Source organism: Actinoplanes xinjiangensis (assembly GCF_003148685.1).
Classification (GTDB): domain Bacteria; phylum Actinomycetota; class Actinomycetes; order Mycobacteriales; family Micromonosporaceae; genus Actinoplanes; species Actinoplanes xinjiangensis.
This window is the reverse complement of record NZ_QGGR01000032.1, coordinates 57,672-110,092: the sequence shown is the minus strand read 5'-3', so window position 1 is coordinate 110,092 and position 52,421 is coordinate 57,672. Positions and strand designations below refer to the sequence as shown.

The 52,421-nt window shown below is 69.2% G+C and carries 42 protein-coding genes and 2 pseudogenes (1 of these 44 only partly in view); 25 read left to right on the top strand and 19 right to left on the bottom strand.

Annotated elements, in window-relative coordinates; all coding sequences use genetic code 11:
- A partial coding sequence (locus tag BC793_RS41610) for an RNA-guided endonuclease InsQ/TnpB family protein (protein WP_146246704.1) occupies nucleotides 1–802 on the bottom strand: 802 nt, incomplete at its 3' end.
- Between the two features lie 160 nt (nucleotides 803–962).
- Between BC793_RS41610 and BC793_RS41605 the strand changes: the two are divergent.
- The 5 genes and pseudogenes from BC793_RS41605 to BC793_RS41580 all read left to right on the top strand — a co-directional run.
- Nucleotides 963–1,103 (top strand): annotated as a pseudogene (locus tag BC793_RS41605) (ATP-binding protein); the annotation flags it as partial.
- A gap of 189 nt (nucleotides 1,104–1,292) precedes the next feature.
- The gene (locus tag BC793_RS41595) at nucleotides 1,293–2,219 is read left to right on the top strand and encodes an ABC transporter ATP-binding protein (RefSeq protein WP_109602127.1); all 927 of its coding nucleotides are present in this window, start codon (nucleotides 1,293–1,295) and stop codon (nucleotides 2,217–2,219) included.
- The gene (locus BC793_RS41590) at nucleotides 2,197–2,985 is read left to right on the top strand and encodes an ABC transporter permease subunit (protein WP_109602126.1); all 789 of its coding nucleotides are present in this window, start codon (nucleotides 2,197–2,199) and stop codon (nucleotides 2,983–2,985) included. The genes BC793_RS41595 and BC793_RS41590 overlap by 23 nt, the downstream gene beginning before the upstream one ends.
- A 44-nt stretch (nucleotides 2,986–3,029) precedes the next feature.
- Entirely contained in the window at nucleotides 3,030–4,076 is a 1,047-nt protein-coding gene (locus BC793_RS41585) for a PucR family transcriptional regulator (protein WP_239170592.1), read from the top strand.
- A gap of 263 nt (nucleotides 4,077–4,339) precedes the next feature.
- A complete protein-coding gene (locus tag BC793_RS41580) occupies nucleotides 4,340–5,272 on the top strand; it encodes a DUF389 domain-containing protein (RefSeq protein WP_109602124.1) in 933 nt (310 codons plus the stop codon).
- A gap of 18 nt (nucleotides 5,273–5,290) precedes the next feature.
- Here the strand turns inward: BC793_RS41580 and BC793_RS41575 are convergent, their stop codons facing one another.
- The gene (locus BC793_RS41575; RefSeq protein WP_203896568.1) at nucleotides 5,291–5,959 is read right to left on the bottom strand and encodes a potassium channel family protein; all 669 of its coding nucleotides are present in this window, start codon (nucleotides 5,957–5,959) and stop codon (nucleotides 5,291–5,293) included.
- Nucleotides 5,952–7,511: a TrkH family potassium uptake protein gene (locus BC793_RS41570; protein ID WP_239170603.1), complete on the bottom strand. Its 1,560-nt coding sequence runs from the start codon at nucleotides 7,509–7,511 to the stop codon at nucleotides 5,952–5,954. The genes BC793_RS41575 and BC793_RS41570 overlap by 8 nt, the downstream gene beginning before the upstream one ends.
- Nucleotides 7,512–7,696: 185 nt before the next feature.
- Here BC793_RS41570 and BC793_RS41565 point away from each other — a divergent pair, with 185 nt between their 5' ends.
- From BC793_RS41565 to BC793_RS41540, 6 genes are all read left to right on the top strand, one after another.
- The gene (locus BC793_RS41565; RefSeq protein WP_109602123.1) at nucleotides 7,697–8,506 is read left to right on the top strand and encodes a metal-dependent hydrolase; all 810 of its coding nucleotides are present in this window, start codon (nucleotides 7,697–7,699) and stop codon (nucleotides 8,504–8,506) included.
- Nucleotides 8,507–8,582: 76 nt separating this feature from the next.
- On the top strand, nucleotides 8,583–10,085 hold the full coding sequence (locus BC793_RS41560) for a DUF3375 domain-containing protein (RefSeq protein WP_109602122.1): 1,503 nt from the start codon (nucleotides 8,583–8,585) through the stop codon (nucleotides 10,083–10,085).
- Nucleotides 10,078–10,749 (top strand): DUF4194 domain-containing protein, encoded by a 672-nt coding sequence (locus BC793_RS41555; protein ID WP_109602121.1) that lies wholly within the window; start codon nucleotides 10,078–10,080, stop codon nucleotides 10,747–10,749. The genes BC793_RS41560 and BC793_RS41555 overlap by 8 nt, the downstream gene beginning before the upstream one ends.
- 2 nt (nucleotides 10,750–10,751) lie before the next feature.
- Nucleotides 10,752–14,090, top strand: coding sequence for an ATP-binding protein (locus BC793_RS41550; RefSeq protein WP_239170604.1), 3,339 nt, complete (start codon nucleotides 10,752–10,754; stop codon nucleotides 14,088–14,090).
- Complete coding sequence (locus BC793_RS41545) at nucleotides 14,087–15,316, top strand: Wadjet anti-phage system protein JetD domain-containing protein (protein WP_109602119.1); 1,230 nt, start codon at nucleotides 14,087–14,089, stop codon at nucleotides 15,314–15,316. Before BC793_RS41550 ends, BC793_RS41545 begins: the two co-directional genes overlap by 4 nt.
- A gap of 178 nt (nucleotides 15,317–15,494) precedes the next feature.
- Complete coding sequence (locus tag BC793_RS41540; protein ID WP_109602118.1) at nucleotides 15,495–16,727, top strand: outer membrane protein assembly factor BamB family protein; 1,233 nt, start codon at nucleotides 15,495–15,497, stop codon at nucleotides 16,725–16,727.
- Nucleotides 16,728–16,741: 14 nt separating this feature from the next.
- On the opposite strand, the gene BC793_RS41535 is transcribed toward BC793_RS41540, so the two are convergent.
- A complete protein-coding gene (locus BC793_RS41535; protein ID WP_109602117.1) occupies nucleotides 16,742–17,896 on the bottom strand; it encodes an epoxide hydrolase family protein in 1,155 nt (384 codons plus the stop codon).
- A gap of 62 nt (nucleotides 17,897–17,958) precedes the next feature.
- Here BC793_RS41535 and BC793_RS41530 point away from each other — a divergent pair, with 62 nt between their 5' ends.
- From BC793_RS41530 to BC793_RS41520, 3 genes are all read left to right on the top strand, one after another.
- Nucleotides 17,959–18,948 (top strand): helix-turn-helix transcriptional regulator, encoded by a 990-nt coding sequence (locus BC793_RS41530; RefSeq protein ID WP_109602116.1) that lies wholly within the window; start codon nucleotides 17,959–17,961, stop codon nucleotides 18,946–18,948.
- A 54-nt stretch (nucleotides 18,949–19,002) separates the two neighbouring features.
- Nucleotides 19,003–20,397 (top strand): FAD-dependent oxidoreductase, encoded by a 1,395-nt coding sequence (locus tag BC793_RS41525; protein ID WP_239170594.1) that lies wholly within the window; start codon nucleotides 19,003–19,005, stop codon nucleotides 20,395–20,397.
- 440 nt (nucleotides 20,398–20,837) lie between these two features.
- Nucleotides 20,838–23,639, top strand: a complete 2,802-nt coding sequence (locus BC793_RS41520) for an ATP-binding protein (protein ID WP_203896569.1) — start codon at nucleotides 20,838–20,840, stop codon at nucleotides 23,637–23,639.
- A 35-nt stretch (nucleotides 23,640–23,674) separates the two neighbouring features.
- Here the strand turns inward: BC793_RS41520 and BC793_RS41515 are convergent, their stop codons facing one another.
- From BC793_RS41515 to BC793_RS41495, 5 genes are all read right to left on the bottom strand, one after another.
- Nucleotides 23,675–25,423: an ABC transporter permease subunit gene (locus BC793_RS41515; RefSeq protein ID WP_203896570.1), complete on the bottom strand. Its 1,749-nt coding sequence runs from the start codon at nucleotides 25,421–25,423 to the stop codon at nucleotides 23,675–23,677.
- Nucleotides 25,420–26,817 (bottom strand): ABC transporter substrate-binding protein, encoded by a 1,398-nt coding sequence (locus tag BC793_RS41510; RefSeq protein WP_249037412.1) that lies wholly within the window; start codon nucleotides 26,815–26,817, stop codon nucleotides 25,420–25,422. The genes BC793_RS41515 and BC793_RS41510 overlap by 4 nt, the downstream gene beginning before the upstream one ends.
- A 152-nt stretch (nucleotides 26,818–26,969) precedes the next feature.
- Nucleotides 26,970–27,764 carry an ABC transporter ATP-binding protein gene (locus tag BC793_RS41505; protein WP_109602113.1) on the bottom strand — a complete coding sequence of 265 codons (795 nt, stop codon included), beginning with the start codon at nucleotides 27,762–27,764 and terminating at the stop codon, nucleotides 26,970–26,972.
- The gene (locus BC793_RS41500) at nucleotides 27,761–28,525 is read right to left on the bottom strand and encodes an ATP-binding cassette domain-containing protein (protein WP_239170595.1); all 765 of its coding nucleotides are present in this window, start codon (nucleotides 28,523–28,525) and stop codon (nucleotides 27,761–27,763) included. The genes BC793_RS41505 and BC793_RS41500 overlap by 4 nt, the downstream gene beginning before the upstream one ends.
- Nucleotides 28,526–29,163: 638 nt before the next feature.
- Nucleotides 29,164–30,795: a sensor histidine kinase gene (locus BC793_RS41495; RefSeq protein WP_158319533.1), complete on the bottom strand. Its 1,632-nt coding sequence runs from the start codon at nucleotides 30,793–30,795 to the stop codon at nucleotides 29,164–29,166.
- A 508-nt stretch (nucleotides 30,796–31,303) separates the two neighbouring features.
- Here BC793_RS41495 and BC793_RS41490 point away from each other — a divergent pair.
- From BC793_RS41490 to BC793_RS49260, 5 genes are all read left to right on the top strand, one after another.
- The gene (locus BC793_RS41490; protein ID WP_158319532.1) at nucleotides 31,304–31,675 is read left to right on the top strand and encodes an STAS domain-containing protein; all 372 of its coding nucleotides are present in this window, start codon (nucleotides 31,304–31,306) and stop codon (nucleotides 31,673–31,675) included.
- 646 nt (nucleotides 31,676–32,321) lie between these two features.
- Nucleotides 32,322–32,678, top strand: a complete 357-nt coding sequence (locus tag BC793_RS41485; RefSeq protein WP_109602136.1) for a VOC family protein — start codon at nucleotides 32,322–32,324, stop codon at nucleotides 32,676–32,678.
- Nucleotides 32,679–33,668: 990 nt separating this feature from the next.
- Nucleotides 33,669–34,721: an amidohydrolase family protein gene (locus BC793_RS41480; protein ID WP_109602135.1), complete on the top strand. Its 1,053-nt coding sequence runs from the start codon at nucleotides 33,669–33,671 to the stop codon at nucleotides 34,719–34,721.
- Nucleotides 34,722–34,897: 176 nt separating this feature from the next.
- Nucleotides 34,898–35,305 carry an HIT family protein gene (locus BC793_RS41475; protein WP_239170597.1) on the top strand — a complete coding sequence of 136 codons (408 nt, stop codon included), beginning with the start codon at nucleotides 34,898–34,900 and terminating at the stop codon, nucleotides 35,303–35,305.
- Between the two features lie 190 nt (nucleotides 35,306–35,495).
- Nucleotides 35,496–35,843: a hypothetical protein gene (locus BC793_RS49260; protein WP_146246703.1), complete on the top strand. Its 348-nt coding sequence runs from the start codon at nucleotides 35,496–35,498 to the stop codon at nucleotides 35,841–35,843.
- A gap of 214 nt (nucleotides 35,844–36,057) precedes the next feature.
- On the opposite strand, the gene BC793_RS41470 is transcribed toward BC793_RS49260, so the two are convergent.
- The 5 genes from BC793_RS41470 to BC793_RS41450 all read right to left on the bottom strand — a co-directional run bounded on the left by BC793_RS41470 (nucleotide 36,058) and on the right by BC793_RS41450 (nucleotide 40,846).
- Nucleotides 36,058–36,474 (bottom strand): S26 family signal peptidase, encoded by a 417-nt coding sequence (locus BC793_RS41470; RefSeq protein ID WP_109602108.1) that lies wholly within the window; start codon nucleotides 36,472–36,474, stop codon nucleotides 36,058–36,060.
- 227 nt (nucleotides 36,475–36,701) lie between these two features.
- On the bottom strand, nucleotides 36,702–36,905 hold the full coding sequence (locus BC793_RS41465; protein ID WP_109602107.1) for a hypothetical protein: 204 nt from the start codon (nucleotides 36,903–36,905) through the stop codon (nucleotides 36,702–36,704).
- A 49-nt stretch (nucleotides 36,906–36,954) separates the two neighbouring features.
- Nucleotides 36,955–38,829, bottom strand: coding sequence for an ABC transporter ATP-binding protein (locus BC793_RS41460; protein WP_109602106.1), 1,875 nt, complete (start codon nucleotides 38,827–38,829; stop codon nucleotides 36,955–36,957).
- The gene (locus BC793_RS41455; RefSeq protein WP_109602105.1) at nucleotides 38,826–39,353 is read right to left on the bottom strand and encodes a TlpA family protein disulfide reductase; all 528 of its coding nucleotides are present in this window, start codon (nucleotides 39,351–39,353) and stop codon (nucleotides 38,826–38,828) included. The genes BC793_RS41460 and BC793_RS41455 overlap by 4 nt, the downstream gene beginning before the upstream one ends.
- 980 nt (nucleotides 39,354–40,333) lie before the next feature.
- The gene (locus tag BC793_RS41450; RefSeq protein ID WP_239170598.1) at nucleotides 40,334–40,846 is read right to left on the bottom strand and encodes a hypothetical protein; all 513 of its coding nucleotides are present in this window, start codon (nucleotides 40,844–40,846) and stop codon (nucleotides 40,334–40,336) included.
- A 166-nt stretch (nucleotides 40,847–41,012) separates the two neighbouring features.
- Here BC793_RS41450 and BC793_RS52550 point away from each other — a divergent pair, with 166 nt between their 5' ends.
- Nucleotides 41,013–44,528 carry an ALF repeat-containing protein gene (locus BC793_RS52550; RefSeq protein WP_158319531.1) on the top strand — a complete coding sequence of 1,172 codons (3,516 nt, stop codon included), beginning with the start codon at nucleotides 41,013–41,015 and terminating at the stop codon, nucleotides 44,526–44,528.
- Nucleotides 44,529–44,586: 58 nt separating this feature from the next.
- Nucleotides 44,587–45,366, top strand: coding sequence for a hypothetical protein (locus BC793_RS41440; protein ID WP_109602103.1), 780 nt, complete (start codon nucleotides 44,587–44,589; stop codon nucleotides 45,364–45,366).
- Nucleotides 45,367–45,599: 233 nt separating this feature from the next.
- Here BC793_RS41440 and BC793_RS41435 read toward each other — a convergent pair whose 3' ends face one another.
- Nucleotides 45,600–46,319 (bottom strand): hypothetical protein, encoded by a 720-nt coding sequence (locus BC793_RS41435; RefSeq protein ID WP_109602102.1) that lies wholly within the window; start codon nucleotides 46,317–46,319, stop codon nucleotides 45,600–45,602.
- 337 nt (nucleotides 46,320–46,656) lie between these two features.
- On the opposite strand from BC793_RS41435, the pseudogene BC793_RS52980 reads away from it, so the two are divergent.
- The 4 genes and pseudogenes from BC793_RS52980 to BC793_RS41420 all read left to right on the top strand — a co-directional run.
- Nucleotides 46,657–46,842: pseudogene (locus BC793_RS52980) on the top strand (hypothetical protein); the annotation flags it as partial.
- Between the two features lie 336 nt (nucleotides 46,843–47,178).
- The gene (locus BC793_RS51970) at nucleotides 47,179–47,730 is read left to right on the top strand and encodes a hypothetical protein (RefSeq protein WP_239170599.1); all 552 of its coding nucleotides are present in this window, start codon (nucleotides 47,179–47,181) and stop codon (nucleotides 47,728–47,730) included.
- Between the two features lie 273 nt (nucleotides 47,731–48,003).
- The gene (locus BC793_RS41425; protein WP_109602100.1) at nucleotides 48,004–48,471 is read left to right on the top strand and encodes a nuclear transport factor 2 family protein; all 468 of its coding nucleotides are present in this window, start codon (nucleotides 48,004–48,006) and stop codon (nucleotides 48,469–48,471) included.
- A 484-nt stretch (nucleotides 48,472–48,955) separates the two neighbouring features.
- The gene (locus BC793_RS41420; protein WP_146246702.1) at nucleotides 48,956–49,834 is read left to right on the top strand and encodes a DUF1963 domain-containing protein; all 879 of its coding nucleotides are present in this window, start codon (nucleotides 48,956–48,958) and stop codon (nucleotides 49,832–49,834) included.
- A gap of 58 nt (nucleotides 49,835–49,892) precedes the next feature.
- Here the strand turns inward: BC793_RS41420 and BC793_RS41415 are convergent, their stop codons facing one another.
- The 4 genes from BC793_RS41415 to BC793_RS41395 form a co-directional block, all read right to left on the bottom strand.
- Nucleotides 49,893–50,384 (bottom strand): hypothetical protein, encoded by a 492-nt coding sequence (locus BC793_RS41415; protein WP_109602098.1) that lies wholly within the window; start codon nucleotides 50,382–50,384, stop codon nucleotides 49,893–49,895.
- A gap of 493 nt (nucleotides 50,385–50,877) precedes the next feature.
- On the bottom strand, nucleotides 50,878–51,360 hold the full coding sequence (gene ybiA / locus BC793_RS41405) for a riboflavin biosynthesis intermediates N-glycosidase (protein WP_109602096.1): 483 nt from the start codon (nucleotides 51,358–51,360) through the stop codon (nucleotides 50,878–50,880).
- Between the two features lie 132 nt (nucleotides 51,361–51,492).
- On the bottom strand, nucleotides 51,493–51,843 hold the full coding sequence (locus BC793_RS41400) for an immunity 22 family protein (RefSeq protein ID WP_109602095.1): 351 nt from the start codon (nucleotides 51,841–51,843) through the stop codon (nucleotides 51,493–51,495).
- Nucleotides 51,844–52,046: 203 nt separating this feature from the next.
- Nucleotides 52,047–52,421, bottom strand: the 3' portion of a protein-coding gene (locus tag BC793_RS41395; protein WP_146246701.1) for a S41 family peptidase. 498 nt of this gene lie beyond the right edge of the window; 375 of the gene's 873 nt are visible here — the last part of the coding sequence; its start codon lies beyond the right edge, outside the window; its stop codon occupies nucleotides 52,047–52,049.

The window sequence follows — 52,421 nt, the reverse complement described above, 5'->3', positions numbered from 1 at the left end:
GGTTCTCGCGCACGAGCCGAGTCGTCACCTGGTGCAACACATCCCGACGCCGGTCAGCGATCCGGGCATGCACCCGCGCCACCTTCACCCGCGCCTTCTCCCGATTGCGGGAGCCCTTCTCCTTACGCGCCAGATTCCGCTGCGCCCGGACCAGGGCGGCACGTTCCCGGGCCTCCTGCCGCGGGTTGTCGACCGTCGTGCCGTCCGACAGGGTCAGCAACCGGTTCAACCCGGCGTCGACCCCGACCATGGCCGTGGTGGCCGGGGCGGTGACAGCGGGCACCACGACATGCAGCGACACGAACCAGCGGCCCGCCCGGTCCTGCGACACGGTCACCGTGGACGGCACTGCACCGTCGGGCAGCGGCCTCGACCACACCACCGCGAGGGGCTCGTCCATCAGCTTCGCCAGCCGCAACTCACCCGGCTTGTAGGTGAAGGCGCTGGCGGTGAACTCCGCCGACCGCCGCGATCTCTTGCGCGACTTCAACCGCGGAAACCGGCATTCGCCGTTGAAGAACTTCTGGTAGGCGACGTCCAGGTGCCGCAGCGCCTGCTGCAACGGCACACACGACACCTCGGTCAGAAACGAGAACTCAGCCGTCTTCTTCCAGGCGGTCAGCAACGCCGACGTCGCCTGGTAGCCGAGCGTCTCCTGCCGCTGCTGCCACGCCTCCCGACGCGCCTGCAACCCCAGGTTGTACACCAGCCGCACACACCCGAACGTCCGCGTCAACAATCCGGCCTGCGCCGCAGTGGGATAGAAGCGGTACCGGTACCCACGCTCCACCCCCGCAACCATCCGCAAAGGATAGAACACCCGTACGACCACCCCCGCGACGGGCCGGCCGCCCTGACACCGACCCGCCGTGCCGACGAATCGACTGTCCCCGCCCTGCTCCGCAGGGCATTCCGTTTCCTCCCCGGCCTGAAGGCCGGAGTATCCACGGAAGGAATCTGATGACAACGACACCGGCGTCGGTCTCGGCCTGGCCCTGGCGCGGGGACTCACCGAAGCGATGGGAGGCACTCTCGAACCCGATCACACTCCCGGCGGGGGCCTCACCATGATCCTCACCCTGCCCGTCCGGAACCTCGCATGACCCGCCTCCTGGTCGTCGACGACGAACCCCCACTCGTCCGCGCGCTGCGAATCAACCTGCAGGCCCGTCGACCTCGTGCAACGCTCCATATCCGGCGCGGCCGGTTGCCGGATTCCGGCAACCGCTACGGCGGATGTCAGCCGGATCACCGCCTGGATTCCGATAGGCGCCGGTCGCGAGGATAGGGACATGACGAGCGACCTGGCCGTACTGACCGAGGACTTGACCAAGTTCTACGGTGACCACCGCGGCGTCGAGGGACTGAACCTCGAAGTCGGGACCGGTGAGGTGATGGGCTTCCTGGGTCCCAACGGCGCCGGCAAGACCACCACCATCCGGCTGCTGCTGGACTTCCTGCGCCCCAGCCGGGGCCGCACCGCCGTGCTGGGCCTGGATCCACGCCGGGACAAAGCTGCCCTGCACCGGCAGATCGGCTACCTGCCCGGGGAACTGGCGTTCCCCGGCCGCGACACCGCCGAAGATCTCCTGCGGTTCTTCGGCGACGCTCGCGGTGGCGTGGCCTGGTCGAAGGTGACAGACCTGGCGGGCCGCCTCGAAGTGGACCTGTCACGCCCGGTCCGGACCATGAGCAAGGGCAACAAGCAGAAGGTCGGCCTGATCCAGGCGTTCATGCACGAGCCGGCCCTGCTCATCCTCGACGAGCCCACCAGCGGCCTGGATCCGCTGATGCAGCAGGAGTTCCTGGCCATGGTCCGCGATGCCCGGTCGGCCGGTCAGACCGTGTTCATGTCCTCGCACGTGCTCGCCGAGGTGCAGCACGTCGCCGACCGGGTGGCGATCGTACGCGACGGCCGTCTGGTCGCCGTCGAACGCGTCGAGTCGCTCGGTAGACGTGCCGTCCGCGCCGTCGAGATCCACTTCCACGATCCGGTCGATCCGGCCGACTTCACCGACCTGCCCGGGGTCAGCGACGTGGTGGTGTCCGGGCCGGTGCTCACCTGCACCGTCGACGGCCGCCTCGATCCGCTGATCAAGGCGGCGGCCCGGTACGAGGTCGTGGACCTGCTTTCGGCCGAGCCGGACCTCGAAGAGACGTTCCTGTCGTTCTACTACCACTCCGAAGGAGCCGGCGATGCCCACCGCACTCGTGCGTAAGACCTGGCGCGACGACCGCCGCGCACTGATCGGCTGGGCCGTCGGCGTCGCCGCGTTCACCACCGTCTACACCGGCTTCTACAGCCAGTTCCAAGGCGCGGCGCAGCTGAAACAGGAGGCCCTGCCGCAGGGGATGCTCGACTTCCTCGGCATCGCCGACATGCTGTCCCCGGCCGGCTACCTGCAGGCGACGATCTTCAGCCTGATCGGGCCGTTGCTGGTCCTGATGTGTGCGATCACGCTGATCGCCCGGACCATCGCCCGTCCGGAGGAGGACGGCGGCATGGAGCTGCTGCTCGTCAACCCGGTGTCCCGGCCGGCGTTCGCCGGGCAGCGACTGGCCGCCACCGCAGCGGCCGTCACCGTGGTGGCGGCACTTCCCGGGCTGCTGCTCTTGCTTCTCGTTCCGGCCATCGGCTTGGACATCGCGCTGTCGAACGTGGCCGCCGCCGGGGCCGGGCTCGTCGCTCTGGTGTGGTGCTTCACCGGCATCGGATTTCTTGTCGGCGCGGTTACCGGAAAGCGTGCCACCGTGCTCGCGGTGACCGGAGTGCTGGCCGTCGCCACCTACATGGCCAACGCCATCAGCGGCATGGCCGACGGCCTCGGATGGCTGCGATGGCTGTCGCCGTTCCACTACTTCATCGGCACTGATCCGCTGCACACCGGCTGGCACCCGGGGGCCTTGCTCACACTCACCGCCGTCGGCGTGGTGACCACAGCGATCGGCGTCGTCCTGTTCGACCGGCGCGACGTCGGCGTCTGACCGGCCCGGTGCGCACCTCACCGAGCACGCCCGAAGGAATGCCGATGAACGACCATGCCTGGTTCGCCGACGCCTGGACCGCTCTGCTGCACGGCCCGGCCGACGGCCGGGCGTCGCAGGAGGCAGCCCGCCTCGGCGCCCGCGCCGCAGACCAGGGCCTGCACGTGCACGAACTGGTCGACGGGGCCCTCGCCGCCGGCGCCGCATGGTGGAACGCAGCTCACCCCGGCACTGCCGCAACGGCTCAGAGCCGCATCCAGGACCCCTTCGGTACGACTCGCGCCCTGCTGTCGGCGGCTCTCACCGGCTACGCGGAACAGACCCGCGCCGAACTCGACCGGCACGACACCCAGCGCACCGCCTTCGTCAACGACCTGCTCACCGGGCGCACCGATCCCGGCCGTCTCGCCGAACGTGCCCACCGTTACGGCATCCGCCTGTCCGCCGCCCACACCGTCCTCGTCGCCCGCGCCGAAGGCCTGACGCCGGACATCGTGCACCGCATCGACGCCGGCCTCGCCGCCCGCTTCGGTGAAGGCAACACCCTCACCACTCTGCGCAACGGCGACCTGGTGTGCATCAGCGCCGGCGGGCTGCGCGGCCTCAGCGCCGAACTGGCGCACCGGCTGCTGTCCGAACTCGGTGCCGGGCGATGGCAGATCGGCGTCGGCCGCACGCATCCCGGGCTTCAGGGATTGGCCACCTCTCTGGACGAGGCCCACAACACGCTCGAGCACGCTGGGCGTCTCGGCTTCACCACACCGATACTCAATGCCGCTGACCTGCTGGTCTTCCCCGTACTGCTACGCGACCGTGACGCCATCATCGACCTGGTCACCACCGTGCTGGGCCCGCTGGCCACCGCCCGTGGCGGTGCGCGGCCCTACCTGGACACCCTTGCCGTGCTGTTCGACAACCACGGCAACTACACCGCCACCGCACGGCAGATGCACCTGTCCGTACGTGCCGTCACCTACCGACTCGACCGCATCCGTGCGCTCACCGGCTACCACCCCGCCGAGCCCACCCAACGTTTCACCCTCGATGCCGCCGTGCTCGGTGCCCGTCTCCTCGACTGGCCCACCGAGTGACAACCCCGGATCCGGTGCCCGGCCGGGCCATGCCGTACTCGGGGCAGCCGGTGGCGATCGCCGGGACGTCGGGGAGGCCGGGGGAGTAGTCGACGGCGGTCAGGCACATCACCTTTCACCGGGCGTACTGCTCGGCAGGTTTCGCCGTTTCCGGGCGAAGCCGGGGTGGCTGTGGCCGGTCGGCGGGGATCCGGTGAGTCGCCGCCGGCCGGAGCGGGGGCGGCCATAGACTTCCCCGGTCGTGAAGATCGTGAGGGGCGTCCATGCTGCATGTCCGGGTCATCGCCCCGCCTTCGGTGAGCGCACGCGCCCAGCAGATGCTGGCCGATGACGCGGCGATCGCTCACCTGATCGTGTTACCGGGAGCGGCGAAGTCCCCGGCGGGTGACGTGCTGGAGTTCGATGTCGTCCGTGAGGGCGCCAGTCACGTGCTGGACGGCCTGCGAGGGCTGGGCGTCGACCGCGACGGGGCCATCGTCGTCGAGAACGTCGACGCCGCATGGTCGGCCTCCGCCGACCGGGCCGCTCGCCGTACGCCCGGGCTGGGCGTGGACGCGGTGGTGTGGCACGAGATCGAGCAGCAGACCGGCGACGAGAGTGCCCTGTCGGCATCATTTCTGGCCTTCATGAGCGTGGCCATGATCATCGCCGCGATCGGGGTGCTGCTGGATCAGCCCATCCTCATCGTGGGTTCGATGGTGGTCGGCCCGGAATTCGGTCCCCTCGCGGCGCTGTGTGTGGGTCTCGTGCAACGCAACCTCACACTGGTGCGCCGGTCGACGGTGGCTCTGGCGGTCGGTTTCCCGATCGGCATGATCGTCACGGTGGCCGCGGTCTGGTTGCTGACCGTCGCCGGGCTGGTCGACAAGGCGATGCTGCTGGAGTCACGTCCGCTGACCGACTTCATCTGGCGGCCCGACGCGTTGTCCTGGGTGATTGGGTTCCTCGGCGGGATCGCCGGCATGCTGTCGCTGACCTCCGCCAAGGCCGGCACGCTCGTGGGCGTGCTGATCTCGGTGACCACGGTGCCCGCCGCCGCCAATGCCGCCGTGGCTCTGGCCTACGGGGTGCGTTACGAAGCGTCCGGGTCGGCGGTGCAGCTGGCCGTCAACCTCGCGTCCATCGTGCTCGGCGGTGTCCTGACCCTCGTGGTTCAGCAGGTCGCCTGGCGACGACCGCGCCGTACCGCCAAGTGACTCCGGGAGACGGTGCGGTCAGCTGAGGCTGGAGAAAGCCTGAACGCTGGGCGGGTCGCCTGCGACGATGAGCACGTCACCGGCATAGACGCGGGTGTCGGCGGTGGTGTAGGTGAACGGTTCACCCGGCCGTTTGATCGATACGATCGTGACGCCGTAGGTGCTGCGTAGTTCTGCCTCGGCCAGGGTCCGGTCGATGGTCACCGTGGGCGCGAGCGTTTTGGCCAGGACGTAGTCGTCGTCGAACTGGATGAAGTTCAGGATCTGGCCGGTGACTAGGTGAGCGACGCGTTCGCCCATCTCGTGCTCGGGCAGCACCACATGGTGGGCGCCGACGCGCCGCAGGATGGTGGCGTGCTGCCGGCTGATGGCCTTGGCCAGGATGTGGGGAACACCCAGGTCGGTCAGCAGGGACGTGGTCATGATGCTGGCCTGGATGTCGGTGCCGATACCCACGACGACATTGGTCAGCTCGTGCACCCCGAGTTGCCGTAGCGCCTCCTCATCGGTGGTGTCGGCGACCGCGGCGTGGGTGAGATCCTCGGAGAACGTCTGCACGTTGCGGGGATCGGCGTCGATGCCGATGACCTCCCAGCCCTGACGGATGAGCTCCCGTGCCAGGGAGCCGCCGAAACGGCCCAGACCCAGCACGGCGATGCGATCACGGGCAGCCGGTTTCTTAGCCAACGATGGTCCGCTCCTCCGGTAGTTCGTAGCGCCGGGTCCGTTCCCGCAGCGCGAGTGCCGCTCCGGCGGTGATCGGGCCGAGCCGGCCGATGAACATCAACGCGATGAGGATGACATGACCCGCGGTCCCGAGCTGCGCGGTGATCCCGGTGGTCATCCCCACGGTGGCGAACGCGGACGTCACCTCGAACAGCACCTGGTTGAGGGTGAACGGTGTCAACGCCAGCAGCACCAGCGTCGAGGCCATCACCAGCCCGACGCTCAGCAGCGCGATCGTCAGCGCCTGCCGCTGGACGGCGGCAGGCAGCCGCCGGCCCAGCGCGTGCACGCTCGGCTCGCCGCGGACCTCGGCGAGGATCACGAAGGCCAGCAGCGCGAACGTGGTGACCTTGATTCCGCCGGCGGTGCCACCACTGCCACCGCCGATGAACATCAGCACGTCGTTGATCAGCAGCGTGACGTCGTTCATCTGCGCTACATCCACGCTGTTGAACCCGGCCGTGCGGGGCATCACCGCGGTGGTGAACCCGGCCAGGAGCTTCTCGCCGAACCCGAGCCGGCCCAGGGTGGCGGTGTTGGCCCATTCCGCCCAGGTGATCATCAGCCAGCCGCCACCGAGCAGGACCCCGGTCATCGCCAAGGTGATCTTGGTGTGCAGCGACCACCGCTGCGGGGTACGCACGGCCCGCCGCAGTTCGAACAGCACCGGGAACCCCAGCCCGCCGATGATGATCGCCGCGCAGATCGGCAGGCAGATGAGCGGATCGCCGACGAACCGCATCAGGCTGTCGGCGTACAGGCCGAAGCCGGCGTTGTTGAACGCGGACACCGCATGGAACAGTCCGAGGTAGGCGGCCCGGCCCCACGACTCGCCGTAGCCGTCCGCGAACCGCCACGTCAGCACCGTCGCCACGACGGCTTCCACCACCAGGCTGATCCGCAGCACCCCGAGCACCACCCGGCGGACATCGCCGACACCCATGCTCTTCGTCTCGGTCTGCGTACCCAACTGCAGCCGCATCCGCAATCGGCCGGCCACCAGCAGCCCCAGCAGCGACGCCAACGTCATGATGCCGAAACCGCCGACCTGAATCAGCCCGAGGATGATCACCTCACCGAGGCCCGACCAGTAACCGCCGGTGTCCTCGATCACCAGCCCGGTCACGCAGACCGCCGACGTGGCGGTGAACAGCGCCGTGACCGCTCCGGCGCCGCGCCCCGTCTCGGTGGCCGCCGGCAGCATCAACAGCCCCCACCCCACCACGACGGCTACCGCGAACCCGAGCACCACCAACCGGGACGGATGCCGCGCCACCTGCCCGGCCCACCGGGTCACCGGCGCCGGAAGCCGCACACCCCGCAGGCGTTCACCGGACTGAACAGCCCGCCGCCACACCCAACGCCGCAGCGCGGCACCAAACTGCCGGGTCGCCCACCGCGGAGCCTTCGGTGGGGTCACCAGCGGCGCCCACATCAGCAGCGCCATCCCGGCAGCCACCGCGGCGAAGAACCCCGCGATGGTCGCCAGCCCCAGCAGCAGCTGACCCCACATCGAATCCACTCGCCCCATGATCCTGCAGGCGGGCACTCGTGTGTCCGCTGACGCCGTCAATAAAACGTCAAAAATTGGACCAGGCGTACCCGATCCTGTTCTTTCGGTGCGGTACACCGGGTGGCACCTGACACGCAGCGTGAGCGTGGTTGCACGCTCCGGCGATCCTGGAGTGGTGACCGCCGATGCTCGGTAAGTCCCACGCCCTGTCCGGCGCAGTCGGCTGGCTGGCCGGATCAGCCCTGCTCGCCGCCGCCGGCCATGCCCCCACCGCCGTCGCCGTCATCGTCGGGACCGCCGTGTCCACCGGCATGGCCCTCGCCCCGGACCTCGATCATCCCGACTCCACGGTCGCCCGAACCCTCGGACCGATCACCCGCTGGACCGCCCGGGGTGTCGCCGCCACCGCGGCGCGACTTCGGGGCGTGTCCTGCCGGCACTGCCTGACCGGCCGTGACCGGGGCGGGCACCGCGGCGTCACCCACACCGCCGTCGGCGCTGTCCTCCTCGGCCTGGCCGTCGGTGTCCTCTGCGCCCTGACCGGGCCCGTCGTCGGTCTGTGGGTCGTCGGCCTGTCGGTATGGCTCGCCACGCACGCCGCCCTGTCCTCGCGGACCCGTGCCCGCATCGGGGACATGGTGCTCCCCGGCCGGTTCCGTAGTCTCGGCAAGGGAGCCCACCGGTTCGCCGCCGCCGTCGGCGCGATCCTGGTCGCCGTCGTGTTCGTCGCTGCGATCCACGACAGTGCCGGCTCCTGGTGGTGGCTCGGCCTGGCCGTGTTCTGGGGCTGTCTCGCCCACTCGCTCGGCGACGCGCTCACCTTCTCCGCCGTGCCGCTGTGCTGGCCGATCCGGATCCGCGGCTGCCGGTGGTCTGCGGTCGGTACGCCACGATGGATGCGGTTCCGTACCGGGTCATCGACCGAGACCGTGGTGGTGTGGCTGATGGCGGCGGTCGGTGCCGGATCGATTCTGCTGCTCGGCGCCGTGTGGTGACGCAGCACGGGAGGCGGGCGTGTCGCCGACATGGCGCGGTCATCGCTGTCGTAGCTGCGTCGTACGCTATTCGCTGATGGTTACGCGAGGTGTTGAAGGTGCATATCAGGGGGCGCTCCGGGCGTTTCAGAATCCGATGCTCGCCCTGCTTCACCAGACACACGCGCCGTTCGTGGTGACGGTGCTGGCGATGGTCTTCACCGCAGAGCGCCCGACGGTCGCGGTGGCGGACGCGCACGCGGAGATCAACGACGCCCTCGGCCAGTTGCGGGCGGCCGGCTACGGCGACGAGGACACCCAGCCGCTGCCTGCGGGGAACGCGCGTGATCTCTGCCGGCAGTGGGTGCAGGCGGGGTGGCTGGTACGGCAGGTGTCCGACGACGACGTCGAGGTGTACCGGCTTTCGGCGTACGGTGTCGGTGCCCTCGAGGTCGCCGGACGCGTCGGCGGAGCCCGTACCAGGGTGTCGGAGTCGCGTGTCAGGACGCTGCTGGAGGCGATCGAGCGACTCGCGCAGGACGCTGACCCGGACCTGATGTCGCGGATGGTGCGCCTTCACGAGGAGATCCAGCAGCGGCAGAAGGAGCTGACCCGGCTCGAGAAGGGCGGCGCCGTCGAGACCGCCGACGACGAGCAACTGCTCGAGGCGGCCGAGAACGTGCTGCACCTGGCACGGGAGCTGCCCGCGGATTTCGCCCGCGTGGCCGAGTCGATCAAAGCTATCCAGCGTGACGTCGTCGCGGAGTTGCGGCACGACGTGCGGCCTACCGGTGAGGTGCTGCGCGAGTATCTGGCCCGCGGCCAGCGGATCCTGGACGCGACGCCGGAGGGCCGCGCGTTCGCCGGGGCGCTGCGCCTGATCGGGGACCCGGCGCAGATCGACAGCCTGTGGGGTCAACTGCGGACGGTGCTGCGGCACCGGTTCACCGAGCTGTTGCCGCAACAGCAGCGGCGCGAGCTGACCGAGATATCACGGCGCATCGAGCAGGGGGTCAAAGAGGTGCTGGCCGCTCAGCGGCAGGCGTCGCATGTCATCACCAGCCAGGTCCGCAACCATGATCCGATGCGGGACCGTCAGGTGGACGAACTGCTGAGGGACGTGATGTCGGGCCTGCACAAGTGGGTTCCCGGCTCTCGTCGCGGCGAGGCCGTCGAACCGTTGCGCCGCCTGCCGGTCGCCGACGTCGGCAACCTGCGCCAGCGGATGAGTGACCTGCGCCCCTCGCAGCCTCCCGCGCCGTTGCCGGACTGGGACGAATCCGATGATCTGCAGGCTGCGGACACGCGGGCATGGGGCGGCCCTCGGTACGCCGAGTTGCGCGCGCACCTGGAAGCGTTCGCGGGCGCAGCGGCGAGTGTCGACGTGGTGGCCGCGTTCCGGGCGGCCGACGAGGAGAACCAGCGGCCGGTTGATCTGCTCGGGCTGCTGGAGATCGCCCACGGCGCCGGGATGAGTGAGACGGCCGAGGTCGCGATCGTCGAAACGGTGCGACCGGACCGGACCCGCCGACGGTTCGCCCTGGGCGGTGTGGTGGCGGCGAATCCGGTCGGCGTGGACAGGAGTGGTGACGATGAGTGAGCCGGATGGGACCGATGACGGCTGGTCGGCAGGCGAGGCGGCCGGGTTCATCGACCCCGTCTCGATGGAGGAGGACCCCGCCGAGCTGTTCGCCGGTGACGCGGGCACGTTGGAAGCGGACGTACGCCGGGTGCTGGTCCAGTTGCTACGGCGCAAGTTCCTGCACGCCGAGAAGAACCCGGCGCACTGGCGCACCTTGCTGGAGAACCAGCAGATCATCGAATCGCGGATGCACGACCTGTTCGTCCGCCTGGTGGTCGACCACGACCGCGGCGTCGCGTACAAGCAGCAGGTGCGCTCGGTGGAGATGGATGTGCCGATCCTGCTCAAGGACGATCCCTACAGCCGGGCCGAGACTCTGGTCCTCGTCCACCTGCGGACCGTCTTCCAGCGGGAACGCGGTACGGGGGAGACGTCCGCGCGGGTGGACATCGAGGAACTGGAGCAGACCGTGCTGACCTACTTCGACCCGCACGACCTCAACCTGGCCAGGCGCCAGCAGGAGGTCCGCAACGCGGTGCAGCGGCTGGTCACCGAAGGGCTGCTCGCCGAGGAGTCCGCGGGCCGGTATCGGATCACGCCGCTGGTGGAGGTGGTGCTGAGCACCGAGAAGCTCGCCGAGCTGGACCAGTGGCTGCGGGAACAGAACGAGGCCACCGCGTGAGCATGATCGACACACTGTTCGGGTTGGTCCCGGCAGCATCCCGGGGCCAGCAGTGGGTGGCGCGGGACCTGCAACTGGTCAACTGGGGCGGCTACGACGGGTACCACCATCTGCGGCTCGCGCCGGGCGCGACCCTGCTCAGCGGAGGTTCCGGATCGGGTAAGTCGACGCTGATGGACTCGTACATCGCGTTGCTCATGCCGCATACGACTCCGTTCAACGGGGCGTCCAACGGCGGGGTGGTCGGCCGGCCCCGGGGCAAGGACCAGCGCAACATCCTCTCCTACGCGCGCGGCAAGCTCGACGAGTCCCGCACCGACGGTGAGACCAGGTTGCGGGTGTTACGTGGCGACGGCCGCGACACCTGGTCCGCCATCGCGATGACCTGGGTGGATCACACCGGTGCCGAGTTCACCGCGCTGCGGGCCTGGTACGTTCCGTCGTCGGCCCGCAATCTCGACGACGTCGTGGCGGTACGCGCCACCTGTGACCACGGCTATCAGCTGCGGATGCTGGAAGGCCCGGCGGGCAGGAAGTTCGCCCGTACCGACGTCGTGGCAACCGGTTTGACCTGGAGTGACACCGACCGGGACTTCACCGCGCGTCTGCACACCACGCTCGGCATCGGCGCAGCCGGCGACGGGCACAAGGCGGTCGCGTTGCTGGGGCGGATCCAGGCCGGCCAGCAGATCACCACGGTTGACGCGCTGTACAAGACGATGGTCCTGGAAGAGCCGTCCACGCTGGCCACCGCGGACGCGGTGGTGCAGCAGTTCGACGAGCTGTCCGGCACCCGCGCCCGGATGATCACCGCTCGCCAGCAGGTGAAGGCGCTGACCCCGATCCGCGAGCACCGGCGCACCATCGACGAAGCGGTGGACCGGTTGCGCTCGATCGACGAGATCGGATCCTTCACCGATACGGCGTCCCCGGCCGCGTTGTGGCGTCATCAACGCCGGCTCGACCTGTTGCGCGCGGCGGAGGAGGACCTCGACCAGCGGCACCGCCGAGCCCAGAACGAACTGGCGGAGACCAACGCCCTGGTCGAAGCCGCCGAGGCGCGTCACGATGCGGTCGCCGACACCATTCGCGCGTCCGGTGGCGACCGCCTGGAGACCGCTCAGCGGGAGATCCGCGTCGTGGAGCAGCGGCTGGGCGACGTCGGACGGGCCCGGGAGCGGCTGGACCGGGTGCTGGACACGATCGGGGCCTCGGTCTCGACCGGTGAGGACTTCGCGGCGCTGGTCGAGACGGCGCATCGCTCGGTGGCTGACGTCGACGCCCGGCGGACCGCTCAGCAGATGTACGCCGAGGCGATGGCGGAGAAGAAGGAGGCCGAACGCGAGCTGGAAGGGCTGCGCGCCGAGCGCAACGCGGTGAAGGCCCGCCGGGGCAACATCCCGACCGACCTGCACGCGGCTCGCGCGGCGTTGGCCGAGGCCGCCGGCCTGAGCCCCGAGGATCTGCCGTTCGTCGGCGAACTGATCGAGGTGCGTACGGAGTTCGAGCCGTGGCGCGAGGCGTTCAACCTGGCGCTCGGCGGATTCGCCACCCGGATGCTGATCGACATCGGCCGGTTGAACGCGTTCCGTGAGGCGATCAACGCGGTGCCGACCGCACGGCGTATCCAGTTCGAGGGCGTCCGTACCGGGCAGCGTGACGAGGCCGGACTCGACGCCAAGACCCTGCCCGGCAGGCTCGACTACCGGCCGTCGCCGTTCACCGCCTGGCTCAAGGGCGAACTCGCCCGCCGGTTCGCCTTCGTCTGTGTCGACACACCGAGGCTGCTGCCGCAGTACTCCAAGGCACTCACGATCACCGGACAGACGTCGGAAGGCGGCCGGGGCGCGCACGGCGGCCACGGCCGGGCCAACGTCCTCGGCTTCACGAACAGCAGGACCCTCGCCGACATCGAGACCCGGATCAGCCGCGCACGTGAGCGCCTCGACGCCGCCGCCGCGAGAGTGGAGAAGGAGGAGACCAACCTCAACTCGATGGAAGCCCGGCGTACGGCGTACCAGACCGTGACCGAGCTGTCGTGGAAGCAGGTCGATGTCGACGCGGTCCGGGCGGAGCACGACCGCTGGAACGGTGTCATCGAGGAGATCCGTGCCGGCAATCCGGAGATCGATCAGCTGCAGCGCGAACTGGACGCCCTCAAGCAGCAGGTCAGGGAACTGACCGAACGTGTCGGCCGGCAGAAGGAGATCGTGAAGGCGGTCGGTGAGTCCTGGGCGTCGACCGTCGACGAGGTGGACGGTGCCCAACTGGCGCTCGACAGGGCCGAAGAGTCGGGAATCGACCTCAGCCATGAGCACCGCGAGTACCTGGAGACCCTCTTCGACAGCGACACCGAACGCACCAGCCCCGCGGACGTGCTCGCACAGTTCGACGCAGGAGTGAAACGCGCCGCCGAGCGGGTCGACGCCGACCGGCGATCCGCGACGGAGTCGATCGGCCGGTCGAGGAAGGCACTGCACGACATCTTCTCCACCTTCCTCGAACGCTGGCCGAACCCCAACCTCGGCATCGACCCGGACGCCTCCTACCGCGACTTCGACCACCTGCTCACGGACCTTACGACCAGCGGCCTGCACGAGCTGGAGACCGAGTGGCGCGACAGTCTGCTCAACCTGTCCGGCAACGACCTGACCGGCCTGGACAGCGAGCTCGCCGCCGCCGTCCGCGAGATCCGCGACCGGATCGACCCGGTCAACCGCATCCTGGCCGAACTGCCGTTCGCCGACGACGAGCACCGGCTGCGCATCGACCCGCAGGAGAGCCACTCCACGGCCCGTGCTCGCTTCCGCAAGGAACTGCGCGACGTGCGCGCCGTCATCGACAAGGCCGCAACCGAGGACGACCGGGAACGCGCCTATCACCGGATGGTCAAGGTGATCGACCGTATCCGCCGCACCGCCCCGGATTTCGCCGACCTCGTCGACGTGCGCAACCACGTCCGGATCAGTGCCGAGAAGATCGACCTCGACGGTCGGCATGTCGCCGTCTACGACCACATCGGTGAGAAGTCCGGCGGCGAGTCGCAGGAACTCGTCGCGTTCATCGTCGGCGCCGCGCTGCGGTACCAACTGGGCGACGCGGGCGCTGCCCGTCCCCGCTATGCCCCGGTCTTCCTCGACGAGGCGCTGATCAAGGCAGACGCGCATTTCACCGGCCGCGCCATCGGCGCGTGGCGCGGACTGGGTTTCCAGCTCGTCATCGGCGCCCCCAACGACAAGCACAGCGCGATCGAACCGCACGTGGACGCGGAGTACGTGATCCTCAAGAACCCCCACGGCCGGTCCTGGGCCAAGCTCCTGGTCGGTGTCCCGGACGCATGAGCGCACTCGTCACCCCCCACCACGCCGTCGCGACTGTCCGCGGCAAGCTCGAACAGAAATGGGCGGAGGCCGTGTGCGCGGAACTCGGTGCCGGTGACCGAGTCGTATTCTCCGCCCGGCTCCGCCCAGGGGTGAGGACGGGCAAGGCCGTTGAACAACTCGGGCACACCACCTGGCACGGCTGGCACATGCAGTGGCGCGAATTCTGCGGTCGGCTCCCTGCCGGCGTCGAAGTCGTCCGCACCGCGGTGACCATCCGAGGAGTCGCCGGCGATTTTCCGGACATGCTCACAGCAGACCTCGACGGCGCCGCCACGCTCATCGCCGACCCCCACCACGGGGCTGAACCGCCGACCGTGGACATCGGCCGCGCCCGTGCGCTGGCCTCGGCCCTGCTCTCCGCCGACGCCACCCTCACCCCGGCCACCCTGCGGGCCGTCTACGGCCTCGCCGTCAACGACGTGGACGTGCTGATCAATGCGGTGACCTGGCTACGCCGGCACCCCGACGCCGGCAACTGGACGCTGCGGCAACTTCCCGTGCCCGGGATGCACACCAAATGGCTCGACACTCACGGCGCGCTGCTGCGCGACGTCGCCGGACGTGATGTACGGGACGAAGTCCGGCCCCGGCTGACCGTCGTACATCTGACCTACGTCGATCCGCAGCACCTTGCGTCGGGCCGGCGTAGGCACGACGCCTGGACCACCGGGGACGTGCACGACATCGTCTACCAGCCGCGGGTCGTCCTCGTCGTGGAGAACCGCGACTCCCGCCTCTGGTTCCCACCGATCGGCGACACGATCGTGGTCGAGGGAGGGGGCAAGGCCGCGGCTGCCCTGCTCGCGAACGTACCGTGGATCCGCTCCGCGGGTCACGTCGTCTACTGGGGCGACATCGACGCGGACGGGTACGCGATCCTCGACCATTTCCGCGCCGCGCTGGCCGTACCCGCGCCGGATGGTGCCCCGGCCCAGCACGTCACGTCCATCCTCATGGACGCCACGGACCTGCACCACTACGCCGTGCACGGCGTCAACCATGACAAAGCTGGCCGGCCCATCAAACCGTCAGCGGGGCTCTTGCCGCACCTGACCGAAGCCGAGACCATCGCGTACAACACCATCGCCACCGCAGGCCCCACCCCGTTCCGCCGCATCGAACAGGAAGCCATCCCTCTCAGCCACGCCGCAACCCGACTGCTACGAATCTTGGAGAATACGTAACCAGCGAGCGCGAATCGACATCCGGTACGCCGATCAAGTAGGCACCCCTGCGTGTCCATAGGCGGCTGCGAGGTCTGATGCCGCACGTCTCGGTCGCACGGCGACCATCGTTTCGGACGATGGCCGATGGCCGCGGCACGATATATTGACCACGCGCTATTTATGAGCGGGGGAGCGGATGCGGCACTCGTCGACACGTCTCGGGTCTACTTCGAGCACCTCCATCCTGGCCGCCAGCGTCGCGCTGCTCGCCGCCTGCACCGGCGCCAGCCCGGAACCGGCGCCGGGCGGGGTCGATGGCAGCGCGCCGCCCTCCGCGGCGGCGCCTGCCACGCTCAATGGACCGCCCGCCGGCGTGGAGCGGGTGGGCACCGGCTCGGGGCGTGCCGTTCTCACCGACGACCTGCTGTTCGCGCTGTCCTGGACCGGAGCGAAGTGCATCCTGGTCGCCAAATCACTGACCGCACTCGACGCCGAGCGCTGGCGTGTCAGCGAGGTCGACGGCAAACAACTCGGCTGCACAGACGGCGCCCCGGCGGTTGCCGGCACGTCCCTGATCCTGCCGTACGGCAGCGCCACCCCCGGAACGGGCATCGAGGCCGGCAGCTCGGAGGAGGGCATCATCGCGCTCGGCCCGGACGGTACCCGGCGCTGGCACACAGCCATCAAGGGCGTCAACACGGTGATCGGCGCCAATGACCGGTTCGCCCTGGTGGCCGACGGCCGCAAGTCCCTTCCCGGCTCGGATGAACAGCATGTGACCGCGGTGCTCGACATCGAGTCCGGCAAGGTGCTGTGGCAGCGAGCCGGGCTCAACGCCCGGGGCATCGACGGAGATACCGTGATCGTCACCGACGAGCAGGTCACCAACGTGACGGCCTTGGACGCGGCGACAGGCAACCAGCGTTGGACGACGCCGATGTACGCCTTGGGAAGGCTCGGCCTCACCGGGACGGGCGTGGTAGCCGTACCCCTGAAGGAAAATCCCGACGACCTGGTGGGATTCGGCGCCAAGACCGTGCTCCGCGACGCTGCCACCGGTAAGGTGCTGCACACCGAACCCGGCACCGCCGCATCCGTCGACTGTGTGTCCGACGGCAAGACGGCCGTGGTGTGCCAGACGTTCGGCGCTCCGGTCGAGAACCGGTTGGTCTTCGCGTTCGACATGGCGGCGCGGAAGCGGTCGTGGACCATCCCGGCAAAGCAGGTGGCGGACGCGAAGATCGAGGTCCGGTCGATGATCGACGGCCGGGTATTCTTCTCCACCGCGTCAGGCGCGGCGCTGGTCGACGCCCTCACCGGCAAGCAGCTCGCGGTCGGCCTTACCGAGGCTCCTGAGACGATCCGCGGCGCATACGGCGTGGCGAACGAGGCCGCCAAGTCGTACACCGTGGTGCGCCTCACCTCTTAGGGGGCCCTTCTTGATCAGCGCACTTGAGAGAAGAATTCGCGGACGTCACCGATGAACAGATCCGGGGCTTCCATGGCGGCGAAGTGGCCGCCCCGGTCGAACTCGGTCCAGTGCACGACATGGTGTTCCATCTCGACGGTGCGCCGGATCGACACGTCGTGGGGGAACACCGCGACGCCGGTCGGTACCGTGGACCGCTCGCTCGCGCCCCACGCGCCGGCATGCGCAGTCTCGTAATAGCTGTTGGCCGAGGACCCGGCGGTGCCGGTCAGCCAGTACACCATCACGTTGGTGAGCAGCAGGTCCCGGTCCACCGCGTCCTCGGGCAGGTCGGCGGCCGGATCGGTCCACTCCTTGAACTTCTCCACAATCCAGGCCAGCTGCCCGACAGGGGAGTCGTGTAGGCCGTGCGCGAGGGTCTGCGGCCGGCTGATCTGGATCATCGCGTAGCCGGACTGCTCAGTGTTCAGGTACGCCAACCGCGCCAGCCGCGCCCGCTCGGCGTCAGTCAACTCCGCCACCTCGTCCGGGTCGATCCCGCGGAATGCCGCCAGCCCGTTCGCGTGTACGCCGACGACCTTGTCGGGGTTGAGCCGCCCGAGTCCCGGCGCGATGATCGCGCCGGTGTCGCCGCCCTGTGCGCCGTAGCGGTCATAGCCGAGCCGGTCCATCAACTCGGCGAACGCCTTGGTCACCCGGTTGGTGTCCCAGCCGGTTTCCCGAGTCGGCCCGGAGAACCCGCTGCCCGGGATCGACGGGATCACCACATGGAAAGCGTCCGCCGGGTTGCCGCCGTGCGCTCCGGGATCGGTCAGCGGGCCGATGACGTTCATGAACTCGACGATCGAGCCGGGCCAGCCGTGGGTGAGGATCAGCGGCAGTGCGCCCGGCTCGGGGGAGCGGACGTGCAGGAAATGAATGTTCTGTCCGTCGATCTCGGTGGTGTACTGCGGGTACCTGTTCAACTGCCGCTCGTGCACGCGCCAGCTGTAGCCGTCGCGCCAGTACTCGGCGAGCCCCTTGAGGTAGCTGACCGGCACTCCCCGGCTCCAGCCGACATCGGGCAGGTCTGCGGCCCATCGGGTTCTGGCGAGCCGGTCTCGCAAGTCGTCCAGGTCGGCCTGGGAGATGTCGATGGTAAAGGGCCGGATTTCACTGGTGTCCTCCATGCCCAGGACTCTAGGAACTGGTTAGGACGACTTCGGTCCTAGGCAGATGGAAGACTTCGTTCATGCGGGCAACCTCGGCACGACTGCTGCGACTGCTGTCCCTCCTGCAAACCCGCCGTGACTGGTCCGGTGCCGAACTCGCCGAGCGGCTGGAGATCACTCCACGTACCGTGCGCCGCGACATCGAGCGGCTGCGCGATCTGGGTTACCCGGTGCTGGCCACCGCGGGCACCGCCGGTTATCGGCTCAGTGCAGGCGCCGACGTACCACCGCTGCTGCTGGATGACGATGAAGCCGTCGCGATCGCGATGTGCCTGCGCACGGCCGCCAGCGGTTCGATCACCGGCATCGAGGAGACCTCCGTGCGGGCCCTGGCCAAACTCGAACAACTGCTGCCGTCCCGGCTGCGCCATCGGATCAACGCCCTGCAATCGGTGACGGTGCCGATGGCCCACACCGGTCCCGCCGCCGACCCGAACACCCTCACCGCCATCGCCGTGGCCTGCCGCGACTCGCTCCGCCTGCGTTTCGACTACCGCACCCACGACGGAACCAGCGCCATCCGTACGACCGAGCCGCACCGCCTGATACACGCCGGCAGGCGCTGGTACCTCCTAGGGTGGGACCTCGACCGCCAAGATTGGCGCACCTACCGGGTGGACCGCCTTGAACCGCGTACGCCCACCGGGCCCCGCTTCACCCCGCGCACCCCGCCGGAGCCCGACCTCAGCGGCTACACCTCGCGGGCGATCTCCACATCGGCCTACCGCTACCAGGCGCGGTTCACACTGCACGTCGACGACAAGACCGCGGCAGATCGGATCGCCCCCACCACCGGAACCTTGGAGCCGATCGATGAACACAGCTGCACCCTGCGGACCGGATCCCACTCGCTCGACGAGCTGGCCATCTATGTGACGACCATGGGCTTCGACTTCGAGGTGCACGAACCTGCCGAACTGGTGGACCACGTCCGGACACTTGGGGCCCGACTCGCCGCCGCAACACATCAGATGCCGCAGCATTGGACTCGACATCACGGCGCGAAGTAGCGCGCCGGTATCACCGTTGTGGACACGCTGGATCTGAGCTGGCACGCTCATTTGGTGCGCGACGAGAGCGGGGCCGGGCGGACGGCGGTGACCGGCGACGCCGTGGTCATCGGTGCGGGAATGGCCGGCCTGACGGCCGCGCGGGTTCTGGCGGATCGGTTCGCCCGGGTCACGGTCGTCGACCGGGACAGCCTGCCGGCCGAAGCCGAGAGCCGCCGGGGCGTACCGCAGGGTGCACATCCACACGCCCTGCTGGCGGTCGGACGTACGGTGCTGGAAGAGCTGTTCCCCGGTCTGACCGACGAGCTGGTCGAGTTGGGCGCGCGGTGGATCGACGTGGTCCGCGACGCGATCGTGTGGCAGCTCGACGGCCACCGGGTCCGCGCGGACAGCGGCATCGAGATGCTCTGTATGAGCCGGCCTCTGTTGGAAAGCTGTGTGCGGCGCCGGTTGCGGGCGCTGCCGAACGTGGAGCTGCGTTCGAACACGGCCGTCGCGGGCCTGACCGGCCACCGCGGCCGACGGGTGAGCGGGGTGGAGCTGGCCGATGGTGGCGAGTTGCCGGCCGACCTGGTCGTCGATGCCAGCGGTCGTGGCAGTCGCTCCGACAGCTGGCTGCGCGATCTGGGATTCCCCGCCGCACCGGAGTCGGTGATCACCGTACGCATGCACTACACCACCCGGCTGGTCCGCGGCCGGCTCGACCGCCTGGGTGGGCCCGGCATGCTGGTGGCGGCGGAGAGCCCGCCCGGCCACCGACGGTACGGCGCCGCATTCCCGCTCGAGGGGGACAGGTGGTTCGTCACCCTCGGCGGCTACCACGGTGACCGGGCCCCGACCGACCCCGAGGGTTTCCAGCGATTCGCCGACGAACTGCCGGAGTCGTCGATCGCTGAGCTGCTGCGCGGTGCCGAATCGTTGAGTGATCCGGCCACCTATTCCTTTCCGACCAGCCGTCGGCGCCACTTCGAACGGCTCCGCCTGGTCCCCGCCGGCTATGTCGCCGTCGGGGACGCTGTGTGCAGCTTCAATCCGGTGTACGGGCACGGCATGACCGTCGCCGCCCTGGAGGCGGTCACCTTGGGCAAGTGTCTCGACAGGCACGGTTCGGCCGATGCATCGCTGGCCCGTGACTTCTACCGCCGCAGCGCCGGCCTGATCGCCGTCGCCTGGGACATGGCGGCCTCGGCGGACTTCACCTATCCCGACACGACCGGACCGCGGCCGCGGGGCCTGGCCGTGACGCACTGGTACCAGCGCCGCATCGTGCGGGCCACCCACGTCTCCGCCGAGGTGACCGGCGCGATCGTCAGGGTGCAGCACCTGATCGAACCGGCAACGATCCTGCTGCGACCGGCGATGGTGGCCAAGGTCCTCCGCGCCGCACGCCAGGCTCGGCGCGCCCAACCGGCGACGACCCGCCGCACCGCCCCCGACCGGAGTCGATGACGCAGGGGCCACAGCCGCCAGAGGAGCCTGCTTGCCGCCCCCACCCGGCTCACGGATGACGGCCGGGTGTGACTGACACCAGCCGGAGCACGGCGGCCCGGACCAACAGACTCGGACAGCGAGGGCAGATTCCGAACCGGTACGGGCGGGATGGGATCTCGGACACCTCTGGCTCTCATCCCGGTAACCTGCGCCGTCAGGATGAAAATGGGCTCAAAGATGCACGCACCCAGTGGCGGGCCGCGCCATAGGACCCGGCCCACCACTCACGATGGCCTGGGATCTGGCCCGCATACCGCCCGGCTGGTGAAACGACCGGATTCAGCTGGCACGATATCCGGCGATCGAGCTGTTCACGCAACGCGCGGCGGCGATGGCGTCGGGCTCTTCGCTCCGCGAGGCCGACCAGGCGCCGGTGGTGGAGATCTGCCATCGGCTCGATGGACTGCCTGGCGATCGAGCCGGCCGTGGCGTGGCTGCCGGTCCTGTCTGCCGGTCAGATCCGTGACTGCGTCCGGGACCGGCTACGGCTGCTCAGCCGGGTAGACGCGGGGCACCTTACCGTCAGCAGATGCTGCGCATGTCTGACCTGGAGCTGCGACCTGTGCACGAAGCTGGAGCAGCGGCTGTGGGCACGGCTGTCGGTTTCCGCCGGTGGGTTCACGCTGGAGACCGTCGAGAACGTCTGCGGCTTCGGCGACCTGGCCGCCGGGGACATGCTCGGCCTGGCGGGTTCACTTCTGGACGAGTCGGTCCTCGTCCGAGAACCGTTCCAGGACGCGATGCGGTACCGGATGCTGGAAAGCGTCCGCGGGGTGGGGGGATCAGAGGATTGCGGTGGCACCGTAGGTGCTGGGGGGTGCGTCATGCCGTCGACTGGTCGAGTACCGATCGGTAACCTGCCAGTGGAGTTGAACAGCTTCGTCGGCCGCCGTCAGGAGTTGGACGAGATCCGGCGGTTGCTGGCCGACGCCCGGCTGTTGACGTTGACCGGTGTCGGGGGCACGGGCAAGACGCGGCTGGCGCTGCGCGTGGCCGGGCACGTACGGCGGGCGTTCTCGGACGGGGTGTGGTTCGTTGACCTGACCGAGCTGCGCAATCCGGGGTTGCCCTCATGGGAGGTGTCGGACCCGGATGTGCTGGCCCATCTGGTGGCGGTCGCGCTGGAGGTCCACAAGCCGGGCGGCCGGCCGCCGATGCGGCAGCTGACCGACTACCTCACCGAGCGGCAGACCCTACTGGTGCTGGACAATGCTGAACACCTGCTGCCCGCGTGCGCGCTGCTGGCCGCTGCGCTGCTCCGGACGTGCCCCCGGCTGCGGATCCTGGCCACCAGCCGCCAATCGCTGGGCGCCGAAGGTGAGGTGACCTTCGCGGTGACGCCGCTGCCGATTCCGCGGGCGGACCTCGCCGACCTCGAACGGTGCGAATCGGTGACGCTGTTCACCGCCCGGGCACGGTGCGTCGAACCCGGTTTCACCCTTACCGCCGACAACCGCGCCGCGGTGGCCGGCCTCTGCCAGCGCCTGGACGGGCTGCCGCTCGCGATCGAGCTGGCCGCCTCGCGCGTCCGGGTGCTGACGCCGCAGCAGATCCTCGACCGGCTCAGCGGCCGGTTCGCCGTGCTCGGCCAGGGCGCTCGCAATGCTCCGGCGCGACAGCAGACCTTGCGAGCCTGCGTCGACTGGTCCTTCGAGCTGTGCGACAAGCCGGAGCGCCTGCTGTGGGCACGATTGACGGTGTTCGTCGGCGGGTTCGAGATCGACGCGGCCGAGGGCGTCTGCGCCGACGAGGAACTTCCCGCCGACGATCTGCTGGATCTGCTGGCCGGCCTGATGGAGAAGTCGATCCTGGTCCGCGATGACCCGCGCGACGGCAAGGCGGTGACGGCGCGGTACCGGATGCTGGAGACCATCCGCGACTACGGACAGGAGCAACTCGGCGAGGCGGGGCAGGACACGATGCTGCGCCGCCGGCACCGCGACTGGTGCGAACAGCTGCTGGCTCGGGCTCGTGCCGAGTGGGCCGGCGACCAGCAGCCGTACTGGATGGCGCGGCTCCGCCTGGAACATCCCAATCTGCGGGCGGCCATCGAATTCTGCCTGGCCGAGCCCGGTCACGCCGAGACCGCCATGCGTCTCGCGGTGACCCTGCCTGGCCTCTACTGGCGCAGCCGGGGCCTGTTCGGTGAGGGCCGGCGCTGGCTGGACCGCGCGCTGGAGAAGGCGGTGGCGCCGACGGCCTTGCGCGCCCGGGCACTGTTGGTCAACAGCCATCTCGCGTTCGCGCAGGGCGATGCCGACGCCGGGAGGCGGCTGCTGGACCAGGGTGAGGACCTGACCCGGCACTTGGGCTGCCTCGTCGAACTCGCCTATGCCGACTACATCCGCGGTGTGGGCGCGCTGTATGCCGACGATCTACCCGTCGCGGTCGAATCCCTCGGCCGGGCTCGTACGGTCTTGTCGGGGCTGCCGGACCGGGACACCCACCTGTACCTGATGGTGCTCAGTTCGTTCTGTATTGCTGCCGGGCTGGCCGATGACCAGGACCGGGCCGTCGCCGCCCAGCAGGAGATGCTGGCGATCGTCGAGTCCCGGAGCGCGAGCTTCCACCGGTCCATCGCGCTGTGGGCGGGTGGGCTCCTCGCCTGGCGGCAGGGGGACCTTCAGCAGGCGACCGCGCAGGTGGTGCAGGCGCTGCGACTCAAGCAGGCGTGGGCGCACCACGACCGTTACACCACCGCCCAGTGCCTGGAGGTCCTGGCTTGGGTCACGGCCGACGAGAAACGTCACCGGCGTGCCGCGGGTCTGCTGGGCGCCGCTGGGGCGCTCTGGACCGAGATCGGCACGCCCATCACCTCCTACCTGCACCTGGTCGGCCACCACGATGCGTGCGAACGGCAACTCCGAGCCGCTCTCGGCGACGACGCCTTCACCGATGCCGTCCACTACGGGCGGACGCTGTCGTACGAGGACATCCTCGCCTACGCTTTCGAGGAGCCGCGGCACTCCACGCCGGCACCGGGGGAGGAGGCGGCGATCCGGCTGACCCGCCGCGAACGACAGGTCGCCGCCCTCGTCACTCAGGGCCTGTCCAACCGGCAGATCGCCGCCGAACTGGTCATCTCCCAGCGCACCGCTGAGAGCCACGTCGAACACATCCTCACCAAACTCGGGGTCACCAGCCGGAACCAGGTAGCCGCCTGGATCAGGGCGCAGGACCTCGACAGTCAGCGGCCGTGACCAGCGGCCCGGCACCGACGGCGAGATCCCGGTTCTCAGAGCGCCGTCCGCCGGCCGAGTTCCACCGGGGCGGATCCGGCCAGGACCCCGAGCAGGACGAGGCCGAGAACCGGTGCGGTCACCAGCGTGGGTGCACGTTCCAGGTAGTCGATGGCCGCGGCTAGTTCGGCGCCCCACTCCGGTGTGTCGTGGCCAAGGCCGAGGCCGAGGAAGCCCAGCGCGGCAATGGCCAAGGCGGTCGAGGGTACCCGGGTCAGGGCGTACGCCAGGACCGGTCCGGTCACCGCGGGAAGCAGGTGGCGGCGAAGGATCCAGCCGGCGCCGGCGCCGGCGAGGACCGCCGCCTGGTGGTAGCCACTGGCACGGACCTCCGTGGCGAGGCTGCGGGTATGGATGGCGATGGGTACGCAGGCCACCAGCGCCGCCGAGATCGCGGCGCAGAGCAGGCCCGGTCCGAGGACAGCGGCGAGGACCAGGCCGACCAGGACGAAGGGCAGTGCGTTGACGATGTCCACGACGCCGACCCGGGCGGCGGATCCCCGCAGGCCGACGACCAGCCCGACGATCAGCCCCACGGCGGTCACGGCCGCCGCCGTGCCGATGGTGAGTACGGCGCCGTGACCGAACCGGGCGAGGACGTCACGACCGACGGGATCGGTTCCCAGCGGATAGGCCCAGGACGGGCCGCTCAGCCGCCGTTCCAGCCGGACCCCGTGCGGATCACGGAGCAGCCCGGCCAGGATCGGTGCGGTCAGCACGGCAGCCACCGGCAGGGGTGTCCGCCGGTGCGGCCGGCGGGGACGTGCCGGTCCGGCGGGCGCCAGCGCGGCGGCGGCGCCCGCCGGACCGAGCAGCACGCGTTGCGCCGCGATGCCAGATGCCCCGGCGGCCGTGCCGGCCAGCACCAGCGTCAGCACGCAACCCTGGAGGACGGGGAGGTCCTGGGCGAGCGCGGCGTGCAGCGAGAGCCGCCCGAGTCCCGGAACGGCGAACATCTCCTCGACGACGACCGCTCCGCCGAGCAGCCCCATGAACAGGGCCGCCACCTGGGGGACGGCGGCGGTGACGGCCCGGCGGACGATCGCGACGGTGAGGGTGATCCGACCGCAACCGGCCGCCCGCCAGGTCCGCACCCAGGTTTCTCCGGCGATGGCGTCGGCGGCTGTCCCGACCAGCCGGGCGAACAGCCCTCCGCTGGGTACGCCGAGCGCCAGGGCCGGCAGCAGCATGTAGGAGGGGCCGAACCAGCCGGCCACCGGGGCGAGCCGCCAACGCACCGCGACGAGGGTCAGCAGGGCAGCGGCCAGGGCGACCTCCGACAGCGCGGCGACGACCGCCCCGGCGACTCGCACGCCACGTGTACAGCGGCCCGGCGACCGGCACTCCCCGGACAGCGCCCAGACGACCGGAGCGGCCAGGGCCAGCCCGACCACCACAGCCACCGCCGAGGCTGCGCCGGCCAGGCTGGTGGACACACCGGCGGCGGTGAGCAGCAGGTCGCGTACCGGCTCGCCGGTCACCCAGGAGGTGCCGAATTCGCCCCGGGCGGCGTCGGTCAGCCAGTCCGCGGCGCCCTGGACCGGGTTGTCGGCGAGGTGGAGTTCGGACCGGACGGCCGCAAGCGCCGCCGGGTCGGGGTCGCGGTCCTCCAGCCGCGCGCGGAGCACCGACCGGGCCGGGTCGTCGCCACGCAGCCAGGGCAGCGCGGCGACGACGACGGCCAGCCCGCCGACCGCGCAGGCGAGCACCCCCATCCTTCCCAGCCGGTCCGGCCAGCCGGTCATCGTAAGGAGGTGTGGACGGTGACCAGGGTCCGCTCGTAGGGGTCCGCGGCCAGATCGGTGACGCCGGCCGCGGTGGCCAGCCTGGCCCGGTCATGGACCAGTGGCACGACCACCGCGCGGTTGACCAGTTCGGCCTCGAGCGCCAGCGCGGCCGCGTGGCGGGAGGGCAGGTCGGTGTGGCCATCCGCCGCGGCGAGGCGGGAGTCGAAGCCGGGGGCGCAGAACCGTGCCACGTTGTAGCTGCCCGCGCAGCTGAAGTCCGAGGTCAGGAACGCGATGGGATCGTTGACGTCGAGCAGGTAGGAGCGGGAGAGAATGACCGCGTCGAACCGGCCGGCCAGCACCTCCGGTTCGATCGTGAGGTAGTCACGCACGACCGTCTCCACCACGAATCCCCGGGCGGTCAGCGTGGCGGCCAGTACCGAGGCGGCCTCCGGCAACTCGGGCTTGTTGGGGTAGGTGGCCAGGGTGATCCTCTGGCCGGAGGGGTCGTCCGGCGTGTCCGGCGGCGCTGCCGCGGCCCGCGCCGCGGCGCGGTGCCGGGCCGCCCACCCCGACGCCGGCCCGAAGAGGCCGGCGGCCGGATCGGCGCGCCCCTCGAACACGCCTGCCGCGATCATCGTGGGGTCGACCGCCGCGCGGGCGGCCGCCCGTAGGCCGGGATCGGCGAACGTCCGGCCCTCGGCGGTGACCAGATACAGGCTGACCGTGCGGGGCAGCGGCACCTCGATCAAGCGCCGGTCGCCGAGGTTGGGCAACTGCGCGATCGGCACCTGGTTGACCACGTCGACTTCGCCCGAGCGCAGCGCGCCGACCCGGGCCGAACCCTCCGGGAGGAAGCGCACGTCCACACCGGCGAGCGCCGGCCGGCCGCCCCAGTAGGCGTCGTTGCGCTCCAGCGTCGCGGCCGAGGTGCCCTGTAGGGAGGTGAACCGATACGGCCCGGTCCCGGCGCCGAGGGGGTCGGGTGCGCCCGGATCGCGCCCGTACGCCTTCGGGGCGAGGATGACCAACTGCGGCGAGGCGAGGCGGTGCAGCAGTGCCGGATCCGGCTTCGCGGTGCGTAACTCCAGCGTGTCGCCGCCCACTGCGGTGGCCGTCAGCCGGACCCCCACGAGCGCCCTGAGTACGGGTTCGGCCGCGATGGCGTGAGTGAGTGAGTGCGCGGCGTGCTCGGCGGTCAGTGGAGTGCCGTCGTGGAAGACGACGCCGTCGCGCAGTTTCACCCGGACGGTGGTCGCATCGACCTGTGACCAGCTCACGGCCAGGCCGGGGGTGACTGCGCCGGCCTGGTCGATGTTGACGAGGGTTTCGGACGCGCCGAGTTGGGCGCCCCGCCACGCGTCCTGGGAGAAGGGTGACATCCGCCGGTTGGGTGGGCCCGCCAGACCCACGCTCAACCGCTGGTCACCGCCGCGATCGGGCCTCGGCTCCGTGGTGAAGCAGGCGGCCGAGCCGCTGATCGTCAGTAGGGTGACGGCCGCGGCCAGGACTCGTGCGCCGGCTCGCCGCTGGGGTGACCGCGTGCGCGGAGAAGCTGGGCGCCTCATCGGGCGACCTCGCCGGGTAACCTGGGTATGGCCTCGATGAGGTCCCGGGCGACCGCCGACCGGGGTGCGTGGAACACCTGGTCCACTGGGCCGGACTCGACGACTCGGCCCTGGTCGAGCACCATCACCCGGGTGCAGGCGCGCCGCACCGCCGCGAGATCGTGTGCCACCAGGACCAGCGCGCTGCCCTCGGCGACAGTGACCTCGCGGAGCAGGTCCAGTATCGCCACCCGGACCGGAGCGTCGAGCGCGCTGATCGGCTCGTCGGCGACCAGCACGGCCGGCCGGGGCGCGAGTGCCCGGGCCAGCGCCACGCGTTGGCGTTGCCCGCCGGAGAGGGCCGAGGGCAGCCGCGAGGCCAGCGCCGGGTCGAGACGGACCGCGCGGAGCAACTCGTCGATCCGTCGCGGACGGTCTCCCGGAACACGCAAGCAGTGCAGCGGTTCGCCGATGATGTCCCGGACGGTCATCCGCGGGCTGAGCGACGCGTACGGGTCCTGCGCCACGAACTGCACCTCGCGGCGGAACCATCCCAGCCGCCCCGGCCGGGCCGGGCGAACCGGCCGTCCCCGAAACCGCACCTCGCCGGTGTCCGGGGCCTCGACCGCGAGCAGCAGCCGCAGCAGCGTCGACTTGCCGGCGCCGGACCCGCCGACGATGCCCAGCCGTTCCCCCGCCGACACCGCCAGGTCCACCGCGTCCAGCACGGTACGAACCGGGCGCCGCCCGAACGGATGCCGCCGGGCCGACGGATACCGTTTGGTCACTCCGGTAGCGGTCAGCAGGGTCACGCGGCACCCGGCACGGCGGTCAGTGCCCGAGCCGCTGCCACCAGTTCACGGGTGTACGGGTGTGTGGGCCCGCCCAGTACCCGGGTGGTCGCCCCCTGTTCCACCACCCGTCCCTGCCGCATTATCACCAGCCGCGCGCACACCTGACTTACCACCGCGATGTCATGGCTGATCAACAGCAGGGAGGTACGGTGTTCCCCTCGCATCGACAGCGAGCGCAGCAGGTCCAGGACACCCGCCTGCGTCGTCGTGTCGAGCGCGCTGGTGGGCTCGTCGGCGATCAGCAGCGCCGGCCGGGAGGCCATCGCGAACACGATCGCCACCCGTTGCCGCTGGCCCCCCGACAGCTGCGCCGGGTACGCCCGCAAGGTCCTCGCCGGCAGCCCCACCTGTTCCAGCAACGCGGCCGTCGCCATGATCAGCGCCCGGCCGGAGAGACCGCGGTGTCGTCGCAACGGGATCGCCACCTGGCGGCCGACCGTCATCAGCGGATGGAGCGCGGTGAGCGCGTCCTGGCCGACGAACGACACCTGCCGCCCGCGCAGCCGGCGGAGGTCGCGAGCACGCGCCCCGACCACCTCCCCACCCGCCACGGTGATGCTTCCGGTGACCCGGGCGGTGGCCGGCAGCAGGCCCAGCACGGCGAGTGCGGTCGTCGTCTTGCCGGATCCGGAACCGCCGATCAACCCGACCGCCTCTCCCTGGGCGACGGTGAGGTCGATGCCGTCGACGACTACCTGGGCACCGAAGCGAACCGTCATATCGGCGATCGTCAGACCGGCGGGCATCACAGCGATGTCCTTTCGCTGATGCGGCGGCCCGGGGCGCGCTGATTCAGCCCGCCCATGGCGATCACCTGTTCCTGGTCAGTCTCACCCTAGAGCCGTACGGAGTTGCAGGGGCCGCTTGTCACTCGATCGGCGGATCGTTGCGGCGGCGGGCCGGCTGCGAGCGGTTCCGCGTCGTCCCGCCTCACGTCGAAACCCACCGTCGGGCAGTAGGAAACGGGCTACAGCTGACACGTTCTGCGGATTCGCTGCCGATGGCACTGGTCATCACCACAAACGATCTTGAACTCGCCGCTTGACATCCATAGGAGCATCCGGCGCGACGAATCACAGGAGCAGCGGGCGGCCGCGCTCGACGATCGGCAGACGGCGCTGGGTCAGCGAGAACGGCTCCTTGACCGGTCATAGCTCGACGGAGCAGTGCCGGCCGAACTGCGGTCCGCCTCGGCCCAGCACGCCGAGGCCCGCGGCGACTGCCGCAATCGACCGTGGCCGGCCTGCAGATCGTGGGCGTAGTCCTGAGCCGTTCGTCGATCATGGCGATGGGATCATGCCCGGCGGGACGGAGGCGTCGCTCGGCTCAGATCGTCCGAACGGCCCTGGCGCTCGAGCTATGTCGAGAGCTCGGTGGGCAGGTCGATGGTGAAGGTAGTGCCCGGGCCGTGGTGGTCGGTCACGGTGATGCTGCCCTGGTGGCGTTCGAGGATGGTGCGGACGATGACCAGGCCGAGGCCGGTGCCGGGGATGCGCCGGTCGAGGGCGGTGGAGGCGCGGTAGAAGCGGCGGAACAGTCTCGGCCGGTCGGTGGCGGGAATGCCGATGCCGGTATCGGAGATCGACCAGAGGATCCGCTCGCTGTCGCTGTCGGGTTCGTTGCGGGTATCGGCGGTGACGGTGATCGCACCGCCGGCCGGGGTGTACTTGATCGCGTTGGACAACAGGTTGTCGGCAACCTGTCGCAGCCGGTCCGGGTCGGCGTACAGAGACAGCCGCGGCGGCATCGTCACGGCGAGGGTCAGGTCTTTGTCCCCGGCCGTCTCGGTGAGGTCCTGTATCGAGGCGTTGATGACGGCGGCCAGGTCGCAGGCGGTGGGGCGGATGGCCAGATTCCCGGACTCGAGGCGGGCAAGGTCGAGGAGGTCTTCCGACATCACGGTGAGCCGCTGCGCGTTGCGGTTGATAATGGCCAGGTAGTGGCGCAGCTCTGGCTGGGAGAGTGCGTCGACCTCGCCGCTGAGCATCGTCGCGGTGGCGGTGATCGCGGTCAGCGGGTTGCGTAGTTCGTGGGTGACCAGGGCGAGGAATTCGTCCTTGGTGCGGGCGAGTTCGATGGCGAGTTCTTCGGCGCGGCGGCGTTCCAGATACTGCCCGACGTGCGCGGCTACCCCGGACAGCAGCGCGATGAGGGTGTCCTCGGGATCCTCGGCGCGGTCACCGTAAACGCACAGGACGCCGAGGATGCGCCCGCTGGCCCAGACCGGTACACCGACCGCGGCGCGCAGGCCGATCGCGGCGGCGGCGCTGCTGCGTACCAACGTGGCATCGGCGGCCAGATCCGGCACCCAGGATGGTCGCCGCTGTCGGTAGACGCGGCCGGGCAGTCCGATGCCGTAGTCGATTTCGTTGACGGCGAACCCGCGCACACGCCGACCGGACTCGGCGTAGCGCGCGGCGCAGACCAGCAGTTGACGGTCCAGGTCAGTCAGCCACAGCTCGACCACCGGCCAGCCCATGTTCACCCCGAGTGCCTCGACTACCCGGGCTGATGCGGCATCGCTGGACGACGCCTCGGCCAACCCTCGTGAGACCGCGGCCTCCACCGTGGTGAACCGGGCGGCGCGCACCTTGGTACTCACGTCGTGGGCGAAGGCGTGGAACACCGGCCCGTCCGGGGTGGCGGTGACGGTCAACGTCAGCTCGATCAATAGTTCGTGGCCGTCGCGGTGTACCGCGGCGAGCTGCAGGCGTTGCCCGAGCACCCGCCCCGGTCCGCCGGCAGCCAGCCTGGCCAGGCCGGCGCGGTGCTGCTGCCGATACCGCATCGGAATGATCAGATCAGCGAGGACGCGCCCGCACGCCTGAGCGTGCGAATAGCCGAACAGAGCCTCGGCTGCGGCGTTCCAGCCGAGTATTCGATCCGCTGAGTCGATCGCGACGTACGCCTCCAGCGCCGCCGCGAGCACCGCCTGCGGCTCATGCAGCACGCGGTGGTCACAAATGACCGGTGTCACGTTCCTGTCCATGGTCCACTCCCTTCGCCGCTGCATTCGTGTGGGCCACCCCGGGGAGAGGTAACAAAGGCTGCCGGGCAACGGCCCTCGTCAGGTCCGGTACGTCACTCGGCAGCAACTCGCGGCACGCTCTTGCCGCCGCGAAGCTCCGAGTTTGCTGCCGATGTCGATCGGGGCGGTGTTCGCTGCTGGGCCGCTGTCCGACTATCGCAGCGGGCAGGTGCTGCCGGGGCGCGGAGACCGTGATTTACGTAGTGGATTCCGTATTAATACGGAGGCGTGGCATCCGGACCGACCGGCAGATTGAGTCCTATCACGGTGGCGGCACCGAACGGGAAGGGCGTGGCGCATGGCTGGTGAGCGCGTCGTGGCGGTGTCGGCCGCTACCCGGCTGTCCCGGGCCCGGTATGGACTCCAAAACGTGTCGGGTCACCGTTGGGACGTCACGAATAAGAACCAGCATGGCCCGGCGGCGCATGGGAACGCCGGGCCAGGTACAGCCGGGCAGGGAAGGCCAAGCATGAACGCCGACGATCTGTGGTTTCCCGGTTTCTGTGTGAAGCGAGCCGGCAGCGCACGCCTGTTGTCCTGGCGAGACGGCGAAGGGCTCATCATCGCCGTAGCCGGCGAACTCGATGTCGCCAACGCCGTGACCGTCAAAGGGCAGCTCCGCGAAACGATAGCCGCCGAAGGTGCTCGCGACGTGGCGATCGACCTCGCGGGGGTCGAGTTCTGCGATGTCGCCGGCCTGCGTGCCCTCTTGGAGGCGCAACAGAGCGCGGAGAGTCGCACGGTCACCTGCCGGTTCGTCCGGCCCTCCCCGCAGACGCTCTGGCTGCTGCACTTCAGTGGCCTGCCCACCGAGCGCTTCATGAGTCAGGAGACCGGGTAACGTCGGGCAGGAACCGGGACGGGACATTTTTGGGGACATACCCCACCCACCCGGACCGGCCCCGGAAACCATGTCAGACAAAACATCGACCTGAAGTCGACGTAGGCTGGCACGCTTTGCCGGATGATCGGATTCCGCTATGGGGGATCTCGCATCCGGGCGCCCTCTCGACCAGGCGCCGCTGCGCGACTTGAGCATTGGGCTGACGGTACCGCGGTCGGCACGGCGTGGACCGAGGCGATACCGGTGCACGTGACCGGATGGGATCAATCAAGAAGGCGACCACGCCGTCCGAAGGCCGGGGTCAGACACAGAACGATCCGCGTCCGGTCACGTCCGAGCCTGCTCACGCCGCTTTCGGGGTCTGATCGAGGGCGCGGAAGTCCCGCGTCATCGTCACTCACCACTCGCATCGGCTTGACGAAGGTGTACTGGTCTGCCCGAAAGCACCCACGCACAAGGACACGACCCCGGATGTACGGCATGGCCGCACTGTGGCGAGCGATCACCACCGTATCCGAGACTTATACCGACGCGCCCCGACGCATACTCAACTGGCGCTGTCCGCGCTCGGCCGGCGCCGTCGTCAACCGTCAACGGCCGTTCTCGGAATGCCTCAATTGCAGTGGTCGATATCCTGGCCGGCATGGCCATCGCTCGCTTGCCTCTCGTCGCCATCGACTGTCCTGATCCTGGCGCGCTCGCCAGGTTCTACGGCGCGATGCTGGATTGGAAGGTCGACGTCTCCGCCGACCGGGCTTCGGCCTGTCCTGAGGTCGGCCAGTGCATCGCCTTCCATCGGGTGGCTGACTACGTGCCGCCGACGTGGCCGACCCGGGAGCGACCCAAACAGATGCACCTCGACATGCTCGTTGACGACCTCGACGCCGCCGAGGAAACAGTGATCGAGCTCGGTGCAACCAAACATCCGGACCAGCCCGGTACGTCCTACCGGGTCTTCCTGGACCCCGCAGGTCACCCCTTCTGTCTTTGTCTGGACTGATCCGTAGCTACCCGGAAGCCCGGTGACGGGTCCGCTCGGCAGCCTCGCTCGTCGGAAAGCGACGCTTGCACCGCGCGATCGAAATCGTCCCATGCCGCGGACCCCTCCGCGGCGGTACAACGTGCCCCCACACCTCGCACCAGAAACGAGCGACGCGGTCAGGCTCCGTGCAGTCGAAGTTGGACTTGGGTCCGCTTGACCGATGTCACCGGTCCGCCGTGGAGGCCGACTCTTTCGCCGTCTCCCCGGGCCTGCCGCCGGACCGGGTGTGTCGCCCTGCGACCGTCACGTCGTCCCCACACACGCGGAGAAAACATCTATGCTGATCGCTGCGTCTCGATACGATCGAGAGCGTCGCCGACCGGTGTGGCCGATGCGCACCGCGAGGCATCAACGCGAGCAACCGAGGAGCCCGATAGTGCGTAGGCATGCTTCCAGAGTCGTGGTGACCGTCCTGCTGGGGCTAGGTTTCCTGGCCGGCCCGTTCGCCGCTCCGTCGGTCGCGGCGCCGTGCCCGCCCGGCACGGAGTGGGATCCGATTCAGGCCAAGTGCATCCCGATCGGTCCGCTCCGCTAATCCGACGCCGGGGCCCCGGCGTCGCACGCCGCCGGTTCATCCGGGAGGCTTGTTCCCAGCTTCGACCTCGTCGCCGAATGCATCGGTCATGCGTTCGGCGACGAGGTCGAGTGGTGTCCTCATCGCTCGGCCTCGACCGGTGTCACCTGCCGGACGCAGCCTTCGCTGTTGGCCGCGGGATGGATGGAGCGATCGGCTGCCGCTGCGAGCCCGGCGAGCTGCCGCGACGTGCCGGGCATGCCGTGGGGCGATCAAGCAGCCAGGTTCCGGACTCGCCGAAAAGCGGACGTTCTGACTAGGGGTTTCCGTTGCGGGCCGGTCCCGTTCGCCGATCGGACCCGTCAGCCACAGGGTGGCATGCTGGTCGTTCGGTCGTCTGGCCGTGTGGGTGACGTTCAATACGGGGTGGCGTGGTGACAGTGCTGAGGGTCCGCGGTTTTGCTCTTCCTGAGGGAGAGCCAGTCGATCTCTATGCCGACGGAGATCGATGGACCACAGACCCGGTAGCCGGTGCGGAGCTCGCTGCCGAGGGCTGGATTCTGCCCGGACTTGTCGATGCGCATACCCACCCCGGAGCCGAGACGCCCGGCCAGCCACTGGATGTCCGCGTCCTACAGGGGGATCTACAAGCGCACTTGGATGCGGGAGTCACCCTCATCCGTGCGCCCGGCCTGGCCGGTGATCCGCCCGACTGGTTCGGGCGGGCGGACGAAAGCCCGCGAGCCTTCCACGCCGGCCCGTGGATCGCTCAGCACGGGCAGTTCATGCAGGGCTGGGGCCGTCGGCCGGAACCGGCCGACCTGCCCGCCGTCGCAGCCGAGCAGGCGGCCCGCACCGGTTGGGCCAAAGTGGTAATCGACTGGCGGCCTGGCGACGACGTCATGCCGGTGGAAGTGCTACGCGAGGCTGTCACGCGCGTGCACGGGGTCGGTGGGCGCCTTGCGGTGCATTCCCAGCACGCGGCAGGTGGTGTGGTGGCGGTCGAGGCGGGAGTGGACTCCATCGAGCACGGCATGGGCCTGGACCTGGAACTGTTACCGCGCATGGCCGAGCAGGGCATCGCGTTGACTCCGACATTGTCGGTGATCACGGCTCACCTCGCGCAGATCAACGCCGATCCGGAACGCGCACGCAAGAGCTGGCAAGTGCCAGGAGCCAGCGTGCATGCCCGGCTCACCGCTGCCGCCGTCGAAGCGGGGGTCACCGTGCTGGCTGGTACAGACTCACGGCCGCATGGTGCCATCGCCCATGAGATCCGCGCTCTGGTAGCCGCCGGCGTATCGCCACACCACGCCATCGGCGCCGCATCCTGGACCGCCCGGTCTTACCTCGGGCTGCCGGGCTTGGTGGACGGAGCCCCAGCTGATGCTGTTGTGTTCGACGCTGATCCACGGACCGACCTCGGCCAACTCGACAAGCCCCGAGCCGTCATCATCCGCGGCAAGCGGGTTCGCCTGCGGCCGTGATCCTGAAACGAGCTGAACATCCGGATCTGCCGCAATTCGGGCATCGGCCGCGTGTGTACGGCTGAGCACGTGCCGAAGGGTCGTGTTTTATGGCGCACGTGACTGCATCAGAGGCGTGGAAGTTGGACCGTATCGGGTCCGCGAGGGCCGGGACCAACCCCACTCTGCTGGCCAAGATGCCGCAGTCGTTCGCTGTCATCGGAGACACTCAGTTCCTGCCGGGATACTGCGTGCTACTGGTGGACGACCCACGAGTTGATCGACTCACGGACCTGCCGAAGAGGCAGCGTCTGGAATTCCTCGACAGCATGGACACACTGGGCCAGGCGGTAGAGACCGCCTGCCGTGCCACCGATACCGGGTTCCGTCGGATGAACTACGAGATCCTCGGCAACACGGACGCCTATCTGCACGCGCACCTGTTCCCGCGCTATGAGTGGGAGAAACCGGCGCACATCGGCAGGCCCGTCTGGCTCTACGACCCTGACGAGTTCTACGGACCCGAGGCCGGCCTCGCGGCCCGCCACGACGAACTCCGCCGGCGAATCGTCACCGAGATCGCCCGCTTGAGGGCTGCAATCTAGAAACGCCCTCATCGGATGGGCTCCGTCGGCCTGCGGGTGCAGGATGGCTCCTGTCATCCCGAGGAGACTGTGCGCCAGCCCTGTGGTTTCGTGGACGGTGGGCAGGTCCTGTGGAGCGTCCCGCCTTAAGATGCTGATGTTGATCGAACCTGTGGCCCTCGGCTCCCAACCTCGGAGAGGTCAATCGGACATGCGCCTCGGAGAGCTTCTCTTCCATCTCACACGTAGGCGTGGCATGTATCTACCCGATGACCGGTTCGCGAGCCTGGTCTCCCTTGTGGTGGGTTTCGACCTTGCATCGGACCGCTCACAGCTCGACGGATTTCAGGAGTGGGTGGCCGCGCGCCTTCTCGGGAGATATTCGAACCACGTCTGGTATTCGATTCTAATCTCAACGAGGCTTGGATCCGTTACTGGCATCAATGACCTACCTCCCGATGCTGACCTGGACCTCATCAATTTTGCGTTGGAGTTACTCACGGAATTCGCTGAAGAAAAGGGAGAGGTCATTCCTGCCAGCCTGACGCCTCCCAGCTGACAACGGTGACCAACGCCTTCCCATCCTGACGAAATCTCTTGCCGCGGACAACGGTCGTATCCTGCGCCTGCTGTTCATCGGCCGGAGCGAGCCGACGAAGGCGGCGAAGGCCGCCGGGCCGACCTTGCCGGCCACCGCCACGACGAAGACCGTCGTCAGCAGGGCCCGGCAGCCGAGGCGAGAGAGTGCACGCCGGAGCCCGCTCTCTGCGGGATCAGTCGCCGATGCGGCGGACGACCGTGGCGAGGATGTTGGCGATCGGGATGAAGCCCAGGTGCCGCGAGTCCAGGCTCTGCGCGCGATTGTCGCCGATCACCGCGACGTGGCCGTGCGGCACGACAGCGGCGGCAATCCCGTCCGGGGCCGCGTCGTCCGCGATCGCCGCGACCCGCTTGACCAGTAGCGGCCCGTCGGAGGATCCCGGCACCCCGTGCGGACGCGGATTGCGGAACACCACCACGTCGCCGCGCCGGGGCGCGGCCGATCGCCGGCGGCGGGCGATCAGCCGGTCGCCGTCGCGATAGGTCGGCAGCATGCTCGGGCCACGGACGACGGCCACGAGTATGGCGGTTCGAATCCACAGTGCACCGGCCCCGGCCAGCGTGAACACCGCGGCGGCGGCGATCAGCATCGCGGTCCTCCGTCTCGCGAAAAGTCCTGCCGCCGAGTGGGCGCCCGGCGGCAGGAACAACACCCTACGCGGAGCAGTCGCAGGCGACGTGGGTGACGCAGCCAGTCGGCAGACCTTGCGGACATGCTCGACTGTTTACTTCCCTGCCGCCCCGACCGGACGGTGACCGGCTGGCCGGTCACCGTCCGCCGCTTCTCACCCGCCAATCGACGGGTGAACCCGGACGCCTACTGCCGCGGGCAGCTGTAGGTCACCCGCGCCGGGCACGAGTCGTAGTTCCTGGTGATCTTGTACCGGACGATGCCGTCGGCCCCGGCGCAGTAGCCCGCCGGGGTGCGCACCGTGCTGATCAGAACGCAGGCCGCCTCGACCTCCGTCGTGGGGGCCACGGTCGCCAGCAGGCGGTCGGCAAGCTTGCCCAACATGCTCATCTGTTGCTCCCTCCAGTGCACCGGCCGGTGGGTTCCCGGCCGGTATCTCTCACCCGCCGGTCGACGGGTGAAGCTCTGCGCGCGCATCGGGCGATGCGGTGTAGCCGGACGCCTGCAAGGTGAAGAGCCCGGCGTACGTGCCACCGGCCGCCAGCAGGGTGTCGTGGTCACCCAGCTCGGTGACCACCCCGCCGGACAGCACGGCGATGGTGTCGGCGTCGCGTACCGTGCTCAGCCGGTGCGAGATGAGAACGCTGGTGGATCCCTCGCGCAGCTCCCGCAGCCGGGTGTGGACCTCGTGCTCGGCGTCGGCGTCCAGGCCGGCGCTCGGCTCGTCCAGGATCAGCAGGTCCCGGTCGGCGCGCATGAACGCGCGCGCCAGCGCCAGTCGCTGCCACTGCCCGCCGGAGAGCTGCACGCCGCTCGGCACCTCCCCTTCGAGCACCTCGTCCGGGGAGAAGAACCTGGTCAGCAGGGTGTCGTACCCGCGCGGCAGCTTCTCGACGGTCAGGTGGCAGCCGGCCCGCTCGGCGGTGGCCTCGATCGCCGAGCGGTCGTCCAGGCGGGCGACGTCGCCGAGCCCGATGTTCTCGGCCGCACTCAGGTCGTACGACATGAAGTCCTGGAAGACGGCGCCCAGGCGCTCGCGTAGCTCCTCGATCGGGAACCGGCGCAGGTCGACGCCATCCCACAGCACCGCGCCACGGGTCGGGTCGTAGAGCCGGCACAGCAGTTTGACGATCGTGCTCTTGCCCGCGCCGTTGAGCCCGACCAGCGCCGTCGCCCGGCCGGCGCGGATGGTGAGGTTGACGCCCCGAAGGATCCAGGGCAGCGACGGGCCGTAGCGGAACCAGACGTCGCGCAGCTCGATGGCGTCCCGCAGCGGCGGCACGGGCAGCACCGGCAGGCCCTCCAGCGGCGCCAGGTCGGCCGGCGCCCGTACCACCTGCTGGAAATGCGTGAAAATCAACAGCGCCTGATGGGTACGGGCGACGTGGCCGATGATCGAGGCGAGCAGGTTCTGTACCCCGGCGGTGGCGGCCGCGAAGACCACGATGTCGCCGACGCCCAGCCGGCCCGAGCGGGCGGAGAGCGCCGCCCACACCAGTCCGCCGCCGGCCACCACCGCGCCGATCCCGGTCAGTGCTGCCTGCATCCGCAGCTCTCGCAGGTCCAGCCCGCGCATCCCCCGGTTGATCTTCCGCAGCTCGGTCGTCATCCGGACGGCGAACAGGTCGCTGAGCCCGTAGATGCGGACCTCCTTGGCCGCGGTGACCGACGAGATCAGGTCCGCGTAGAACAGTTCGCGCCGGCCGGCGTGCCCCAGTTGCAGCATCATCGCCGCCCGGGCCCGCGACAGGGTCAGCTCGGCCCGGACGGTCGGGATCGCCGCGACGGCCACCACCACCGCCATCCAGGGGGCCATACTCGCCAACGCGGCGACGAAGCCGACGATCGTGACCGCGGACTGCGCGATCGTCAACCCGTTCGAGGTGACCTGGGCGGGGGTCGCCGGACCGTCGGAGACAGCCAGTTGCAGACGGTCCTGGAAGTCCGGATCCTCGAAACGGCCGAGCCCGCCGAAGCCGCCGATCGCCCGGTAGAGCTGGGCACGCCCGGCGAGCTGAGTGCGCCGGCTCAGTTCGGCGTCGACGAAGTTGCCGACCGCCGGCAGCAGCGCGCCGACAAGAGTGGTCGCAGCCAGCGCCAGCACCACGGCCACCACCGCCCTGGTCGTACCGCCGTCGACCAGCAGGTCCAGCAGCAGCTTCGTCAGCCAGGCCACCGCCACCGGGGCCAAGCCACCGGCCAGCGCAACGCCGATCCGCGCCGCGAGCAGCCACGGTGAGGCCTGCCAGGCCAGCGCGAAGGCGGCCTTCAGCAGGGCGAGTGTGCTGCGGGCGCCGGAGTCTGCGCCGTTCATGCGGCCGCCGCGACGGGCAGGTCGTCCACGGCGACGCCGCCGGCCACGACGCGGCCGGTGGCGTCCACCACGAAGAAGGAGGGGAAGGCTCGCACCGAGAACGCCGAGAGCAGCGAGTCGTCCTCGTTCTGCAGGACCACCCGTGCGACCGGCTCCAGTGACGGCAGGTACGGCGACGCCGACTCGGCGTCGCCCGTCACGACCGCCCAGGAGTACCGCGGGCCGTACGCCGCCGACCGCGCGGCGGCCACGAAAGCCGGCAACTGCTCGCTGCAGGCTTCGCAGCCGGGCGAGAAGAAACCGACGAGCGTACGGCCGTCGAGATCGGCTCGGGACAGCGGCTGCTGGCTCAGGTCGCGGGCGGCGAAGTCGCCGACCAGCGAGCCGGACGGCAGCATGCCCGGGTCCGTGGCTGAGCCGGTCGCCGGGCGCTGGCGCAGACGCCGGATGATGCCGAAGGTGAGCAGTAGGTTGAGCAGAGTGAGCGCACCGAAGAGGGCAATCAGACCGTAGAGAACCGACACCTGTTTCCCCCGTACCGCTGATCAAGAACCGGTCGAGTTCGTTACGTTAGGCACTGCGACTCTTCATCGGCTCTCGATTCCCTCTCACCGCCGGCCATCGACGAGGTTCGAGATCGATTTCCCGAGGTGCAGGTGCTTCGTCCCGCTTGCCGATCGAGATGCTGACCGACGACGACACCTGCTGCATGACCCCCTGTGCGAATCACTGATGCGCCGCCATCACAAGCAGCCACTCCCAGGTGGTGTCCTCTGTCGCACCGGCGCAGCTCACGGTCGTACTCGGCGGTGGCGAAATGGAAGCCAGTTCAATTTCACCGTCCTCGGGGTCGCGCCATGCCCCCACGCCACCAGGTCCCCATCCCGGCGAACGGTTACTACAGCGCGCGGCGGCATCCCTCGGTGCAGTCCGCGGTCGCAAGACGCACTTCGCGTGGCTCGTCGCCGTGCTGCGCCGAGCCGGCCGTGGTGACCTCGAAATTCGAGCCGGCAGGATCCAACAGATCTACATCGAAAACATGGGATGTCTGCCGCTGTCCGTGCTCGGGCCGGTCGCCGCCGACACGATTATGGCCTCCTCGGCGGCCGGCGTATGCAGCTCAGCCGCCTCGCTCGGACAGTTGCTCACGAGCCACTCGACGATCACCTTCGACGGGTGCTCCATGATCCCAGCATCCCTGACTGTTACGACTACGAAGCCTCACATCGAGCAACCAGCAAGCACTCAACTGCCGTTGTTCGCGCTGCCCCAGGCCGTTGTGGCCTACGGCCGTCGTCTCTCTGGTTGGCTACATGTAGCCATTGTCGGAGCGGAGCAGCACTCCCGCCTCCGCGCCGACCAGGCACGGAGGCGCAACACCTTGCAGAACAGTGAACTCTTCGGGCCGGTCGGCGGCTGCCGCCCCCACAGCTTGTCGATGAGCACGTCCTCGCTGACCGGCCGGCCCTGCCCACGTCGCCTTCCGGCCCGGGGGCGGCAGAGGTCAGACCCGCAGCTCGAGCAGGACTGCGTGGTTCTTCGGGTCCTCGGCGCCGACCGGCTCGCCGTCGTTGGCCGCGACGACCACCGGCTCCTTCTGGACGCCGCCGACCGTGACGGTGGCGGTGACCTTCTCGTCGCCGGCCCAGATGAAGTAGACGTTCGGGATCTCCAGCGCCAAGAGTCCGGTGGAGCCGAGCACCTTGAAGCAGTACACCGGCTCGGACAGATTGTTGTAGGACTCGACCTGGATGAGGTCGTTAGCGGATCCGCACTCGGCGAGCATGATCCTTCCGTCGCCCTTGATCAGCTTGATCTTCTTATCGGCCTCGATCTTGGCCGCACCGGGGTAGCTGAAGTCCTCGACCAGGCTGGCCGGCTCGGCGGCGGCCTCCTCGGCGTGGGCAGAGACGCCGTAAGCCAGCGAGCCGCCGATCACCGCAGCCCCAGCCACGGCTGCGATCAGGGCTTTTCTAAGGCTGGTAGGCATGGTTGTTTCCTCCCCGTGGATGCGCACGCTAAGCACCCTAATCAGGGTCGTCGATGGGCATGGTCCTTGGTGATGTGATCTGTGCCATAGTTTCCAGGTAGCCGAAACATTGATTCATGTCAACTCCATGCGATTGACTCGGCTGCGTCGATTCGTCCTCTCTGGCCGGATCGGCCAGACCACGGGGGAGATAATGCGAATAAGAGCAACGCTGGTCGCCGCCCTGGCGACCGCGGTCACCATCAGCGTCGCACCGGTCCCGGCTCATGCCGCCGAAGAACCCATCGAAGCCGTACGCGTCGAGGCCGTCACCCTGCTCCGAGAAGGCGGACCGGTCCTGTCCCGGGCCGCCGCGACCGCTCTGACCGGCACCGACGCCGAGGTGCGCACCTTCGTCACGGAAGGCCAGCACGCCGCCCGGGCCCTGGACCAGCGGACCCGCCTGGACGAACTCGTCGCCTCCAGCGGCCCGGCGATGGCCGGTGCCGCCCAGCCCGCCCAGGCCGGCACCGACGCCCAGGTCAAGGCCTTCCTGGACAGCGGCTACCAGCAGGCGCTCGAGCAGGACCTGCGGCTTCAGGTCTCCGACACGATCGCCGCCGGTGGTGCCGCCACCGGAGCCGCCGGCCGCCAGGCGCTCACCGACGGCCCGGAGGCCGTCCGCGCGTTCCTGCTCGGCACCTCCTACAACGCCGCCCTCCAGGACGACCGGGTCCGGATCTCCGAGATCATCGCGACCGGCGGCCCGCAGGTTCAGGCCGACGGCAAGGCGGCGCTAGCTGGTACCACCGAGGACATCCGCTACTTCCTGTTGCGCGGCAAGGACGTCGCCCGCGCCCGCGACCAGGAGATCATGACGGTCTCCGACCTCGCCGAGGTTGCCCGCGCGGCCCGCGAGACCGCTGCCAAGGAGACCCTCGCCGCCCGCCAGGCCTCGGACAAGGCAGTCGCAGCCGCGGCCGCGGCCAAGAAGGCGGCCGAGAAGGCAGCCGCCGAGACCGCCGCGGCCAAGGAGGATGCGAAGAAGGCCACCGCGGCGGCCGGACGCGCTGCCGACGCCGCCGGGCGGGCCGCCGACGCAGCTCAGGACGCGGTGAACGCCGCCTCCGCCGCCCGCCAGGCCGCCCGGATCGCCTCCCAGGCGGCCGCCCGGGCCGCCAATGCCGCAACCCTCGCCGGCCAGGCCGCGACCCGCGCCTACAACGCGGCCGCCGCCGCGCTCGGCGACAAGAACAAGGCAGACGCCGCCCGCACCGCGGCCCAGGAGGCCCGCGCCGCGGCGAACCAGGTCAAGGGCATCATCGACTTCATCAACGTGGCCGTGGCGGCCGCCGACGCCGCCGCCGACGCGGCCGTCGCCGCGGTCAGCGCGGTCGGCAACGCCGGCGCCGCCGCCACGGCCGCCGACGAGGCCGCCGGGCACGCGGCGGTCGCCGACTCCGAAGCCGCCCGGGCCCGCGAACAGGCCGCCCGCGCCCGCCGGCTGGCCGCCTCGGCCAACCGCTCCGCCAACGAGGCACAGTCGCTGGCCCGCACCGCCGCCACCGCGGCACGACAGGCCAAGACGTACGCCCAACGCTCGGCCGCGCACGCCGACGCCGCCGCCGACGCCGCAGAGGCGGCGGCTGTCTTCGCCGGCACCGCACAGCAGGCCGCGGCCATGGCCACCCAGCACGCAACCGCGGCCATGAACGCCGCCAAGGACGCCGCCGACGCGGCAACGCAGGCCGAGGCGGTCCAGCAGGCCGCCCGCACGGCCGAGGCACAGAGCCTCACCACCGACACCGCGAACGCCGTCGCTGAGGCGTCCGCCTTCCGTGCCGTCGAACTGGCCAAACCGGCCGACGTGATGGCCGACGTGCCGGAGGCGCAGCGGGTCTCCGCCGAGACCGCCGGGCTGCTGGCGGCCGCGACCGCGAGTGGCGCCTCCACCGAGACCATGCTGAGCAACGGTCGCCGGGCCGCGGTTCTGCTCCGCGAACAGGGCGGACCCTGGACGGCACAGGCCGCCGAGGAGGTCCTGGCCGGCGACGCCGAGACAATGCGCACCTACCTCACCGCCGGCCGCGAGGAGGCCGCCACTCAGGACGACCGGTCCCGGGTGCTCGAACTGATCGCGCAGAACCCGGCGAACACCGCCCTGACCGACGCGGCCAAGGCGGTTCTCGACAAGAGCCACGCCGAGATCGTCGCGTTCCTCACCTTCCCGAACTACCCCGGCCGGGCCACACAGGACCGGGTCGCCGTCTCCAACATCATCGCCACCGGCGGACCGGCCACCGCGGCGGCAGGCAAGGCGGCGCTCAAGGGCACGGCGCAGGACATCTACCGCTTCCTGCGCACCGGCAAGGACACCGCCGCCGCCACCGACGAGCGGGTCGCGATCGCCGACATCTCGGCCGCCGGTGGACCCGAGGTGCAGGCCGCAGCCAAGGTGGCGCTGGCCGGCCCGGCCGCCATGGGCAGGAAGTTCCTGGCGGTCGAGCGGTTCCGCGCCAAACTCCGCGACGAGCAGACGGCGGCGCACGTGTCGGCGGTGCAGGCCCTGGTCGCCGCGGCTGCCCAGTCGGCGAACCTCGCCGCTCAGGACGCGGCCCTCGCCGCCGAGCTCGCGGCCCGCGCCAACGGTGCGGCGGCCGAGGCGGACAGGTACAAGACGCAGGCCGCCAACTCGGCCAAGGCGGCCCAGACGTACGCCGCCCAGGCAGCCACCGCGGCGGCCGCGGCGAAGCGGTCCGCGGACTCGGCGGCGGCCTCGGCCCGGACCGCCACCAACGCGGCCGCCGACGCCCGCGCCTCGGCCGCCGCCGCCCAGCGTTCGGCTGACCAGGCCACCTCGTCGGCCGCGTCCGCGCGGGCGTCGGCTGACGCGGCGTACGAGTCGGCCGCCCGGGCGCACGCGTCGGCCATCGCGGCCGGCAAGAGCGCGGCCGAAGCTGCCACCATCGCGCTGGAGGCGATGCGTGTCGCCACCGGCAAACTGCTCGAGTCGTGGGCGGCGTCCAACCCGAACCCGAACCCGCCGGTGCCCGAGGGAGAGGACACCGAGACCTCCGGCACCCCGGTCGAAACCCGCCAGATGCCCGAGGCGGTCGGGATGACCGACTCCGAGATCGCCCAGCTGCTGCTCGACCTGATCGGCATCTTCGACCCGACCGGCGCGGCCGACGGGGCCTCCGGGGCCATCTCGCTGTGGAAGGGCGACTGGCTCGGCGCCGGTCTCTCGGCCGCCTCGATGATCCCGTACCTCGGCGACGCGTTCGCCAAGAGCGCCAAGGTCGCGAAGGACCTCAAGGGCTTCGCCGCGCTCGCCAAGCGGGCGCACAACCTGGAGTTCCTCAAGAACCTGGCACACAACGTGGAGTACGCCGGGCTGGCTCGCGCGAACCGGGCCCTCGGTGTCATGGACACGCTGCTGAAGGAGGCTGCGGAGTTCTACGCGACGAATCCCGGTGCCCGCAATGCGGTGCAAAAGTTGCGGCTGCCCACCCAGGGCCCGATCGTCTTCGTGCCGCCGAAGGGCTGGGACCCGGCCAAACCGCGCAAGGTCAACGGCGGATACGTCGACGCGTACGGCTACGAGTGGCGCTGGCACCCCGGCCAGCAGGAGTGGGATGTGCAGCTCAAGAACGGCAAGGGCGGCCTCGACCTGTTCGGCAAGGACGCGGGTCACGCCAACATCTCGCCGACCGGCCGAGTGACCCACTGACGGTTCTTGGATGATGGGGCCTGGCCCGCCAGGCCCCATCACCGGTGAGGAGTTTTCCATGGCGAAGGACGACGCGGAGTTCGCGATGCAGGCGATGCTCCGGCTGACCCGCGGTACCGCGAGCGCCGCCGAGACGCTTCGCCGTTACGCACCGCTCGCGGACGAGCTCGGCGCCGACGGGATCGACGTCGACATCGAACGCGCCGATCTGCTGCTGTCCGGGACCCGGACCGCCGTGAACGAGGAATCCGCCATGCGCGCCATGGCCCGGCCGCTGCTGCACCGGTTCGGCTGGCGCGAGCAGGATTTCACGTACTCACCGAACGTCCGCTACGCCGAGACCACCGAACCCACCCTTGAACTGCCGGCCACCCGGCTGGTGATCGACCGGGCCGACCAGGAACTGGGCTGGGAGGGCGAGACCCACGGTCACGGCCTCGCTCCCGACCGGACTCTCGACATCGGGCCGGCCGAGACCGATGTGGTGACCCGGCTCTTCGTCGCCGTCGCTGCTACCACGTTCACCGCGACGGCGGAGGCGCTGCGACCGTGGCTGGCCCGTGTCGAACCGGCCGCCGTCAGCGTCGACCGTGGGCGCGCCGCCCTGCTGTACCTCGCCCACGGTGACCTGCGGACCGAAATCGACCGGCTGGGTCTTGGCCTGGTCCGGACGGACCGGATCGAAGCCGACGCGGACCACGTCATCGACACCGCGGCGTCGGCCGACGGCACCACTCTCTGGCTGCGCCGCGGCGCCGATCCGGTCTCGCGCCACTGGCCCGGCCTCATCGAGGTGCGCGAGATGATCCTCGACGACCGCTACCCGTCGGACATTTGAGGCCACCGACTACGGGGTGACCTTTTAGAAGAGGCCGTCCACGTAGCGGAGACATTTGGCTACTTCGGGCACCGTTGGCGGTCGTCAGCATCCGGAGGCCGATCATCATGGATCGTGCCGTCGGCGGCGACGAAGTCGAATTCCCGCAGCCTGGCGATCCCCGGGCACTCTGGCGAGGCAACTGTCACATCGGCCACCAGCCAAACGTGATCACCGATGTGAGGTGCCAACCTTTACTGAAGTGCCCGCGTAACTTTGAGTAGATCCTCTGGTGGAAGTCCACCCACCCGTCGAGCCGCGTATTCGTTGTCGCAAACCAGCGCGTCACCGTGCCTGGACCAATTCCCTCCACGGTCTTCGAGCAGTTGCCGAGCGGCTTCCACAGCCGTCTCACGCGGACACGCGGCATCACCGACCGCGAGGAGTGCGTCAGCCACCTGATCGACCATTTCAGCCAGAGAATCGCCGTCGCCCAAGGCACGCACCAGCAGAAGCAGCCGCTGTGCCGATGACCCCAGGACGCCCCTTTCGACAAGTCTCTGGGCCTCCGGCCAGGACACCCCGGGACCGAAGGAGTGTGCTGCCACCGAGGCGACGGTGATACACCGGCCGTCTCCGGGCAGGACCACGAACTCGTGGCCCTCCGTCTCGTCGATCACATACCAGTTGATCAGCGCGAAGTCTCCGGCTTGAGTTCCGAGCCTCAGTACCGGCCACGTACCCGATCGTTCGATCTCTTTACATATGTCGGTCATCTGGTCGAAGACGCCCTGCTCGCCGCCGAACAAGGCATCGAGGAGTTCCTCGTCAGCTCCGTCGTAGAGCAGGCTCGCCCAGAACTCTCGCCGTTCGAGCAGCCAGGAACCGTCAGACAGGAGTTCCGGTTGCAGGACCTCAGGGGGAATACCGTCGAACCCATTGAGGTAGTCGACGGCCTCGTCATGATTCAACACCAGCTCATGATCTCAAAGCGGCTCCCAGCCGAACGCCCGCTCCTGCCGTCGAGGGGTCCGCTGGTGACAGGGTTGCCAGCTCGCTTCATCACGATGCAGAGTTCGGCATCTCACCCTGCCGCCCCGCCGTCTCCCCATCAGCCCACGCTGCTTCCGCATGTTCTACTCAGCGTCCACAGCCGCCTCGAACTCGCGCTCCCTGTCCCGCTCAGCCGCGCCGCCGTCAAGGCCCGGTGGTAGACGGCTGCGCAGCGGTGACTTGTCGTGCCGCGTTGAGTACGCCCAACGTGGGGAATTACGGGTGCATCGGAGACTGGCTGTTTGAGACCCTGCCGCGATGGAACCTCAGCACATTCGGTCTGCGACCGAGCGCAAGCTCGGACTCCTCAGAGCGAACGAAGCCCGCTCCGCCGATACAACCGAACAGCGCCTCCGGGAATTAGCGGTCGACCCCGTTCGGGCGGTAAGACTCTGGACCGCCCGGAACCCGAACACCCCTCCGGATGCCGTCGCACTCCTGCTGCACGATTCGGACCCCAGTGTCCAAAATAGCGCTCTTTTTCATCTGCGAGCTCCCGCGGCGGCACTGGAACTTCTAGCCCGACAGGAAGCAGCAGAGGCCGAAGCGGCCCAACTTCCGCACCAGACCGCCAAACGTGACCTTGTCGCTCACCATCCGAACACGCCACCGGAACTGCGTGATCAACTGCTCGCTGCCGGCGTCTGCCGTGCCTGCCCGGAGAGTCCCTGCACCACAGCTGAATACTTCAATCGGCGCCAGGACGGCAACCCGTACGTTCCACGAGGAAGGCCGACCTCCGCACCCGACTTGTCGTCTCAAACTGGCGGCCCTCGAGCCATGGGCGATGTCGCCGGTATCGAGCCGACGGCGGACTCCGAGGATTGGTGGTCGTTACTAGGCGCCCTGGACGAGCCGGGCCGACTGGGCCGGGCCGCCGGCTTGGAAGTTCCGAGCAGCTTCGATCGTGCGGCGACCCAGAATCGTTTCGATCAGTTGGTCAAGGGTTTGAGCAAGGCCTTCGGCTGCCCGCTGGTCGGAGGACATGGTCCGCAGCAGGACGCCGCTCGCTTCGGCGTCATCCGGATCCCCGCCGAAGTCACCCGCACCTACGACCAACAAAGTGGGGCCCGCCTTCCGCTGGCGGTCATGCTCAGCAATTTCGGTGCCCTGACGACTTGCCTGCCGTACCGATTCGGGCCCGCACCTGACGTCGGCCCAACACCGCCGGTACATCAGGAGGATTACCGCCGCATCGAGCAGGTGTCGGCTGAGTTGCAGCTCCGGCTCGTCCCGGAGTACATCCTGGATGCGCCATATGACGGCCCGAATGAATGGGTATTCGAGCCTATGGAGGCGACGTGGTTTCGACGGTTCTTCGACTACCTATGAAGCACTCGCCGAAATCCAGAAGGCAAGAGGCGCGCGCTCATTTGTCGCTGTCCACGCTCGGGCCGGTGCCGCCACCGATACGACCGGCGGTCGGCTGTGACGGCCTCGCGCCTCGTCATGCCCGCGGGAGTGCCTCGGTATGGACGATGTGAGAGCTGCGGGACAGTCGAAACGGGACAGGCCAGGTAGGGTGCCGTCGATCGGGCTCGGGCGTCTCCGGATGCGTTTCTCGGCATGCCCGGACGACACTTACCGACTCGAAGGAAGCCCGTCATGAGCAGTCCTCGCGAGACTTTCCTCCGACTGGTGAACGGCGTCTGTGACGGTCCGTACGAGGACCTGGCCGGCTTGTACGCCGAACAGGCTCATGTCACGCATCCGTTCCACCCACTAGCTGCGCCGCCGCTACGCAGCCGCAGCGAACTCCACGAGCACTTCACCGCGCCGCCTCCCGTCGCCCGGACGCTGAACCGCAAACCGGTCGACATCACGATCCATGAAACCGCAGACCCGGAGGTGATCGTCGCTGAGTTCGCCTACCAGGGGCAGGTCGATGAAACAGGCGAGGCGTTTACGGTTCCGTGCGTCTTTGTGATGCGCATCCGCGGCGGCCTCATCATCGAGTCAAGGGACTACATCGACCACATCGCCAGCGCGCGGGCCTGGGGCCAACTCGACAGTCTGTTGACCGCACTTCGTCCGCGGGAAGGCACGACCGATGAGGGTACCGACCGGCCCTAATACATCTGGCATCCTGCGCACTCTGATCTGCCGTGACTCGGGCGGAGTCAAGAAGGACTGCTCACCTCGGGGTTGACGCCTGGGAGCTGTACAGTGCTCGATGTCCTAACTCTGCAACGGACCGGTCGGATGAGTCTGGGGCGACACCGCTCCCGGCGCCAAGGGAGGACCTGTCGATGGAGTGGGCTGGCAGCACTCTCGATCCCACTCTTCTTCATCCTTGGCCGCCAGCCACCAGGGCAGCATGAGTACGAGATAAAAGAGGATTCCCGCGCCGATCAACCCCAGCACCCCGAACACGACGAAACTACGGCCGTTGTTGCTTCGGCTGGCGGGCTGCGGTGGATTCGGCATGATCCGAGGTTAGTAATTTGGATCGCGCGCGCATCGGCGTTCCGCCGAGCCCGAGTGCTGTCGCTCGGCAGCATCTTCATAGGCCGCGAGGCGTGTCCTTCGGGCTCGCAGGAGGTGACACGATGCCACGGTGGGGATCAGGGAATCGACCGCGAACGGTGCGGAGCTCATCGAAGTGGCGCGTGCGACGCTTCCGCGAATGGCGGCAGAGGCGTGGATCAGGCTGTTGAGGCCTGCGGTCGAGCTACGGCGAGCTGGGACGGGAGAGTCGGTCGTCGGGCAGTTGGGCGGCATGCCGGCGATGCCGATCGGAGGGGAGTGGCCGCGCTCGCCAGCGGGACGACCGTTGGGCTTCGTCGCAGGCATCGATCTGGGCCGGGTGCCGGTCAGCGTCCTTGATGTGCCGTTGCCTGCCGACGGCACGTTGCTGTTGTTCTATCGCGATCCCTCCGAGGATCCGTACGAGGTGTTCCGGATCAGTGATCCGGAGCCAGACGATCAGCCACCGGCGGGACATGTCGTCTACGTGCCGGCGGGAACGGCGACGACCACGCGAACCGAACCGGGTGCAACGGTCTATCCCGAGGTGCCACTCACCGGGGACCTGATCGCGACCGGGCCTCGCCGTGGGCATCCGGCACTGGAACATGCCGTTGCCGACCTGCCGGAGCAGGATCGGAGGTTCCTCACGGAGACGACACGCCGCGTCGAATTCTGGGACGAGCTCAGCCGTCGGAGCAGGATCCCCGGACACCGTGTCGGGGGCTACGCCCATGCCTGGCAGGAGCCCGTCGAGCTCGTGTCTGCGTGGACGCGCCTGGGAACGTCCGTCCCGAACTCTGACCCGGCGTTGTGGGAGGAGGCTCGGCACTGGACCTCGCTGGTGCAGATCGATTCCGACCATGACGCCGACATGGAGTGGTTCGGCAGCCTGTACTGGACGATGCGGCGCGCCGATATCGCCGCCACCCGCTTCGACGCCGCCACCTTCATCTTCCAGGTCTCCTGAACGCCTTCCGCATCATCAGACCAGAAAGGATTTCCGCTACGAATGCGCCGGCCGGACATCAATCCCAGAGGCCGCCGTCAGGAATCCCATCGAGGATAGCGACGGTCATTGTCTGAAGCTTGTTTCCATCGAGATGGTACTTCTCCGGAATTCCCGGGCGGAGACCGTACTTCTTGCCGTTGGTGTACAGGTACCACGGCCGGACCGCATCATTCGCCGTGATGATGGCAGCGTGCGAGCTCAGGTCCTGGCCCATCGCACATGTCTCGAGAGGTACGTCAGTACGAGGGTGGATGCCAGGCGTGAAGATCCGGTCGGGCACACCGGGCGGGATGCCCCGGAGGTAGCCGGCCTTGTCGACGATGTACCACGGATAGTCCGGGCGGGTCAGAATCTCACCTGCCATCGACGGGCACGGCTGACCCATGCGGGCACTTGCGGTCTCCTGGACCTTCGACACGGCAGCGGCGGGGAACGCGGGTGACGAGGCGGTCATGGTGAGCAGGGCGAGAGTGAGCGCAACGGCGCGGCGGGGCAGACGCACGACCATCCTCCGATGTGAGTAGCGAGTGGCGTTCACACTCTTAGGATATAGAGCAAATAAGGGCATATCCTGCTTTTGCCGCCAGCGCCACGTCGGTCCTGCTCAGCTCATGACCCACGCAAGGAGCCAGATCGACCAGCACGAGCAGCCTCGGCCCTGTCGTCCCCATAGGCGGATGCCAGATCGTGTCGGGCCGAGATTGCCCTGACTGCGGTCGTAGTGTCCGCGAGCCGTTCGAGGAGACGATTACCGGGCGGGAGGTCTGCCCGGACTGCGCGAACGCCCTGTTCATGGGCTCGGCAGCCAGCGCGATCACGAACGATGTCGGGTCCGGATACGGGGTCTGGGCGATGCTCATGCGGAAGATCCGACGCTCCGGCTGACGGCACAGAGATCTACTTGTCGACGGTGGAGGCCGAAAGGGTGCGGGCGAGATTCCGCTCGACTGCGATGCGCTGATTTGCCGCGGGCAGCGCTTTCTCGATGGTTGCGCTCAGTGCTATGGCCGCCGGCGATGGCCCTGGGTGCCGGCGCTCTGGGTGAGGTCGGCGCGTAGCTGCGTGCGGGTGCGCATCAGAATCCGACCGAGCATGTTCTTGCCGGTGCCACTCCGGCCGCGTCCCCAGTAGTGGTCAGTGCCGGTGTCCTCGACGATCTCCTCGTCGCCGGTGTCCAACAGGATGGCGCGGATGTCGGCGTGGCCGGTGAACTTGGCCGTCACGGCGCGGCGCATCACGTCGTCTTTGACCCGATCCCAGTCACGGCGCAGCGGCCGGGACCTGTCGCGGCCCAGCTCGGCGGCCCGCAACGGGGTCGCCGCCTGCCGAATGAGGTCGGCGTGGCGGGTACCGGGGAACTTCTGGGCTTGGAAATAGTGCTCGGAGGTCGCCCACCAGTGGCCGTCGAGGTCGAAGCTGTGGCCGGAGAAGTTGGAGAAGCAGCCGTACGGAACCTCGTCGGCACCGTAAAAGTAAATCGTCATGTGGGCCTCGGAGCCGGGTCGGGAATCCGCACCGTGTCACACCCATCGGCAGAGCGGCAACCGAGTTCGCTGGCGACCATCAGGATCTGCCGCCGTCCGGGCGCGTCGGGGGAGCGCCGTGACCTGATTCGGCTACGGCTGGTAGGTGAAGGCGCCGCAGTACTCCAGTGAAGAATCGCGTGGTGTGGCGATCACGTTTGGTGGGAAGACGCAGACGGCGGTGTCTGCGGATCGCCCCGGGTCGAGGTTGATGAGCCATTGCTCTGCCCACGACGCGTCGCGCAGCAACTGCCGGACGGGCATCGCCTCACCGGCGCGTACCGTCTCGATGGTGGAAGGCTCGTACTCGTGGAGGCCGGTCTCCTCGATGAATCGCGACGGCACCGCATCGCCCTCAGCGGTGTATGTCGGCTCGACGAAGGTCCGCAGTTCCTTCTCCGATGCGAACCGGCCGGTCGAGATGAATACATGGACGACTGCCATGTTCTGATCTTAAGTCTCGCGATTCCAGCAGCGTCCTGAGCTGCCGCTGCCGGGAGCCGTGGCCCGAATTTGTACGACCCGAGTACCACATGATAGAAGCCGCGTCTCGCACGATGGCAAATCGCATGCCACTGATCGACACGTTCTGTCGGCTGGGATGTCGGTAGTCAACGCGAGGTCAACGACCGGTCGTCGACGACCGATCACACTGACCGGGCCAGGGCCACGTCCCAGGCTTCTGCCGCCGTGCACGCGACATCAGGGATCACTCCTGAGCCCTCCCAATTCGCGCCGGTGACGGCGTCGATCACGGTGGCCTCCGGCAGCAGGCCCACTACCTGGCCGGTCAGCTGCACCGGGGTGACATGGTCGGCGGCGCCCCGGGTGGTCTCGCCGACGATCACGGCACGGCCTCGCGCCTGGAGGTGGTAGGCCAGCGCCTCCGCCGACGAATAGGTTTGCGAACTCACCAGCACGGCCAGGTCCTGGGTCACCGCTGAGCCGGCCGGGCGGGTGCGAGTCCACCACTGGCGGCGCCGGTCCCGATAGATCACCTCGGACAATGCCTGCGCGTCGTC

Bases quoted from the DNA above. Each gene is read 5' to 3' on its own strand.
- BC793_RS41400 (WP_109602095.1), bottom strand. From the start codon at position 51,843: ATGGCAGTCGTCCATGTATTCATCTCGACCGGCCGGTTCGCATCGGAG.
- BC793_RS41590 (WP_109602126.1), top strand. From the start codon at position 2,197: ATGCCCACCGCACTCGTGCGTAAGACCTGGCGCGACGACCGCCGCGCA.
- BC793_RS41570 (WP_239170603.1), bottom strand. From the start codon at position 7,511: ATGTGGGGTCAGCTGCTGCTGGGGCTGGCGACCATCGCGGGGTTCTTC.
- BC793_RS41515 (WP_203896570.1), bottom strand. From the start codon at position 25,423: ATGACCGGCTGGCCGGACCGGCTGGGAAGGATGGGGGTGCTCGCCTGC.
- BC793_RS49260 (WP_146246703.1), top strand. From the start codon at position 35,496: ATGCGCCTCGGAGAGCTTCTCTTCCATCTCACACGTAGGCGTGGCATG.
- BC793_RS51970 (WP_239170599.1), top strand. From the start codon at position 47,179: ATGGGCGATGTCGCCGGTATCGAGCCGACGGCGGACTCCGAGGATTGG.
- BC793_RS41475 (WP_239170597.1), top strand. From the start codon at position 34,898: ATGCCGCAGTCGTTCGCTGTCATCGGAGACACTCAGTTCCTGCCGGGA.
- BC793_RS41490 (WP_158319532.1), top strand. From the start codon at position 31,304: ATGAACGCCGACGATCTGTGGTTTCCCGGTTTCTGTGTGAAGCGAGCC.
- BC793_RS41520 (WP_203896569.1), top strand. From the start codon at position 20,838: ATGGACTGCCTGGCGATCGAGCCGGCCGTGGCGTGGCTGCCGGTCCTG.
- ybiA (WP_109602096.1), bottom strand. From the start codon at position 51,360: ATGACGATTTACTTTTACGGTGCCGACGAGGTTCCGTACGGCTGCTTC.
- BC793_RS41495 (WP_158319533.1), bottom strand. From the start codon at position 30,795: ATGGACAGGAACGTGACACCGGTCATTTGTGACCACCGCGTGCTGCAT.
- BC793_RS41485 (WP_109602136.1), top strand. From the start codon at position 32,322: ATGGCCATCGCTCGCTTGCCTCTCGTCGCCATCGACTGTCCTGATCCT.
- BC793_RS41540 (WP_109602118.1), top strand. From the start codon at position 15,495: ATGCGGCACTCGTCGACACGTCTCGGGTCTACTTCGAGCACCTCCATC.
- BC793_RS52550 (WP_158319531.1), top strand. From the start codon at position 41,013: ATGCGAATAAGAGCAACGCTGGTCGCCGCCCTGGCGACCGCGGTCACC.
- BC793_RS41560 (WP_109602122.1), top strand. From the start codon at position 8,583: ATGGTTACGCGAGGTGTTGAAGGTGCATATCAGGGGGCGCTCCGGGCG.
- BC793_RS41440 (WP_109602103.1), top strand. From the start codon at position 44,587: ATGGCGAAGGACGACGCGGAGTTCGCGATGCAGGCGATGCTCCGGCTG.
- BC793_RS41470 (WP_109602108.1), bottom strand. From the start codon at position 36,474: ATGCTGATCGCCGCCGCCGCGGTGTTCACGCTGGCCGGGGCCGGTGCA.
- BC793_RS41460 (WP_109602106.1), bottom strand. From the start codon at position 38,829: ATGAACGGCGCAGACTCCGGCGCCCGCAGCACACTCGCCCTGCTGAAG.
- BC793_RS41545 (WP_109602119.1), top strand. From the start codon at position 14,087: ATGAGCGCACTCGTCACCCCCCACCACGCCGTCGCGACTGTCCGCGGC.
- BC793_RS41580 (WP_109602124.1), top strand. From the start codon at position 4,340: ATGCTGCATGTCCGGGTCATCGCCCCGCCTTCGGTGAGCGCACGCGCC.
- BC793_RS41465 (WP_109602107.1), bottom strand. From the start codon at position 36,905: ATGAGCATGTTGGGCAAGCTTGCCGACCGCCTGCTGGCGACCGTGGCC.
- BC793_RS41585 (WP_239170592.1), top strand. From the start codon at position 3,030: ATGAACGACCATGCCTGGTTCGCCGACGCCTGGACCGCTCTGCTGCAC.
- BC793_RS41535 (WP_109602117.1), bottom strand. From the start codon at position 17,896: ATGGAGGACACCAGTGAAATCCGGCCCTTTACCATCGACATCTCCCAG.
- BC793_RS41415 (WP_109602098.1), bottom strand. From the start codon at position 50,384: ATGGTCGTGCGTCTGCCCCGCCGCGCCGTTGCGCTCACTCTCGCCCTG.
- BC793_RS41555 (WP_109602121.1), top strand. From the start codon at position 10,078: ATGAGTGAGCCGGATGGGACCGATGACGGCTGGTCGGCAGGCGAGGCG.
- BC793_RS41565 (WP_109602123.1), top strand. From the start codon at position 7,697: ATGCTCGGTAAGTCCCACGCCCTGTCCGGCGCAGTCGGCTGGCTGGCC.
- BC793_RS41530 (WP_109602116.1), top strand. From the start codon at position 17,959: ATGCGGGCAACCTCGGCACGACTGCTGCGACTGCTGTCCCTCCTGCAA.
- BC793_RS41595 (WP_109602127.1), top strand. From the start codon at position 1,293: ATGACGAGCGACCTGGCCGTACTGACCGAGGACTTGACCAAGTTCTAC.
- BC793_RS41425 (WP_109602100.1), top strand. From the start codon at position 48,004: ATGAGCAGTCCTCGCGAGACTTTCCTCCGACTGGTGAACGGCGTCTGT.
- BC793_RS41500 (WP_239170595.1), bottom strand. From the start codon at position 28,525: ATGACGGTTCGCTTCGGTGCCCAGGTAGTCGTCGACGGCATCGACCTC.
- BC793_RS41550 (WP_239170604.1), top strand. From the start codon at position 10,752: ATGATCGACACACTGTTCGGGTTGGTCCCGGCAGCATCCCGGGGCCAG.